Raw genomic sequence first — 57,671 nt, forward strand, 5'->3', positions numbered from 1 at the left:
TATTATACCACAACCTCAAGTAGCGATTATGGCCATTGGTGCGATTGTGAAAAAACCAGCGGTCTTAGAAACTCCAGACGGAGATGTAATTGCGATTCGTCAATTAATGTTTATGTCGCACTCTTACGACCACCGTGTGGTAGATGGCTCTCTTGGAGGCCTATTCTTAAAGCACGTAAACGATTATTTAGAAAACTGGGATATGAATACGGAGGTTTAATCCCCTCTTATCCTTAAAGAATAAAAACCCTACTGCCTTTCCTAACCGTAAGGCAGTATCTCTTTCCCTTATCACCTTAGACTTCATTCTTATGTTAAACCTACGAGACGCAAAAAAAGAAGATTCCACTCTAATTTTCGAACTAATTAAAAAATTAGCACAGTATGAAAAGATGGAAAACGACGTGAGCACTTCGCCCGAAGAACTGGAAAAGCAATTGTTCGATTTCACGTATGCACATGTCATTATAGTAGAAGAAAACCAAATTGCAATTGGTTTCGCACTCTACTTTTTTAATTTCTCCACCTTTGTCGGCAAACCCGGTCTCTATTTAGAAGATTTATATATTGAACCGCAGCATCGAAACAAAGGCTACGGCAAGAAGGTTTTGAAAGAACTAGCCCAAAGAGCGAAAAACAAAGGGTGTGGACGTATGGAATGGTCCGTACTCAAATGGAACTCTCCTTCGATCGCCTTCTACAAATCCTTAGGTGCTTCTGCCATGGAAGAGTGGGATGTATATCGCCTAACGGAGTCTCAAATTGAGGATTTAGCGAAAATCTGATCCTTTACTCCCTCTCTCTTCCCTAAGTCTTACGCATAAAAGGTAAAAACCTGCGAAATAATTCATATTATGCAAAGAAACTTTGTGCGATTAAGAATTTATAACTAATTTTGCACCTCGAAATATTTATCAATTATATTAACATTATGAACAACTACGAAACTGTTTTCATTTTAACTCCCGTTCTATCTGATGCTCAGGTGGAGGAAGCAGTGAAAAAATTTGAAGACTTACTTAAGTCAAACAACTGCGAAATTGTAACCAGAGAAAACTGGGGACTTAAAAAATTAGCTTACCCGATCCAACTTAAAAAGAACGGGTTCTACACTTTGATCGAATTCAAAGGAGAAGGAACTGTAGTAGCAGATTTAGAAACTGCTTTCAAACGTGACGAAAGAGTAATTCGTTACCTTACTACAAAACTTGACAAGCATGCAATTGAATACGCCGTTACAAGAAGGGCTAAAAACAAATCTGCAAGAGCTTAATTTTTCACCCTTAAAAATCTATTACAATGGCAATTGACGACATGGCAAAACAAGCCTCCGCAGGAGGTGAATCAGAAGTTAAATTTTTAACTCCTGTTGATATCAATACGAAATCTGAAAAAAAATACTGTAGATTCAAAAAATTCGGAATCAAGCACGTAGATTATAAAGATGCAGATTTTCTTATTCAATTCGTAAACGAACAAGGTAAAATCTTACCAAGACGTTACACAGGTACTTCTTTAAAATACCAAAGAAAAGTATCTGCTGCAATCAAAAGAGCAAGACACTTAGCACTTATGCCATACGTGGTAGACATGCTTAAATAACATTAACAATTGTTGGTTGCATAGCGCACCTAACTTTAAAAACAAAAAGGACAACAATGGACATTATTCTAAAACAAGACGTTGAAAACTTAGGCCTTGAATTCGATATCGTATCGGTAAAACCAGGGTATGCAAGAAACTTCTTACTACCAAAAGGAGTCGCTTTACTAGCCACTCCAAAAAACAAAGCGACTCTAGCAGCTACGCTTGAATCTAGAAAAGAAGAAGAAGCAAAATTAGTTGCAGACGCTCAAGGTAAAATCGAACAATTGAAGAAAACTTCTCTTACGATCGAAACTAAAGTGGGATCGGGAGATAAATTATTCGGTTCAATCAACAACGCAAATCTTTCTGAAGAACTTGCTAAAAAAGGTGTTGAAATCGATAGAAAATACATCAAAATTCCTGGGAATACAATCAAAAGAACTGGTAAATTCAGCGCTTTAGTAAGATTGCACAGAGATGTTGAGTACAACTATGAATTCGACGTAATTTCTGATGCTCCGGTAGTCGTGGCTCCAAAAGCAGCGGAAAAACCAGCAAAAGCAAAAGAAACTGAAACAGAAGCAACAGAAGAAAAAGAAGCTTAATTAAAAGCTTACTTTATACCTAAAAATAGCCCGAGTTTTTAACTCGGGCTATTTTATTTTATTCAATATATCTCTATTTCGTATCTCTTATTACGCTTTTCGGTGGATATAGCGAGAAAGTTTAATTCCCAAATCGGTCCACACAATATTTTGATTGCCGTTGCGCTTTAAATGAAAATCGGCTTCACTAATTTGAATTAAAATATCCTCAATGTTCGCACCGTGGATAAACTGTGAGAACTTTTCCCACTGAAAGGTTCCTTCGGTAATCTTCTGATAAACCAACTCCGAATTCCCATAATTCTGAAGCAAAGCAAGTCGAAAAGTGTCTGCACAATACTGCAAAAAGCGCAATTGCTTTTCGATCTTCCACTCTGCGATTTGACGTGCCCACAAAATCACATTCCGTAGCATCTCTGGTTTTTTTCTAACTTGAAATGCCTCTCTAACCCACTGGATAAACAGGGTCTCAAATTCGGATCCGTTGTGCTGAGAATCCATCAGGTTTTGGAGCTCTCGCAAATTTCCTTGCGCTTTGAAAAGCAATGCCTCTCGCCGGGCATAATCCAGTGAACTGTGCGTCTCTAAATAGTTTGAAAGTGCACTGGATTCGATCGGTGGAATCTCCACGATTTGAGTCCTCGAGAGAATCGTGGGTAAGAAATCATCGAGAGATTCTGCCAACAGGAGTATATAGGTGTCTTTTGGAGGCTCTTCTAAAAACTTTAAAAATTTATTTGCAGCCTCCCTATTCATTCTCTCCGTTCCCCACACAATAAGGATCTTACTTCCTCCCTCTAAACTTTTCAGATTGAACTTTTCGATTTGGGCTTCCACTTCCTTCACGGAAATATAAAATTGTGCACTTTTGTCAAACTGCTCTATCCAATCAATATAATCCACATACGGATTGGTTAGTATAACCTCACGAAATTCATTATACAAACGGCTACTTACCGTTTTATCCTTCTCTGAGAAAACAGGAAAACTAAAATGCAGATCCACATGATTGAGACTCTCCACCTTGGAGGCTCCGTTTTGCGTTTGACTTCCGAGGATCTCTCTTGCAAAAGCGAGAGCCAAAGCAAGGGTGCCATACCCCATCTTTCCTACAAACAGTTGCGCATGACTTACGCGTCCATCCTTTATGGAAGCGCGAAGTTGCTCAATGGTCTTTTGTTGACCTACAATATCTTCCCAATTCATTGGTTCAAATATACTGAAATCTCTTAAATCTAATCTCCCTAATTTCGCTCCAACTGCGCAAGTAGACGGCAAAAGAAAACTTTTGCACTTAACAAACTTTAACGGCGCTAAATTTTCAGATTTCAGTAATAATTAGGATATTTGCTTTCTGAACTTATATAACTAGAATGAAAAGAATTTTTGTACTGTCTTTCATAGCATTGGGAGCGAGCATTTCTGCACAAACCATCGGAAACACGCCGTATGCCGCTTTTGGAATTGGAGATATCAAATACGACAACACAATCGATATCGCCGCTATGGGAGGAATTTCCACCGCGTACATCAACGATTTCAACAACAAGTTTAATTTCTCAAACCCGGCAGCGAACGCAAATCTGGGACTTACCTCTTTCACTATCGAGGCGAGCAATGAGAATAACTACTTCAAGAGCAATTACCAAGACGGTAAATCCACGAAGCATTCGACTTATTTGTCTAATATTTCATTAGCCTTTCCGATTTCTCCGAAAGTGAAATTTGGACTAGGCTACCAACCTTACAGTTCTAAAAATTACGACATCTTAGTAAACACACCTCTAGAAAATGATGTCGTGCAAGCGAACCGCTTCCATGGTAAAGGAACCCTTTCTACTGTGCAAGCTGCCTTGTCTTACAACATTACAGATGCCTTCGCCCTTGGATTAAGAACCAACTATTATTTTGGGAAACTATACGACATTGAAGAGCTAACCTACTCGAATGCTGAGTTGATTAGTGGATTCGAAACCAGTAGCCGAATCAGTTCTTTTAACTTTACAGCGGGAACTACCTACCAGAAGAAATTAGAAAACGACAAAAAGATTACCGTTGGAGCCACCTATACCTTTGGTACGACCGGAGATTTACTAGCTAGGTACAAGAACAGCACCTACTACTATGCGGCTTCCGATGAGCATCTGAATGAATCCATCATTGAACAAAGAACAAGTAACGATACCAACCTATTACCTCAAGAAGCCTCCTTAGGACTTGGATACGGAAAAGATGGGAAATGGTTCTACAGTGGTCAGATCGACTACAAAAAAGGAGAAACCATTGATTTTGTCGGACATCCATTTGCTTACCAAGATTCTTACCGAGTATCTGCAGGGGGTTGGATTCTACCTAACTATAACAACTTTAGAAATTATTTCTCCCGTGTAACCTACCGATTTGGTGCTTACTACGAAAAAGGAGATTTAAGCCTATCTCCTCAAAATTCAACGAGCGCCACCAACGTTAATAAATTTGCGGTTACCGGCGGTATGTTCTTGCCTTTCGCCAATGCCAATGTGAACCGTTTAAACGGTATGGACGTAGGTGTGGAAATTGGAAAACGAGGAACCATGGACAACAACATGATCAGCCAAACCTTTGTTAACCTAAGAATCGGACTTAATTTTGCCGACAAGTGGTTCCAAAAAAGACAATACGATTAACCCATGTGCTTAGGCCTCGGGAAATACTCTAAAAATATAGCCATCCTCTTTGGGTGTGCTATATTTTTTATTCCTCAATCCTGCGACGAATCGATCGCAGAAACACCTGCCAAAAAAACTCCCAATTTTGCTTCCCAGATTCTCTACAATGCCGACATTGTTCGTAGAGACAGTGGCCAAATCAACCTTCGATTTAGAGCTCCAATCATCGAAAAATACGAATACATAGATTCTCCATACATTGAGGCGACCAAAGGAATTTACCTGGAATATTTTGATAAAAAAAACCCAAAGATACCGGGCAAAATATGGTCTGATTATGCTCGTTTTAACGAACTAAGACAGTTTTACACGGCAAAAGGAAATGTAAAAATCATCACCAGCGAAGGCCAAAGTTTTGCGATGCAATCTATTTACTGGGATCGGCGCAAGCAAAAAATGTACACCTCGGACACAGTTTACGTTTCCGACAAGGACGGCTCTATGCTTGTAGGAGCCAATGGAATGGTAGCCAAAGATGATTTCTCAGAATATACCTTTACAAACAATTCAGGAAGTTTCCCCGCAACGGAGATTCCCAAAGCAGGAAAATAGAGCTCTTTTTTCTTTAGTTCTTTAAATATCTTTAACTTGGGGTCTCAATCGCCCACAAGAATCACTAAAAGTAGCAAAGTGCAGCATTATTACGCCATCGGTCTTATGTCTGGTACAAGTCTTGACGGACTTGACCTATGCTATGCTCGATTTACCAAACCCTTCGATCTTCCTTGGGAATACGAAATCTTAAAAACGGCCACGCTTCCTTATTCGCCTACCTGGCAAACCCAATTAAAAAATGCCCTAAACTTGAATGCGGAATCTCTACTAGAACTTAATTCTAGATATGGATTTTATTTAGGAGAAAAAACAAAGGAGTTTCGCGAAAACCTAGGTGCAAGTCCAGTGGATTTGATCGCTTCGCACGGTCATACGGTTTTTCACCAGCCTCAACTCGGGTTCACGTATCAAATCGGTGAGGGCCGTGCAATCAAAGTGCTAAATCCTTTGCCCGTAGTGTATGATTTTAGAAGCCAGGATGTCCTTATGGGAGGGCAAGGAGCTCCCCTAGTCCCTATCGGAGATCAATTGCTTTTTCCTACCTACGATGCCTGTCTCAATCTTGGAGGGTTTTCAAACATTTCTTTTGTGCAAGAAAACAAACGGATTGCTTTTGATATAGGACCTTTAAACATAGTCCTAAATCATTTTGCAAACCTACTATCCAAACCCTACGATCCAGAAGGAAATATAGCACGAGAGGGCCAAATAAACTCTTCAATACTCGATCAGCTAAATGCGCTCGATTATTATCAAAAGAAAGGTCCTAAATCTTTAGGGAGGGAATGGGCAGAGAAAAACATTTTCCCTTTGCTTGTGGGTTTAAATCCAGAGAATGCAATCAGCACTTTTACAAAACATGCTGCCATGCAACTGTCTCAAGTTTTAAAGCAAAATGACTTGCAGAAGATTTTAATTACAGGAGGAGGAGCCTACAATCTCTATTTGCTAGAACAAACCGAGGCTTTCTCAGGCAAAACTCTCACCCTACCCCCTCGGGAGTTAGTTGAATTTAAAGAAGCATTAATCTTTGCCTTTATGGGGGTTTTAAGATTACGAGGCGAGAACAATGTCCTTTGTTCTGTCACCGGAAGTACAGAAGACCACAGCAGCGGACTTTTAATCTAGAAAAGGACCGTTCAAACCCACCGACTTATACTTGATGACTCAAACTAAAAAAGCACCCTTGCGGGTACTTTCTTATATCGGAATTAGAGCTTAAGTAAATCTAAGCGTTTCTTGCCTTACAATTGCTCTAATTTATCAGTCAAGGAATTAATGAAATTTTGAAGCGGTTTTTCCACCATCATCTTAATAAAAGGATTGAACTTCCCTTCAAAAAGCAATTGAACTTCTGTTTGGTTCTCATTTACAGCATTCATCATTCCATTCAGAGCAAAATCTAAACTAGAACTTGCCGATACCAAGGCTACTTTCTCCGGCGTCACCGAATCAATTTTAAGGGCAATTTCAGGCATTCCTTTTAATCCAAATTTAAAACCGTCTCCACGAGTTTCAAACTTTTGGAGTCCTTCGGGCATCAACTGCTCATAATCCGATGGGTTTTTAAGTAGCTCCATTAACTCATTAACGGATTTATTAATTGTAATTTTTCTTCCTTCTAGATTCATTTTTATATTTTTGCAAGATTAATTAAAAGCCTTGCAAATGTATAAAGTTTTTATCAACGAAAAAAGCCTTACTTTAAGTAGGTATCCCTATGACATTGAAAAAAACCTTAGGTTTGAAGGCTTTGCTACTCTTGAGATTGCAATTGATCTCCTCGAAAATACCTCCTGCCCCGAAATTAATGTTTACGGAGAAGATTTAGAAGAAATTTGGGAAGATTTCACCCACATGTTCAAAGTCATTGAAGCTGCAGGTGGACTGGTGAAAAACCAACGCGAGGAAATTCTCTGCATCCATAGACTCGGAAAATGGGATCTACCAAAAGGGAAAATTGAAAAAGGAGAATCCTTGGAACAAGCGGCACTTCGGGAAGTAGAGGAAGAAACCTCTTTGCAAGAACTCGTGCTCGAAGAGTTTATTAACAGTACGTTTCACACCTATACTGAACGTTCGGGTACTCGCATCTTAAAAACCACCTATTGGTTTCATATGAGTTATCTCGGCAGTAAGTCCCCTATTCCACAAGCTGAAGAAGGCATTACCAAAGCAGAGTGGAAATCGCAAAAAGAACTCCTGAGTGAGGTCGTTCCTAGTACATTTAAAAACATTGAGTTAATCCTGACTCAGGGTGGGATACTACCCGATCCTACGCTACAATAAAGGTATTAATTTTTCGAGTGCCACTCCTCTCGATCCTTTTAATAGGATCGCATCCGCTTTGATAGGATTAGATTCAAGCCATGTGGCCAGCTCTGAAGTGCTTAAAAATCCGTTGGGATTTACTTTGCTAAACTCACGGCCGACCGTGAGAACCTGCTGAAAAGAAAGGCTCTTGACGAATTCTAAAATCTCCTTATGTTCCTTCTCACTTTCGCGGCCTAACTCTAGCATGTCTCCAATGATAATGGCTTTCGAGCCTTCAAAGGATTTAAAGTTTTCCAGGGCTACTTTCATACTGCTCGGGTTTGCATTGTACGTGTCAAGGACGAGGGTTCGATCTTCCTTTTTCACCACCTGAGATCTCATATTGGAAGGCTCATAGGATTCAATCGCAGTAGAAATCTGCTCAAACTTAATTCCAAAATAAAGCCCTAAAGTGACAGCTGCACTTAGATTTGAGAAGTTATAATCTCCCGTGAGTTTTGACAGAAATTGCATTTGCTTATACTTAAGACCGATAAAATGATCTTGAACAACTTTTTCAAATTGGTACTCTTTTTCTTGGGAACCAAACCTTAAAAGCGATGTAGAGCCATTCGACTTCTCAACTTGTATGGAATCGTCCGTGTTGATCACTAATAGACCTCCATTTTCTTTAATATAAGTATAGAGTTCACTCTTTCCTTCAATCACACCCTCAAAGCCCCCAAAGCCTTCTAAATGGGCTTTCCCAAAATTAGTAATGTATCCAATGGTTGGTTTTGCAAGAGTGCATAAAAATTCAATTTCCCGCTTGTGATTTGCCCCCATTTCGACCACGGCTATTTCGTGCTCGTCTCGAATAGACAAAAGAGTAAGGGGAACTCCAATGTGATTGTTGAGATTTCCTTTTGTATACTGCACATTAAATTTCATTTGAAGTACAGAACTTAAAAGTTCCTTAGAGGTCGTTTTCCCATTGCTCCCTGTAAGTCCAATAATAGGAATTGACAATTGCTCTCTATGGTATAGAGCTAAATCCTGCAAAAATTGAAGGGTACTGTTTGCATAAAACACCTGGTTTTCTGCATCTTCATACTGCTTCCGCTCCACAATAACACCGAGTGCTCCTTTCTTAATCGCATTTGCTGCTTCCTTTCCCGCATCGTAGTTTTCACCAGAAAATGCAAAAAAGAGATCTCCTTTCTCCACCGTACGACTATCGATTGTCACCTTCTCACACTGCTTAAAAAGACTATAAAACTCCTGTACATTCATAGGTCAAAAATACTTAACTTCCCTTAAATACGAAACCCCCAACTTAAATTCTCCCTAAAATAAAAAAGGCATTAAATCGGGTTTGATTTAATGCCTTTATATAAGAGTAAATTGTACTACGAATTCTTAAGCGCTTCCGCTCCCGATACAATTTCTAAAATTTCATTGGTAATTGCAGCTTGTCTTGCCTTGTTGTAATAAATCACAAGGTCATTTTTCAAGGACTGCGCGTTGTCCGTCGCTTTGTGCATGGCCGTCATTCGGGCTCCGTGCTCAGAGGCTAAGGAATCCAAAATCGCTTTGAAAAGTTGAGTTTTAATCGATCTAGGGATTAGATTGTCCAAAATCTCACTTTTATTTGGCTCAAAGATATAATCGGTTTCGCTCTCTCCTTCTTCACTAACTTCTGGCATGGAGATAGGTAGAAGTTGCTCGGTTTGCACCACTTGAGTGGCTGCATTCACGAACTGATTGTACACAATGTGCACTTCATCAAAATTCCCTTCGAGGAATTCATTCATGACCACTTCCGCTACACCTGCCACCGAATCAAAACTCAAATGATCCAAAAGCGGGCTTTGGTTGTCGAAAACTTTTTTAGAATTCCGAACGGAATCGTATACCTTTTTACCAATTGCAAGGATTTCGATTTCTTTCGATGCATTCCTAGTTAGTAAACTATTTAGCTCTTTGATAATCGAAGAGTTAAACGCACCTGCAAGTCCTTTGTTCGAAGTAATGGGAATATAAAGAATTCGTTTCACCTCACGTGACTGTGCATACACAGAAATCTGATCGGGATCCGAACTTGAATTTACATTCTCAATAATCTCCTGTAATTTTTGCGAAAAAGGTCTAAGCATTACAATAGCATCCTGAGCTCTTTTAAGCTTAGAGGCTGCCACCATTTTCATGGCGCTTGTAATTTGCATTGTAGACGAGATCGAAGTAATTCGCCCTCTAATTTCCTTTAAGTTTGCCATTCTTTTGTTAAATGGTTAATATAAGTTAAGGCTCAGGCATCGATACGATACCTGAGTCCATAAATTTAGTATTTTGAAGCGATATCCGCTGCGGCTTGTTTTAAAACACCGGTAATTTGATCGTCAATCTTTCCTGACTTGATTGCAGCCATCGTATCTGGGTGCTTCGTTTTAAGAAATTCAACATAATCGGTCATGAATTCTTTCACTTTTCTTACAGGTACATTACGAAGTAAGTTCTCTGTCCCCGCATAGATCATAGCTACTTGGTTTTCCACAGGAAGTGGAGAGTTCACAGGTTGCTTTAATACTTCTACGTTCTTTTCTCCTTTTGAAATAACCGCTTGGGTTACTGCATCTAGATCAGAACCAAATTTAGCAAATGCCTCAAGCTCTTTGTACTGAGCTTGGTCTAGTTTCAAAGTACCTGATACTTTTTTCATGGCTTTAATCTGCGCATTCCCTCCTACACGAGATACGGAGATCCCTACGTTAATTGCAGGACGAACCCCAGAGTTGAATAAATCCGACTCAAGGAAGATCTGTCCGTCTGTAATAGAAATTACGTTCGTAGGAATATAAGCAGAAACGTCTCCGGCTTGGGTTTCAATAATTGGAAGTGCTGTAAGCGATCCTCCTCCTTTCACTAACGGCTTAAGCGCTTCTGGAAGGTCGTTCATTTGCTTCGCAATTTGATCGTCCTTAATTACTTTTGCAGCTCTCTCAAGAAGTCTTGAGTGAAGGTAGAATACGTCCCCAGGATAAGCTTCACGTCCCGGTGGTCTTCTAAGTAGAAGAGAAAGCTCACGGTAAGCAACCGCTTGTTTCGATAAATCATCATAAACAATTAATGCAGGTCTACCGGTGTCTCTGAAGAACTCACCGATTGCAGCTCCTGCCATTGGGGCATAAACTTGCATAGGTGCAGGATCAGAAGCGTTTGCAGCTACAACGACCGTGTAGGCCATGGCTCCTCTGTCTTCAAGAGTTTTTACAATCTGTGCTACCGTCGATCCTTTTTGACCAATCGCCACATAGATACAGTATACAGGCTCACCCGCGTCAAAAAATTCTTTTTGATTTATAATCGTATCAATGGCAACCGTGGTTTTACCCGTTTGACGGTCTCCAATGATAAGTTCTCTTTGTCCTCTTCCGATTGGAATCATGGAGTCAATTGCGACGATTCCTGTTTGAAGTGGTTCGTTTACCGGCTGGCGATAAATTACCCCTGGCGCTTTTCTTTCTAATGGCAATTCGTACAATTCACCGCCGATTGGGCCTTTCCCATCAATTGGGTTCCCTAAGGTATCTACGACTCTCCCTAGCATTCCTTCACCTACCTTAATAGATGAGATACGCTGAGTTCTTTTCACAGTGTCCCCTTCTTTCACTAGTTTAGATTCGCCTAACAAAGCTACCCCAACGTTATCGTCTTCAAGGTTAAGTACAATGCCTTCGACTCCTCCTTCAAATTTCACTAGCTCACCGTATTGTACGTTTTCAAGTCCGTATACACGAGCAATACCATCCCCAATGGTTAGAACGGTTCCCACCTCTTCTACATTGGATTGAGTATCAAAATTTGCTAATTGTTGTTTCAAAATTGCTGAAACTTCAGCCGGATTTATTTGTGCCATTTTATGGTTTTTTTAAATACTAGTTTAATTGAAAATCTTTCTTGATCTGATTTAGTTGCGAGCGTACTGAGCGGTCGATCTGTTGATCTCCCACACGAAGGACATACCCTCCTAAAAGTTCTGGATTCACTTGTAAGGTCAAATCAAATTTGGAATCTACATTCACAAGATTTGAATTCTTAACAATGGAATCAATCGTTACTTTATCAAGAGTACTTGCTGTACTCAAGGTAGCTCTTTGAACTCCGTTCAAATCTTCCACCTTATTAATATATTCCTGTGCAACATCTTGCAAATGACTTTCTCGTCCTTGCTTAATCACCAAGGTAATAATATTTTGACTTACCGGAGAGAACTCTTTAAAAATCTCACTTGCAATCGAGATCTTCTTCTTCGAATCCACCACAGGCGAAGCAAAAAGTTGACGCAGTTCTTTTGACTGTTTCATCAACTCTACCAAGTCCTTCATTTCTGAAAAGACCTCTTGGACACTCCCGGATTCACTTACGTAATCCAAAAGCCCTTGAGCATATCTTTTTGCGACTTTAGATGTAAGCATTTAGTTCTTATTAAGAGTTTCGTTATTTAAATAATTTTCTACAAGTGTAGATTGAGCCTCAGAGTTGTCTAATTTTTGTTTCAAAATAGATTCTGCAATGCTCACAGAAAGAGTTCCAATCTGTTGCTTAATTTCATTCATTGCAGAAGCTTTTTCCGCATCGATGCTTTGTCTCGCTTGAGCAATCATTTTGTCTCCTTCTACTTTCGCAACATCTTTTGCTTCTCCTACAATGCGGTCTTTGATTTCTCTCGACTCCTTTAAAATGGCATCACGTTCAATCTTTGCCTCACGAATAATTTTTTCATTATCCGATTTAAGCTGCTCCATTTCTTTCTTTGCCAACTTTGCTTGATTCAATGCATCTACGATTGACGTTTCTCTCTCGTTTACCATATTTAAAATAGGCTTCCAAGCAAATTTAGTCAAAAGAAACAATAGGATCAGAAAGGTAATCCCCATCCAAAAAAGTAAGCCAATTCCTGGTTCGATTATCATAATATAATTCTTTTTTTAATTTTAACTTTTACAATGGTTTTAAAAGTTTGGCCAATAGCCAACCGCTAGTGGCCAAACATTTTGTAGTGTGGTTGGATTATTTGATGAACGCACCAAAGATAATCGCAATCAGACCAGCACCCTCGATAAGACCTGCAGCAATAAGCATTGCAGCTTGAATCTTACCAGCTTGTTCTGGTTGTCTAGCGATAGCATCCATAGCGTGACCACCGATTTTACCAATACCAAGACCTACTCCTAATACTGCTAAACCGATACCTACGTAAATCAATCCAGCTCCAGTTGTTAAATCCATAATAAAATATTTAGGTTGTTAAAAATTTTCTTTGTTTATAAAATATATCCCTATGCAATGATCGTATCCTTTCCAGCACTGTCCGCATCGTTATGTGCATGATCATGTTCATGATCTTCCACAGCCATCCCGAAGTAGAGTGCAGAAAGTACAGTAAAAATATAAGCTTGTAGAGCCGCCACCAAGAGTTCGAGTAACGATACAAAAAGTGCAAGTGGAACTGAAGCAATCCCAAGAGCTGCATTTTTAAAGATGAAAATAAGAGAGATAATCGCAAGAATCATAATGTGTCCAGCGGTTATGTTCGCAAAGAGACGCATCATAAGTGCAAATGGCTTCGTTAGTACACCAACGATTTCAATAGGAACCATGATTGGATAGAGGGCAATCGGTACTGGCGGCATGAAAATGTGCTTCCAGTAACTTTTATTTGCACTAAACAATGTGATCACAAGTGTTACAATAGCTAAAAACGCCGTTGTTGCAATATTTCCTGTAAGGTTAGTTCCAAACGGTGCGAAAGGAATTAGTCCAAATAAGTTATTAAACCAAATGAAGAAAAACACAGTCAATAGATAAGGCATAAATTTCTTATACTTTACTGAGCCTATGTTTGGAATCGCCACTTCATCTCTAATAAATACGATAAGCGGCTCCAAAAATTTACCTACTCCTGTCGGAATTCCATTCTTATAACTTCTTGCTGTCCCAATAAATAAGAACAATAGAATGATAACAGAAACAAACATCCCTGCTACGTTTTTTGTGATCGAAAAATCAAAAAAGACATCTTGTGAATTTTGACTCCCTCCAATTAAGCTGTAAAGTGCTGCACGTTGGATTTCCTCCGTAGACACAATAACACCATGGTTCATTGTGTACCCGTCTATTACTTCCCCGTGCGCAACCTTACTTGACATAAACGAATGCCATCCGTTTTGGTCTTTAAGAATCACAGGAAGTGGAATCGTAAAATGGTTTTCTTCTGGTGTGCCTTCGTTCAAAGTAAAGACATGCCATTCATTTGCGTCAGAGATATGATGCATAATCATTTCAACTGCACTAAATTCGTTTTGATCCGTATCTTGCGCAGCCGAGGTTAAACCTCCTGATAACGTTAATAAAAGAACAAAAAAGAAAGAAGAAAATCTCTTAATCATGACATATTTTTATCGGTTTGCAAATATATCGATTTAATTAGATTCTGCCAATTTCTTAAATTGATTTTTATCATAATTTATTTAGGCGCTTAATTACGTTAGAATATAGAAGAAAAGAGCCCACTATAAAGACACCGATAAGGACCAGAAATTCATTCTTGCCTCGATCTAGTATGGAAACCCAAACCATGGCCCAGATTAAGTCCTTTAAAACATTTAGTCCTAGGAATTTTAACGCACCATTTTCTTTTGAAACAAAAAACCGCGTAAACACCCAGTACATAAAGCCATTTAGTACACCAATAGAGGCCATTAAAAGAAGAATATCCATCCAATTCATGGCGCGAAGATAAACAAGTTTTAAAAAATTATAATATTTGCTTATTTTTGCAGTCCCTAAATTAATTATATGTTTCAAAGTTTACAGGACAAATTAGATAAAGCGCTACATAATATCCAAGGTCGCGGTAAGATTACGGAGATCAATGTGGCGGAAACCGTAAAGGAAATCCGTCGTGCTCTAGTCGATGCCGACGTAAACTATAAAGTTGCAAAAGACCTTACCAAACGAGTACAGGAGAAAGCGTTAGGACAAGATGTACTTACGAGTCTTACACCTGGACAATTAATGACCAAGATTGTTCATGATGAATTAGTCGACTTGATGGGGAAAACCCAAGAAGGGATTAATTTATCAGGAAAACCTTCTGTTATTTTAATTGCCGGACTGCAAGGTTCGGGGAAAACTACGTTTTCAGGAAAACTTGCCAATTACTTAAAAAGCAAACGTGCGAAAAAGCCACTCTTAGTTGCATGTGATGTATACAGACCTGCCGCCATTGAACAGCTGAAAGTTCTTGGGGAACAAATTGGAGTTCCAGTTTATACGGAAACAGGAGCCACCAACCCTTCCTCGATTGCTGAGAATGCAGTGAAACATGCAAAGGAAAACCATTTTGATGTGGTCATTGTCGATACAGCAGGACGACTTGCAATTGACGAGCAAATGATGAACGAAATTAAATCGGTTCATTATTTCATTAAGCCTGAGGAAACCTTATTTGTGGTGGACTCTATGACGGGACAAGATGCGGTGAACACAGCGAAAACCTTTAATGAAGCCCTGAACTTCGACGGAGTCGTTCTTACAAAACTAGACGGGGATACACGAGGGGGAGCTGCATTAACCATTCGTTCCGTGGTTGAAAAACCAATCAAATTCATTTCTACCGGAGAGAAAATGGAGGCTTTAGACCTTTTCTATCCGGAACGTATGGCGGACCGTATCCTAGGAATGGGAGACGTGGTTTCGTTAGTGGAAAGAGCACAAGAACAATTTGACGAAGAAGAAGCGAAAAAACTTCATAAAAAGATTGCAAAAAACGAATTTGGTTTCGATGACTTCCTTAAACAAATTGCCCAGATCAAAAAGATGGGGAATATGAAAGATTTGATGGGAATGATTCCAGGTGTGGGAAAAGCCATTAAAGACGTAGAGATCTCAGACGATGCTTTCAAACACATCGAAGCTATTATTTACTCTATGACCCCAGAGGAAAGAAGACGACCTTCTACCATTGATATGAACCGTAAAAAACGAATTGCCAAAGGAGCAGGCCGTAAACTAGAAGATGTGAACCAACTCATGAAGCAATTTGAACAAATGGGCAAGATGATGAAAATGATGCAAGGCCCACAAGGAAAACAAATGATGCAGATGATGGGCAAAATGGGAGGAGGACAAGGCATACCTGGTATCGGTGGAAAAATGTAAGGGCTCTTAAACCCTAGATAAAAAAAAGGATCGCCCATTTGAGCGATTCTTTTTGTTTTTAGGTTAAGGGAATCCCTAATAGCTTAAGGAACTTCCTTACTCGTCGCGCATCCGCTTTTCTTCCGTATTGTAGGCCAAAATAATCTTGCGCACTACGGGATGCCTAACCACATCTTCTTCTGTTAAATGGACAAATCCGATTTCCTTAACCTCTTTCAATATTCGCATGGCTTCCTTAAGCCCTGATTTTTGTCTTAAAGGAAGATCGACTTGACTTGGGTCCCCCGTGATAATAAACTTGGCATTCATCCCCATTCGGGTTAAAAACATCTTCATTTGCGCGTGCGTTGTGTTTTGGGCTTCGTCTAGAATTACAAATGCCTCGTCAAGAGTTCTCCCTCGCATAAAAGCAAGTGGTGCGACCTCAATTACTTTTTTGTCAATGTAACTCTCCAATTTTTCATTGGGAAACATATCACGAAGCGCGTCGTAGAGAGGTTGCAAATACGGGTCTAATTTTTCTTTCAAATCCCCGGGTAAGAATCCTAAGCTCTCCCCTGCTTCCACGGCAGGACGCGTCAGAATAATTCGTTTAACTTCTTTATCCCGAAGGGCTTTTGCGGCAAGCGCAACACTGGTATACGTCTTGCCCGTTCCGGCAGGACCTATGGCAAAGACCATGTCTTTCTTCTCTGTTTCATATACGAGCTTTTGCAGATTGCTCGTTTTGGCTTTAATTACTTTTCCATTTACACCTTTTACAATAATATGCTGATCGAACACTAATTTGCGTTCATTCTCATCTTTAATCTTAAGGATGTTCTCCACATCTTTTAAACTAATGCTATTGTTTTGCGAGATGAAAGCCACTAGATCCTCAAGCTTCCCTTTCAAAATATCAAGCGTTTCTTGGTCGCCTAAAGCCAGTATCGAATGATCTCGCCCTGTGATCTTAAGGGTCGGAAAACTCGATTTGAGCAGGTTAAAATTCTGGTTTTGGACTCCATAAAATTCCTTCATGGCAATACCAGAAAGTTCATAATTTAATTCAAACATAGATTGCAATTGGTAATTGATGCTTAAAATTAGCAAAAAAAAGCACACGAAAATAATTAGTTTTCCACAAAGTCTTATTTTTAGGTCCGCTTGAAATTTGCTATTTTTGCGCCATGCCTGTCATCACGCTCACCTCTGATTTTGGACTTGTCGATTACCGCGTTGCCGCACTAAAAGGAAGTATATTGAGTCAAAAACTCGATGCAATCATTATGGACATCTCGCATGAGATCGAAGCCTACAACCTTTTGCAAGCTGCCTACGTAGTAAGAAACGCGTACAAACATTTCCCCACCGGTAGTGTCCATGTGATCGCCGTGGACAGTTCTTATAGCAAGCATGTGCGCAGTATTTTATACAAAGCGGACGGGCACTATTTTCTGTGTGCGGACAATGGACTTCTGGATTTAATCTTTTTTGATATTAAACCGGACGGCGTCTACGAGGTGACCCTTAACAATCGATTTGACGACGATGTGCGCTCTATGGGCGTGGATATCTTTGTGCCTTCTGCAGTCCATTTGATTCAAGGCGGCGTCCCGGAAGTAATTGGACGAAAAATTAAAAACCCTAAATCCCTTTCTTTTGCTCGAGCCGTGCACAATGAAAGTGAAAAGATGATCATTGGAGAAGTTATGTACATCGACAACTTCGGGAATCTAGTCTCAAACATCCACAAAAAGTTTTTTGAAAAATTAAAGTCCAACCACCAAAGTTACACCATCAAATTTAGAAACCTCGCTTTAACCTCCGTCTATAACAATCCTACTGAATTTGTAAGCGATTGGAAAAACGAACATGAATACCACGGCAAGGCTGTAGCAGTATTCAACGAAGCGGATCTTCTTGAACTCTGCATTTACAAAGGAAACAAAAGAAACGGTGCCAAAACTTTGTTTGGCCTCAATGTGGGCGAGAGCGTGTATGTAGAATTTACGGACTCCGTGGGTGAATCGTTTTAAGTGTTCAACTTAATATTCATTTTTTCAATTAACTTTGCACATTAAACTACGCCTAACTCATGCTCTATTTAATTCTGAAAGCGATACATGTAATATTCATGGTTAGCTACTTTGCAGGCCTGTTCTACCTGGTTCGTCTCTTTGTCTATTACAAAGACACGGACGATTTCGAAGCAGATCGCAAAAAGGTGCTACGCGAACAATATCTTTTTATGGCCACAAGGCTATGGAATCTTATTACAGTACCTGCATTTACCATCATGCTGCTGAGCGGACTTTCGCTTTTGTGCGTCCATTATCCAGAATTCCCTCTACTTCAAACTGACCCTTTTTCCTGGTTCTATATTAAAGCCTTTTTTCTCATTGGCCTTTTTGCATACCACTATTGGTGCTATAAAAAGCTTAAAGAACTTCAATCCATTCATGGAGCAGATCTTTCAACCTCGAATTTAAAATTAAGGCAATTCAATGAAATTGGAACCTTTATTCTCTTTCTGGTTGTATTTACCGTCTTTCTAAAATCGGCAATCTTTGCCTATTGGTGGCAACTTATACTCGGATTTGTAGTCCTTGTGATTTGCATAACCCTTACTGTAAAGTTAGTGAACAAAGGCAAGAAAGAGAGAAAGTAAGCCCTACACGTCTCGAATAAAATCTTCGTACTCGTAAAAGAAGATTTCTACTTTCTCCATTTTGTCGTAGAAAAATTCGAAAATAGAAGGCCAAGTGGACTTGTTGTAAATAGACACTCCTTCTAATTCTACCCAAAAACGAGAAAGAATTTTTCCATTCTCAATCTCAAGCTCAGCGCTTTTCTCGAGACTCCCCCACGTTTCTTTCAATTGATCCTCTAAAGACCAGAGTTTGTTATAGTACAACTCTTGAAGTTCTGGATCCTTCATTTCCAAATCAATCGAAACTCTCGCCTTCGAAGGATCTGCGTGGAATTTGAACGAAAAATCTTTGATTTTCGTATGGTAAAGAATCCATTTGCGCGGAAAAGATTTTCCAAAAGCAGTCCAGAATTCTTTTCTTAATTTTTGAGCTTCTTCTTTACTGAACATGAAAAGGTCTATTTTGGTTTCAAATCTAGGGATTTTTCTTTGGAATTTAGAGTCGTAGAGTTCATTTGAGAAGCTCAAAGATTTTGACTAATTTTGTTTCATGCTCTCTAAAAAATCACATTACGCCTTTAAAGCCCTCGGGTATCTCGTAGACCGTCATGAAACTGGGCCTATTCTGATCTCTGAAATTGCACAAAGCAAAAACATTCCTCTCAAATTTCTAGAAAATATACTTTTAGAATTAAGACGTGATGGTATTCTGGAGAGCAAAAAAGGGAAAGGTGGAGGCTATTTTTTAAACCTTGACCCTAAGGACGTTTCCTTAGCAAGAATCATTCGACTCGTCAACGGTCCTATTGCCCTGATCCCGTGCGTAAGTTTAAATTTTTACGAAAAGTGCGCTAACTGTAGTGAGCCCCACTGTGGCCTTCACGATGTATTTGTAGAAGTTCGAGATGCCACGTTAGCCGTGCTTGAGAAAAAATCACTCCTCGATCTAGCAGACCATGAATTGGATCCTAACCTTCAACTTCCTACGGCCTAATATAGTCCGTCGTGAAGGGTTCAATCCCAATTCTACCTGTCTTCTTTTCCGTACTCCAATCTAGGCTACTCCCCCTTCCCTGCCACGTTATCTATTAGTCTACTAATTTTGTCGGTTTTTAATAATTAAGTACCTTTGCTGCGAAAACAACCTACCTATGTTAGAGCTAGAAACCATAAAAGAGATTGAACAGAGTTCCCTCGAAAAAGCCCTCGAGCGCGTATGTGAACTTTATCCCTCTGGTATTGTGTTCTCTACCTCACTTGGACAAGAAGACCAAGTTCTCACGGACGCTATTTTTAAAAATCAACTTCCTATTCAAGTTTTTACTCTTGATACGGGTCGACTGTTTTACGAACACTATGACCTTTTGGCCCGAAACCGAGCCAAATACAAGACCGACACAAAGCTTTTTTTCCCAGATCCAAAGGAAGTAGAACAGTACGTCGCACAAAAAGGAATTAACGGGTTTTACCAATCTGTAGAAAACCGAAAGTTGTGCTGTGAAATCCGGAAGGTAAAGCCGTTAAACCGGGCCCTAGAAGGAGCCAAAGTATGGATTACAGGGCTACGCTCAGAGCAATCTGACAACCGAGAAAAAATGCCTATGATTGAATGGGACCCCCAGCGAAACCTCTACAAATTCAATCCTTTAATCCATTGGAGTTATCAAGACGTACTTGATTACCTAGAGAAGCATAATGTCCAAGAACTACCCCTACACAAACAAGGCTACATCAGTGTAGGTTGCAAACCTTGCACAAGAGCTATTGAACCCGGAGAAAACCCACGCGCCGGCCGTTGGTGGTGGGAAGATTCCCATAAAGAATGCGGACTGCATTCAAACTAATTCTAAAGATCACTATATGAATCCATACCGCTTAGATTATCTAGAGCAACTTGAAGCTGAAAGCATCTACATCATGCGTGAGGTAGCGGCCCAATTCGACAAACCCGCACTGCTATTTAGTGGAGGAAAAGATTCCATTACGATGGTACACTTGGCTCAAAAAGCCTTTGCACCCATGAACATTCCTTTTCCACTCGTGCACATTGATACGGGTCACAACTTTAAAGAAGCCCTAGACTTTCGAGATAAACTTGCGAAGGAAATAGGGGCAACCCTTATTGTTCGTCAAGTGGAAGATACCATTCGGGAAAAGAACCTAACCGAACCCAAAGGAAAATTTGCCTCAAGAAACTGGCTTCAAACCCATACTCTTTTGGACACGATTGAAGAATTTGAATTTGATGCTTGCCTAGGTGGAGCCCGTCGTGACGAAGAAAAAGCAAGAGCCAAAGAAAGATTTTTCTCCGTTCGTGATGAATTTGGACAATGGGATCCAAAACTCCAAAGACCTGAACTTTGGAATATCTACAACGGGAAAATACACAAGGGAGAAAACGTAAGAGTCTTTCCTATTTCCAATTGGACTGAATTAGACGTTTGGAATTACATTAAGAAGGAAAACATTCAATTGCCCCCAATTTACTTTGCGCACGATCGGGAAGTCCTAGAACACGAGGGTCAACTCATTGCCGTTTCGGATTTCATTCAAATTGATCCAGAGGACAAAATTTCAACCAAGCGGGTTCGTTATAGAACCGTGGGCGATATGACCTGTACAGCCGCCGTGGAAAGCAATGCTAGCACGCTGGACGAAGTGGTGACTGAAATCACGGCCTCGCGTATTTCAGAGCGTGGCGAAACCCGCATTGACGACAGAGCCACAGAGGCAGCCATGGAAGACAGAAAAAAAGGAGGCTACTTTTAAGGGTAGACTTTAAACCTAAAGCAAGAGAAAACAAATGGACTTATTACGATTTATAACAGCCGGAAGTGTTGACGATGGAAAAAGCACCTTAATTGGTCGCCTGCTTTACGACAGCAAAAGCATCCTAGTGGACCAACTAGAAGCGCTGGAAAGACAATCTAAAAACAAAAATAAAGACGGAATTGATTTAGCAATTCTAACCGACGGACTGCGTGCAGAAAGAGAACAAGGCATCACAATTGACGTGGCCTACCGCTACTTTAATACAAGCCGCAGAAAGTTTATTATAGCCGATGCACCGGGTCATGTTCAATACACGAGAAACCTAATTACAGGGGCCTCCAATTCACAGCTCATGGTTATCCTAGTGGATGCTCGTCACGGAGTGATCGAGCAGACCCGACGCCATTCCATAATTGCATCTCTGCTTCAAATGCCGCACGTCGTTGTAGCGGTGAACAAAATGGATTTGGTGGATTATTCTGAGGAAAAATACCAGCAAATAAAATCGGACTATGAGAAGGTAGCCCAAAACCTTGGACTCACCAATGTAAAATACTTCCCTATTTCTGCCTTTACAGGAGCTAACATAGTGGAATCCTCTGTCGAAATGCCATGGTACACGGAGGGACCCCTTCTTTCTTATCTGGAAACGCTTGAAATCAGAGAAAATAAGGACTCCGAAAACAGTCGCTTCCAAGTTCAGTATGTAATCCGACCTCAAACCAAAGAACTTCATGATTACCGAGGCTTCGCAGGGCAAGTGATTTCTGGTTTCTACTCAAAAGGCGATCGCATTGTAATCCTCCCTCAGGAAATCTCCACGACGATCTCTAAAATTGAAACTGCAGGCTCAGAAGTAGAAACCATTTATGCCTCTCAACCTTGTGTTATTCACTTGGCAGAGGACATTGATGTTTCTCGGGGCGATTCTTTCGTTTTAGAAAGCCAGGAAGTGAAGATGGAAAACGAGGTAGAAGCGCTGGTGTGCTGGCTAGATAATAAACCCTTGCAACAGGGAAATAAATACTTCCTTCAACACAAAAGCCGCGTCGTAAAAGCAGTTGTGAAAGAAATATCCGAAATTATTGACGTGAATACACTAGAGCGTCATAGCCTAAATGGTCCGGTGAAATTAAACGAAGTGGTTCGAGTAAAGCTGAAAACAGCCTCACCGCTAGTCTTTGATAGCTTTGAAGAAAACAGTCAAACGGGAAGTGCCATTTTAGTGGACCAAACCAGCAACAGTACGGTAGGGGCTGTTATGATTCGATAAAGCAAAGAATGGAAAAGCCGCACAACCCTTTGGACCAAACCCTCTTTTTAAATGCAGAAAGTTGGGCTATGGTACTTGTGGGAAGCGGACCGCATAGCCTTCAGTTAATTCGAGAGAATTTTCGATCTTCCTCTCCAAGGGCAATCGAACTCTACGATTTGGAATTTAGCAAAGAGCTCGTGGAACTTAGCGATAAGCATCCTGAGCTTTCGTTATTCAATAAAACCATTGAATCCCAAGATTTAAAGGACCGAACCTTAGTCATTTTAAGTCCGAAAGCGCATTTTTTAGAAGAAGAACTCCTTGAGTGGATCCAAAATCGAAAAATTTTGATCCATGTCATGGGGAAACCGTCGAGCAGTGACTTTTCGTTTGCGGATTTGCTTCAAACCGATCAGCTCTTTATGGGCATTAAGCTCGGAGAATTTGCTCCTGAGGTTCAGCATAGAATTCGTCGCATCGTCAAAGAAAGTTTGCCGCAAGACATCGATCCTTTTATTGAAAGATTAAAATTTGCGCACAAACATCCGTTGATGAACATCTCGGACGAACTCCAGCATTTAGATAAGCTTACGCAAGATTATCTGAATCAAAAAAAGAAGTCTACCCTGCGAGATTCAGAGTTCGACAACCTCTCCAAGGTCGTCAAAGCTGTAAGGAGACGTGCAAATATATACCTTGGAATCATTGGATTCATTGTTCTTTTAGGCCTGTTTTCCTACATTCTAGTCGAATTCAAACTCTTTCCTGACATCGGTAATTTTTTGAGTCAGGACAATCATATTTTTTACAAAATGCTCTTGGTGGGCTTCATAGCCGAAATTGTCGCGGGTAGTATGGGCATGGGCTATGGGGTACTCTGCACCACCATTCTTTTAATGCTAAATGTGGCACCGCCTGTGGTCAGTGCCAGCATTCACTCCGCCGAGACCTTCACTTCAGCAGCGGGAAGCATAAGCCATTTCAAGCTCAAAAATGTAAACAAGAAATTGGTAAAAGCTCTTGCCCTTCCGGCAATCCTGGGAGCGATTATTGGAGCGCTCGCTTTAAGTTTTTTTGGAGAACAATATGCTCATATTGTAAAGCCTATAATTTCTGTGTACACCCTTTATCTTGGAATCAATATCCTAAGAAATGCTTTCAAACGTAAAAAAGAACACAAACGAAAAGCCAAGACGGACACGAACCTTGGTTTTTTAGGACTTGTCGGAGGATTCATTGATTCCTTTGCAGGTGGCGGATGGGGTCCCCTAGTGACCGGTACGTTAATGAAAGACGGAAGAACTCCTCGCTATGTCGTGGGAAGTTCCACCGTAAGTAAATTTATCCTCACCCTAACTAGCGCCATCACATTCTTTATTACAATTGGTATTCAGCATTGGAACATTGTTCTGGGACTGCTCCTAGGCGGGATTATTACGGCACCTTTCTCTGCAATGCTCACCGCAAAACTACCCGTTAAAAAAATGTTCGTCGTTATTGGAATATTGGTTATCGTAATGAGTACCATTTCAATAGTTAGGGCCTTTCTCTAAGAAAAGCCCTACTCTAAATTTCTCATCTGAGAAACTAATTATCTAAAAGAGACCGAAGAATTAAATCACGTTCAGTTTTTTTCCTACTTTTTCAAAGGCCTGAATTGCTTTATCCAGCTGTTCTCTTGTATGGGCTGCTGAAAGTTGCACTCTAATTCTCGCTTTTCCTTTAGGGACCACAGGATAAAAGAATCCGATGACATAAATCCCTTCCTCCATCATTTCTTCTGCCATTTTCTGCGCTAGAGGTGCATCGTACAGCATCACAGGAACGATCGCTGCATCTCCTTCCGGAATATCAAAGCCTCTTTGAACCATTTGCTCTCTAAAATAAGAAGCATTGTCCATTACTTTGTCTCGAAGGGAAGTATCGTCAGAAATTAAATCTAGTACTTTAATGGCTGCCCCTACAATGCCCGGGGCAAGAGAGTTCGAGAAAAGATAAGGGCGTGAACGCTGTCTTAGCATCTCAATAATTTCTTTTTTTCCAGAGGTAAATCCTCCGAGTGCGCCGCCTAGGGCTTTCCCTAAAGTCGAAGTGATTATATCGACACGACCCATCACCTCACTCGCTTCATGAGTACCTCTTCCTGTTTTTCCAATGAATCCAGTCGCATGGGAATCGTCAACCATCACTAGCGCATTGTATTTATCTGCAAGATCACACACCCCTTTTAAGTCGGCTACAATTCCGTCCATGGAAAAAACTCCATCGGTTACAATAATTTTGAATCGGTGATCCTTTTTATTCGCTTCAATCAGTTGCGCTTCCAAATCTTCCATATTATTGTTCTTATAACGGTAACGTGCAGACTTACATAGTCTTACGCCATCAATAATCGAAGCGTGGTTTAACTCATCTGAAATAATGGCATCCTCCGCCGTGAAAAGCGGTTCAAACACGCCCCCATTTGCGTCAAAACAAGCCGCATAGAGAATCGTATCTTCCATTCCCAAAAATGCTGAAATTTTCTCTTCCAGCGTTTTATGAATATCTTGAGTACCACAAATAAATCGAACAGAAGACATCCCATACCCGCGGTGGTCTACCATTTCTTGTGAAGCCTTCATCACTCTGGGATCGTTTGCAAGCCCTAAGTAATTGTTCGCACAAAAATTTAATAACGTTTTTTGATTGGCCACAATCTCAGAAGATTGCTGGGATTCAATAATACGCTCTGTTTTGTAAAGACCGTCGTCTTTAATCGTTTGTAGCTCCTTTTGGAGATTGGCAAGAAATTCAGTGGAAATCATAGTTGATATTGGTTTAATGAAAGGCTAAATTACGAAAAAAAAATGCGGGGTACTACATCGAAAAAGTACCCATTTAAAAACTAGTATGTAGATTTTCACTTTAAGAATTGAAACGTTGGTTGCAATAGAAAGCAAGGGTTTGGAATATCCCTTAGAGAGATGCACTAGCACTTAATGCAAAATCTCCTTAAAACCCCACCTTGAAAATTGAAAAACGGCTGTAAAGCCTTTCTTTACAACCGTTTCCTATGTTCTAACTTTGAACCGTATCAATCAAAAGGGACGTTATAGTGCGACCACGGGATCAAGTAGTTCTTCCATCTTGGCTTTCACCTGACTCACCGAACCGCTGTAGTTATTAATTAAGAGTGAAAATGTAAGGGTTTTCCCTGAATTGGTTTTGACATATCCGGCCAAAGTCTTGACCTTATTTAAAGTCCCTGTCTTAGCGAAAATATGCCCATGACCGGCACCATAGAACATTTTTTTAAGGGTTCCGGTTTGCCCAGCAATCGGCAAGGATTCAAAAAAGCTTTGGTAGTAAGGCTCGGACATTTCGTCGGCTAAGAAAAGCGCTTGGGAGATTGGAGTAACGCGATGGTTACGCGAAAGCCCACTTCCATCCATATAGATTAAAGCTGAAGTATCAAATCCTTTTTCATCTAAATGCTTCACGACCACTTCTCTCCCTGAAGCTAAGGTCTGGCTTCCCATTTTCTGGAACCCTACCATTCGCAAGAGAGATTCGGCTAGTGCATTGTCGCTTCTTTGATTGGTATCGTAAACAATGTCTTTTAAACGAGGAGACTGGTAGGTCATAACCAATTTTCGGTTTTCGGGATCCTTGTCGATCGGCTTTGGAATTACTTTTCCTGAAATCGAAATTCCCTTTTTGATCATATTGGTTCTCAGTGTATTTCCTAAGTAATGAGGAACGTCAGGAAGCGTGGTATGCACTGGTTTCCCGTCAAATTCATCGGCAAACACAAGTTTGTCTTGGTAAGGAGAAATATAAAAATATTGCTTTTGATGCTCAAAAGGATTTTTCTTTGAAATGGTTAATTTCTCTTTTCTGGGGTCTATATTTTGAGTGGAACCCACAGGCAAATAATAGTTATTGTGCTCCATCCAAACCACATTTGCGGGCAAAGATCTAAGTTGATTTGACTTAAATACAGCATTTTGCAAAATTAAGTTCCCCTCTATCTTCTTAATTCCTACATCGGACAATGCGGCGATATACTCATTAATAAGACTCCCATAAGAAAGGGCTCCTGCTTTTCCTGTGCCCAATGAAGGATCCGCACTTCCTACAATATATAAATCCCCCGTAAGAACACCCTCAGAATTAATCTCTCCGGAATACTCTAACTGAGTACTCCATTTAAAATCAGGACCCAGAAGGGCAAGGGCTGTATCGGTAGTTAAAAGTTTGGTGGTAGAGGCGGGAATCAAGGCCTCTCCTTCGTTGTATGCGCTTACAATCTTTTTAGTAGAAGGATCGTACAAAACAAAACCCCAATTCGCATTTCTAAGTACGGGATCATCAAGGAGTTTGTCTATTGAGGTGTTTACAAGATCTTTTGCACTAAGAGACCAAAGGTCGGCTTCTTTTTCGAGGGATGCGCCACCAGACTGGTTTTCCTCGAATTGCGACAAATGAGACGGCATACCTCCCATTTGCGCGAAGGACAGCTGCGCAAGTGCAAGCATCATTGCCGCTGCTAAATTCTTTACTCTAATCATCAAAATCTAATTTTCACATGAGTGGTTAAAAGAACGGGGGCTCTAAAAAACGAGATCCCTGTGTTTTAATCAACGTCCAAAAATAGAAATTATAATTGAAAACCAAAGGTTTACCCTCATTAAATAAGGATAAATAGTGTTAAAAAACGTTAAAAATCAACAATGATTTCCTTCTTGATCGATTTATACCCGCTGACCTCATCAAATTCCTCCAGACTCTTACGGATCAAATCTTTGTAGGTATGGTACTTCGCTCCTCGTGGCAATTTAAGCAGAAGTTGATGCTGGTACAATAAATTAACCTTGGCAATGGGTGATTTTTCAGGGCCTAAAACGCAATCCAATGGAAGGTATTTCCTCAAAATGGATCCTAAAAATTGGGCTGCCCGACCCACTTTATCTTCTTTGCGATGCTTTAATTCGATAAATACTGTCTTTACAAAGGGAGGGTATTGAAATTTGCGTCGCTCATTCAAAAAATGATCATACAGCTCCTGCGTATCTTGCTGTTCAATCAAATCGAACACCACATGCTCGGGATTAAAAGTTTGAATCAGCACAAGCCCTTTGCCTGAAACGCGTCCTGCACGTCCTGCGATTTGAGTAATCAGTTGGTAGGCCCGTTCTTCAGCCCGGTAGTCCTGTGTGTACAAAAGATGGTCGGCGCGCGGTATGACGACAAGCTCAATATGATCAAAATCAAGGCCTTTTGAAATCATTTGCGTACCCACAACAATATCCGTTTCCCGGTTTTCTATTCGTTCGTAGAGTTGTTCGTACGCAAATTTACGGCGCATCGAATCCACATCCATACGCTCAACTTGATACTGAGGAAAGAGCTTTACGATCTGTTCATAAAGTTGCTCTACCCCCACTCCTTTTGTATTCAATTTTGGAGACTGACAGCGGGGACAACTCTTGGGTTTGGCCGTCTTATGTCCACAGTAATGGCATTTGAGTTCGTTTGAAAACTTATGATAAGTCATGATCACATCGCAATTGCTACAATAACTCACATGCCCACAACTTTCACACTCCAGCACCTTGGCATATCCTCTCCTGTTGTGAAGCACTAAGATTTGATCGCTAGCTTCTAAAGTTTGACTCATTTCCAAAAGAGTGTTCTCGGCAAAATCACCCGAAACGGCTTTGGAATCCATCGCCTCTTTATAGTCTAAGAGTTTATATTTAGGCATTTCAACGTCTTTATAACGCTCTTTTAAAGTGACTAGTTCTAGCTTCTCTGTTCGGGTTAAATAAAAACTTTCCACCGAGGGCGTGGCTGAACCCAGCAAAACATTTGCGCCATAAATCTGGCCCAACTTTAGACTTGCTTCCCGCGCACTGAAATAAGGCTGCACTCCTTTCGGCCGGTAGGCCTGATCGTGTTCCTCGTCAACTATAATCAAACCTAGCGATTCGAACGGAAGAAAAAGGGAGGCTCTTGTACCGATAAGCAATTGGATGGTCCCGTCACTAACCCTTTTCCATACCTCGACTTTCTCAAAATCAGAAAGTTTGGAATGGTAATACCCAAGTGCGGAGCCAAATTTTACTTCAAGACGGTGGATAATTTGCTTGGTCAGTGAAATCTCAGGCAGTAGATAAAGAGCAAACTTTCCCTTTTCGAGCGTTTGGGCAATCCTCTCCATATATAAATGGGTCTTTCCAGATCCAGTGACCCCATGCAAGAGCACATTGGATCCTTTCGAAAATGCATTCTCGATCGCATCTAGAGCACGGGCCTGTTCTAAACTAAGCGATTCCATTTGTTCTAAATCTCCTTCAAAACGCTCAATACGATCTTTCTCTAAGAGATATTGTTGAACAATTCCTTTGTCAATTAAGCCTTTGAGCTGTACTTGTCCAAATTCTTGACTTTGCATTAACTCTGACTTTCGAATTAAACCCTCAGGGGCTTCAGTCTGTTTCTCTGCCAGAGTTAGAAAAAGTGCTTGTTGCTTTTTCGAGCGTTTTAATTCTACCAAAGTCTGAGTAAACTTTTCCCCCTGCAAATAGAGGGGATCCAATTTCACGTACAAGACTTCCTTTGCCTTGTACTTTTCCGCAATTCTCTCGTCAATCTCAATGTACCTGAGTTCAATAAGACTATGAATCGTCCTTACTATCTCTTTTTTGGGTATAAAGGCTTCAATTTCCGAAAAATTGATAAGCTGTCGTACTTCTAAGGCCTGAATGAGATACATTTCGTTTGAATCCAGGTTTTCAAAATCGATTTTGACCTCCGGTGTAAGTTTCACGTAGGTTTCACTCTCTAGCTTTAGAGAACCTGGAAAAGCAAAGCGATAAATCTCCCCTAAATTGCTGAGATAATACGAGCTTAAAAAGTCCCAGAATGCGAGCTGCTCCGAAGGTAAAATCGGGTGATCATCTAAAAGACTTATCACCTCTTTCACCACGGCCAATTCTGGAGATTCTACATCCACCTCATGGACAATGGCTGTGTAAATTTTCTTTCCTCCAAACGGAACCAGTACACGCTGGCCCGGTCTTACTAAACCTGACAATACCGCAGGAATCCTATAAGTGAAGGTTCCCGGTAAATTCAGAGGCAATATAACTTTTACAAATTCCAATCCATCTTTTTTTAGTACGAATTCAAAAGTAAGGGAAATTTAATTTAAAAAGCCGCCTAGATTTATACATCAAAACGGCTTTAGTTTTTCTTTTCTACTATTTGGTTAAGAATTCCGTCTCTTAAGCTCGCGGTCTATTAGTCCTAATTCTCGTCCGGTTTGCCCTTTGACGGACGTATTTTCTTGTGCTCGGCGAGTTAGGTAGGGAACTACATCACGAACCGGTCCGTAAGGTAAGTATTTTGAAGCATTGTATTTATTCTCTCCTAGGTAGTAGGTAATATTGTCGCTCATCCCGTAGAGTTGGCCAAAGAAAATATTTGGATGGGAGTTTTCCATACCTTTTTCTTTCATTTTATCCATGATGAGCTCGGTTGATTTTTCATTGTGCGTCCCAAAATAGCCCGAAACACGGTCTAAATGATTCACTACAAAATCGATCGCTGCATTGTAATTATCGTCCGTCGCTTTCTTATTAGGCTGAATAGGATCGGCAAGTCCTAGGGCCGCCGCGCGCGCTCTTTCTTTTTCCATGTAGGCCCCTCTTACAAATTTATAGCCTAGGAAGTATTCTTTTTCACAAGCTCTTTGCAAGTCTTTTTCTAAAAACTCGAGTCTGCCGGTACGGTACATTTGAACCGTATTCCATACAATCGCTTTCTTTTTATTATAGAGAGCCATCATTTCGGTTACCAGTTCGTCTACGGTATCTTGCATTTGCGTTTCTTCGGCATCCACCATTAGCACGACATCTTTCTCGTAGGCTAAGGCGCATACTTCTTCATACCTCTTTTTAACTTTAGCCCATTCTTTGATCTCGCTGCTCGTTAGGACCCCTCCCGCTTGCACGGTGCTGTAGAGTTCGAGACGACCAAATCCTGTGGGCTTAAACACCACAAAAGGAATGGCAGGATTGCCCTGAGCAAACTTAATGTTTTGCTTGATTTCCTCACAGGTATGATCAAATGTATGTTCATCTTCCTTGCCTTCAATGGCATAATCAAAAATACTCCCGATGTGATGAGTATACATTTGATTGACTACCTGTAGACTTTTTTCGCGTGTTTCTCCCCCTGCGAACTGTTCAAAAAGCGTGTTTTTGACCACGGATTCTACAAATGGGAATTCATTTTTAATTGTGAAATTTAAAACATTGATTCCTAAATTCGTAAGGGTGGGGTTTTCAATAGCTTTAAACATCCAGTACGCTTTCTTTAATTGAGCACTAGATTTGTCCTGAAAGGCAATTTTTGTATCGTTAAATGGGGACATAATGGTAAAAGATAATTAAGTGCTCAAATTTAATAATTGTTTAGCGAACATTCAGATGAAAAAAGTCATATTTGTACTTTTGTAAAAATAAATTTCATGATACGATTTCTAGACCAGGACTTCACGACCTTAAATGACTGGATTGAGGACCTACGCCCGAGTCAACTCCTTATTCTAGTGGACCAAAATACCCATCACCATTGTCTACCGACGCTTTTGGGAAATCTAAGGACTGAAATTCCATTTGAAATCATTGAAATAGAAGCGGGAGAAGAATTGAAAAACTTAGATTCAGCGCTGCAATTGTGGGAAATTTTAGCTGAGTTTCACACGGACCGCAAAGCCTTACTCATTAATTTAGGAGGGGGTGTCATTAGTGATTTAGGAGGCTTTGTAGCATCTACCTACAAACGAGGAATTCCATTTATTCATATCCCTACCACCCTGCTTTCCATGTGCGATGCGTCCATCGGAGGAAAAACGGGTATTGATTTTCAATTTTATAAAAATTTAATTGGCACCTTCGAATTTCCAAAGGCTATTTTTGTCTATCCTGAATTTCTTGAAACCTTGCCTGAGGAGCAAATCTTAAGTGGGCTAGCCGAAATGCTTAAACACGGCTTAATATTAGACTCCAAGCACTGGGAACACCTCACAACTCTCCCCAAGTACAATGCGAAATCCCTAGCTCCTCTAATCCAGAGATCTATGGAATTAAAGCAATCCGTGGTTGAGAAGGACTTTAAAGAGCAGAATCTTCGTAAAGCACTCAACTTTGGTCATACGGTAGGACATGCTATTGAGAGTCTTTACCTTAAATCGGGAATGGAAGTTACCCACGGTCATTGTGTGGCCATCGGAATGGTGATAGAGACTCAACTATCGCTTGCACGAGGCGTTTTAGAAGCGTCTCAGGCATACTCCATTCAACAAAAACTCCTTTCCCTCTATCCTGTTCTACCCATTGAATCCTTTTCAAATGAATCGCTCCTTGAAATTATGCGTCATGACAAAAAGAACGAAGCTTTGGAGAATATTAACTTCACTCTTCTTTGCGAAATTGGCAATTCTTTGGTCAATCAAGGGGTTAGTGAATCCGAAATCCTCTTGGTTTTGGATACGTATCGAGCCCTCTAATCCAACACAAAACCAAACAGTTATTTAAATTCACCTCCTTAAGAATCAACTACATACAATATTTTGTAGAATAATTTCGAACTTTATCCAAGGCTTTTGGCATGCAAATTGCCACTCACTTTGAAGTAAAATTTAAAATTAGAAAATATGAAAAAGTTATTATTAGGTGCTGCCCTTGCAGTAAGTTCATTAACGTTTGCTCAACAATTTGGAGTGAAAGCGGGTGTAAATGTTTCTAACATTTCTGATGACAGCGATGTACAGACCAATTCAAAAACTGGGTATTATGCTGGTTTATTTATGAATGCTCCGATCGCAGAAGACTTTAGTATTCAACCTGAGGTCCTTTACAACAGTGTAGGTGCGAAATACGACTACGGAGATGCGTCCAGTACTTTAACTTTAGATTACATTACGGTACCTGTTATGTTCCAATATAACGTAGTTCCTCAGTTCTACTTAGAAGCAGGTCCTGAGTTCGGTTTCCTTGTAGGAGCAAAATCAAAAGTAGAATCAGGTAGCTTTGAAGGATCTTCAGATCTGGACAAAGACAACTTTAACTCCTTTAACTTTGGTGTAGGACTTGGTGCTGGATTTAACATCACAAATAACATTGGAATTAATGCTCGTTACGTAGCAGGATTCACAGATGCAACGGACGAAAGCAATCAAGATTTCGGATCGGAAGCTGACAACAAAAATAACGTCTTCCAAGCAGGGGTTACTTTTAAATTCTAAATTGAATTAGAAACAATCAATCTTTTTATAAGAAAAGGCTCTCTTCCTATTGAAGAGAGCCTTTTCATTGGGTTTCAAGTCTAACTTGACTGAATCTTAATCAAAAAGTTCCACTTGTTCTCCCTTAGCCACTGGGTATTTTTCGGTAAAACACCCAAAGCAATGCTTATCCGAACCTAGGATCACTTTTAAATTGTCGATGCTTAAAAACTCTAACGAGTCCACTCCTAAGTAATCTCTCAATTCCTCTACGCTCATATTTGCCGAAATCAAATCGTCTTTCGAAGGCGTGTCAATTCCTAAGTAGCAAGGCGCAATGATAGGAGGCGATACACTGCGGAAGTGTATTTCTTTTACGCCGGCTTCTTTCAAAATCTTCACAAGGCGCTTGGAGGTTGTTCCCCGAACAATTGAATCGTCGATAATGACCACTCGCTTTCCTTTAATTTCACTTTTGATAGGATTGAGTTTTAAATTCACAATCCTCTCCCTCATGTCTTGCGTGGGGATGATAAAACTTCTTCCTACATAGCGATTTTTGATGAGAACAGGGCGAAAAGGAATTCCAGAAACCTTGGAAAAGCCAATGGCCGCCGGAACTCCAGAATCTGGAACTCCAATAACAATATCAGCCTCTACAGGAGCTTGTTCCCAAATTTTCTCTCCTGATTTTTCTCGAATCTCATGGACATTAATCCCTTCCAATGTGGAATCAGGACGTGCAAAATAAATGTACTCAAAAGAGCATAGCTTTCTCTCGCAATCATTTTTCACCATATAGGATTGCAATCCCTTTTCGTGATCGCTCGTATAAACAATTTCACCAGGTAAGATGTCTCGCACATATTGAGCCCCAACGGCATCGAGCGCCGCGGTTTCAGAGGCTGCAACGAAGGTCTTTTCATCAATTGCTCCTAAGACCAAAGGTCGGATTCCGTGAAAATCTCGGAACGCAAAGAATTTATTTCTTGTAATTCCCACCACAGAATAGGCTCCTTCAATTTTTTCCATGGTCGATTTAATTGCCCCGCGAAGGCCTAAATCTAAATTCTTTTGAATCAATCTTAAAATCACTTCTGAATCGGAAGTTGCTTTAAAGACCACACCCTCTGCTTCGAGCTCCTTCTTAAGTTCTCTGGCATTGGTTAAATTTCCATTGTGCGCGATCGAGAGTATGATTTGGTCGTATTCATTCTTCGCAAAAAAGGGTTGGAAATTGAATTTCTTTTTGTCTCCAGCGGTCGTGTAACGGGTATGCCCAATTACACCATTGCCCATAAAGGTTTCCGGATTGCGGATTTCTTTGTAAACATCTAAAACAAGACCTTCGTCTTTAATGTTGACAATCTTTCCATCGTTCATCACCGAAATCCCACAAGCTTCTTGTCCACGGTGTTGTAAGGCAAAGAGTCCGAATTGCGATAAGGAAAAAGTATCCGTATTTTCTTCGGAATACAGTGCAAAGATCCCACACTCTTCGCTGGGTGCGTCTAGGCGCTCCTCACTTTGACTACGCAAAAGGTTACGTCCGTAACTTCTGGTTTTAAACTGCTCTAAGTAGGCTTTTCGGTGGTTGTTTAAATTTTTCATTTGACTTTCTCTAACTTTAGACTTTCGTCTTTTGGTTGTCCTTATTTTTCCAGTGCGGCTTGAAGGCGCTCGTAAATTTCTACATACGCTTCTGTAACCTCTCCAAGATCTCTTCTAAATCTATCTTTATCGAGTTTTTTCATCGTATCTTTATCCCACAAACGGCAGGTATCAGGCGAAATTTCATCCGCCAAAATAATTTTTCCGTCGGAAGTTTTTCCTAGTTCAATTTTAAAATCGACGAGGATAATGTTCATACGGTCGAACAATTCTACCAAATGCTCGTTTATTTCTGCTGTGAGCTTGTACATTTGATCTAATTCTTCTCTTGTGGCAGCTCCTAAAAAGATCGCGTGGTAGTCATTAATTAGGGGATCTCCCAATTCGTCTTTCTTGTAACAAATATCAAAGATCGTGACGGGGGATTTAATCCCTTCTTCCACGCCTAGCCTTTGGGCCATACTTCCTGCGGAATAGTTTCTAACTACCATCTCAAGAGGAATAATCGTTACTTTTCTCACGAGTTGTTCGCGATCGTCTAGTTGTTTGATAAAATGCGTTTCTACACCTTTCTTTTTTAAGTATTCAAAAATGAGGGTGGTAATTGCATTGTTCAATTCCCCTTTTCGATCAAACGAACCTCTTTTTTGTGCATTAAAGGCGGTGGCATCGTCTTTAAAACGCACAATGACTTCTTCTGGATTTTCTGTTAAAAAAATCTGCTTTGCTTTGCCCTCGTAGAGCATCTCTCCTTTTACGTTCATACTTTTTACATTTGCTTTTCCTTGTCAAGGAAAAATTTTATTAGGATCTAATTATAAATTCCAATTACTAACAGTGCGCTTACCACTGAGAGTCCAAAACTAAGTAGTGTACCTATTAGTACGTACTCGGTTAACTTTCTCTGTCTGGCCTGAGCTAAGTCACTAAATCGAAATACAGATTTAGCCGCAATCATAAAACCGACTCCTTCCCAATGTCCAGTCACGATAAATATATACACCAAAAGACGCTCCAAAATTCCAATATAATGGCCCGCATTGACTAAAGATTCACTCTGTGTGCTTTCGGCAGAAGGCGTGAACGGAGTCCAGCTCGAGATCAAACTTTTCACCATCACTGAGCAGGGAATCGTAACAAAGACGGCGCCTAGAATTAGAGGCGTATTGACCAGTAGGGTTTCTTTCGATAGGCTCCATTGGTCCATTCCCACACATAACAAAAGAATCACAATCAAGTGAAGGATTTGGTCCCCAAAAAACCACTTCACCTTAGTGGAAGTCGTTTGGAACCTTAATTTCAACAAATCAATAAGATAATGTGTACTCCCAATCACCAACGAAAACCACCAAAACTCCCGTGGAAGGAAAAGAAGTACCAAAAGGGTGTGTATTATAACGTGGGCATATAAGTAGACACTTTTGTACGTATCACGCTCTTTCGCCTGTACCCAAGATTTAGGTTGGAGCAAGAAGTCTCCGAGTAAATGGGCCAGAAGGAGCAGTGAGAGTATCATGTTACAGCTGAGATATTTTTAGTCTATAGTATTGTTCGGTTTGCGAAATGAGATCGAGGTTCGCTCTTTTCAGTCGCTGACTTACGGAAGACTGTGTGATGCTAAATTTTTGTGCTAATTCCTCTTGAGTAATTCCAGGTAGAATAATGAATTCGTGTAGAATTTGAGCAACGGCCCACGTCCAACTATCAAAATCGATCGAGGCCCATTTAAAGAGTAGATTTAATTCCTCATTTAACGCAAGGTTCGGGGTCTGAATGGCTAGGGTCTTGCCGTCGGCTTTTAACTGATTTAACAATCTACCGGAAGCAACATATGCGGATCCGTTGGACTCTGTGATTTTTTCAGATGTGAATTTCTCCTCCCCGATGCCGATTGCCATTCTTACATCCAAACTTTCAATCGATTTGACTAGGGATTTGATCGCAAGTACGTACTTAAAAGCAAGCTGAGGTTCGCATTTTATTTGGAACTCATCTCCCCTATAAATCTCCCAATCCTTGGGACTTGAGCCCCAATGAGAGAGCAAAGCTTTTAAGGGCTTTAGCCAGATTTCCGTCTCGGTGCTTTCTGAATTAATAATGTCTCCCGTGATGACCGCTTTCATAGAGCAAAAATAAGCAATAAAACTAATAATACAACTATATAAGTAAAAAGTCTAATATCCGCTTAAATAAGCTAATCATCTAATATTGTTTAATTATTAGCTTTATACCTAATACCAAAGAAACAAAGCATTTCGTGAGGGGAAAAGACTTTTCCGAAAAGAACGAGTAACAACCTCATAGCTAAAGGATAAAAGAATTTTCTAAAAAGCGCATTTTTGTCTATATTTACGCAAACAACATTTATGAAAACAGAACTGCAAGAAAGCTTAAAAATGATCGCACAGACCGCCAAAGAATTTGCGGAAAAAGAAATACGCCCCAATATTATGGAGTGGGACGAAGCTCAAACGTTTCCAAAGGCATTGTTTCACCAACTGGGAGAAATGGGATTCATGGGAATTGTAATCCCGGAAGAATATGGCGGATCTGGATTAGGCTACCAAGAATACGTTAGCATCCTTGATGAAATCTCGCAGGTAGACCCCTCCATTGGCCTTTCTGTTGCCGCACACAATTCCCTATGCACTAACCATATTTATGAATTCGGAAACGAAGAGCAGCGCCAAAAATGGCTCCCTCAACTCGCCTCTGGAAAAACCATTGGCGCGTGGGGACTTACAGAACATAACACAGGTTCTGATTCAGGCGGTATGAGTACTACTGCCGTCAAAGACGGAAACGATTGGATTATCAGTGGAGCCAAAAACTTCATTACGCACGCTATCTCAGGTGACATTGCAGTGGTCATGACCCGCACTGGGGAAATTGGAGCCAAAAACAATTCGACCGCTTTTGTTTTGGAAAAAGGAATGGCAGGATTTAGCTCTGGTAAAAAAGAAAATAAACTTGGAATGAGAGCTTCGGAAACGGCAGAACTCATCTTCGATAAGGTTCGTGTACCGGATTCCCACAGGTTAGGAGAAGTAGGCGAAGGCTTTAAGCAGGCTATGAAAATTTTAGACGGAGGTCGTATCTCAATTGCGGCATTAAGTCTAGGAATTTCGCGCGGAGCTTACAAAGCCGCGTTACAATATTCCTTAGAGAGAAAACAATTTGGCAAAGCGATCAATGAATTCCAAGCGGTGAACTTCATGCTTGCAGACATGGCAACGGAAATTGAGGCTTCTGAACTTCTAATCCGAAATGCGGCCACTTTAAAAAACAGCAAAGCCAAAATGACCAAAGAAGGCGCGATGGCGAAGCTTTACGCCTCTGAGGCCTGTGTTCGAATTTCAAACAATGCCGTGCAAATCTTCGGAGGCTACGGATACACCAAAGATTTTCCTGTCGAAAAATTCTATAGAGACTCTAAACTCTGTACCATTGGCGAAGGAACTTCCGAGATTCAGAGACTTGTAATTGGAAGAGCAATCTCTCATTAACATTTAAGACAAAGACAAAAATACAGGTTGCGTTAAAGGAGGTTCAAACTCTTTTGTGCAGCCTTTTTTTATTGAAACCACCCCATATTCTACCCTATGAGTACTAAAGACAGCCTTTCAAAAGTAGCCGAATTTCATTCGGTTTTTTCAGTCCCTCATTTAACCAGTCCGCAAATTCCCGCTAAAGAAAGAGCTGAGCTGCGAGTTCGGCTATTGCAGGAAGAACTGGATGAATTAAAAGAAGCACTTGCGCAAAAGGACCTCATCGAGGTAGCAGATGCACTCTGCGATTTGCAGTATGTGCTCAATGGCGCGATTTTGGAATTTGGTATGGCTGATAGATTTGAATCGTTGTTTGAAGAAGTGCATCGATCCAATCTATCCAAAGCTTGCAAAGATCGAAACGAGGCAGAGCAAACCCTCGAGCAGTATAGGAATAAAGGAATTGCCTGTTATACAAAAGAATTAAACGGTAAATTTAACGTCTACAGAACCCAAGATAATAAAGTATTAAAAAGCCTAAATTATTCTCCCGCAGAACTAGGGAAATACTTAAAGTAATCTCATTTTAACGCACAATTAAAACGCTATGTCGGACTCTACTGGGATACAATCTCAAGATCTACTTAAACGCCCCGCTATTGCATCGTGGTTTCAACCGCAATACGACGAGTACCCCTTGGATTTAAGCATTCTTGATGAACTACGTATTTTGGATTTAAAAAGCATTCAAAAAGTATTGTTTTTTGGAACCTGGTGCGAGGATAGTCAAGAGCAAGTTCCTAGGCTTATGAAAATTTTTGAAAGGTTAGAGCTTCCCACCTCTAGCCTTACTCTCTATACAGTAGACGAAGAGAAAAAAGAACCTAAAAAAGAAATTCAAAACTTTCAAATTGAAAAAGTTCCTACACTTCTCCTTCTCAAAAACGGCGAAGAACTAGGACGCATCGTAGAGCGTCCGCAATCAGAAAGTCTTGAGAAAGATCTTCTCCGCATTTTACAAACCGTCCAACCTTAATAATTTATACTTGTGAACAACTACTCAAAACATATTCCCGCATTTTTGATCGGTGTACTTTTGACGCTTTTAATCGGACTTCTTTTGAAAAATCTCCTTACAAGTTCAAATGAAAAGGTCGACAACTCTTACTATGTCATTACAAATCAAATCCGCAAAATGAATAAAATGGTCGTGATGGAGCAAGATTTCTCTACTATTCAGCGTACGAAAATGAGTACGGAGATTCTAGGAGGCGGACTCCTACCTACAATGGATAAAGAAATCGTCACTTTCACGAAAACCAATGCACAAGTTTCTTACGATTTGAATCAACTCAAAGTCGAGGTGGATAGCACAAATCGAACCCTGACCATTCTCGCAATTCCCGATCCCGAAATCCGAATTATTCCGAGTGTTGAGATAAGTTCTGTGGACGATTCCTTCTTCAATCGTATCGAGCAAAAGGATTTGCAAAAAATCCAAAAAGCTGCAAAAGACCACGCACTAAAATCGGTCAACCAAAAGAAATTAGTACAGGAAAGTAAAGTACAACTAAGAGAAAATCTAGATCAAATATTCGTTTTAGCTAAGGCTCTCAATTATAACATTGTAGACGAAACAGGCTCGATGAATCTATTAAAACTTTAATACGATTCATCGAGTGTCCCGTTCTATGAATGATCCGCAAGAAGTTCTAAAATTAGGATCTTAATTCAAATTACAATCCACTCTGTTCTTCTTGCTGTTCTCTAAATTGATAATCCTGGACCAGTTCGATGGCGTTATCCACCACATCACTCAATGCGGTAATAAAGGTTCCTTCCTCCGCCATAGCCATTGCATGTTTAAGAGCTTCAATTTCTTTAGAGATGCATTCGTAGCTCACATCTCTACCTGAAGATGTTATTCCGTCGATGATTAATTGATTAATATCCTCCTCTTTTCGACCTCTAAGGTGCTTTTCGTTTCGAATAATAATATAATCAAACATACGTCCTGCAATTTTTCCACATTCTCGAATATCCTCGTCACGGCGATCGCCCACTCCGGAAATAATTCCGATCTTCTTGGTTGCCTCCACATTGCTTAAATAATCTTCAATGGCTTCATAACCCGCTGCGTTATGCGCGAAATCGATTAAAACCTTGAAGTTTTTGAACTTAAAAATATTTAATCTTCCCGGCGTTAACTGAGCACTCGGAACAAAAGTCCGTAGGGCCATCGCTATGTCTTCGATCGCGAATCCATATAAATAGGTGGCTAAAGACGCGGCTAGTACATTTTCAATCATGAATTTCGCCTTCCCTTCCATAGTAATGGGAATGTTAGTCACTTTGGCAATCCTAATTTTCCAATCTCCTTTTTTAATCGTGATAAATCCTTCTTCGTAAATGCAGGTTACTCTACCTTGCTTGGAGTACTTTACGATGTGTGGGTTGTTCTCATCAAGGCTAAAAAGTGCGACATTGGAATCGAGATCTCCCACCAATCTCATCGAGTATTCATCCTCTGCGTTCAGAACACACCAACCGTCCTTTTTCACACTGTCTAAAACCACGCGTTTCACACGTGCTAGGTCTTTTAAATTGTGAATATCGTCTAGCCCTAAATGGTCTTCTTTAATATTGGTAAGAACCCCGATATCACAAAGTCCAAAGCCTAGTCCTGAACGTAAGATACCGCCTCTAGCAGTTTCTAACACCGCAAACTCAACAGTGGGGTCTTTCAATACAAATTCAGCCGAAAGCGGCCCTGTGGTATCGCCTTTGGAAAGCATCGTGTTTTGAATGTAAATTCCATCGGAAGTGGTAAATCCTACTCGATACCCGTTGTTTTTTACAATGTGAGAAATGATTCGCGTAGTGGTGGTTTTCCCATTGGTACCGGTCACGGCAATGATCGGAATTCGAAATGGCTTTCCTGGAGGGTATAGCATTTCGACGACAGGTGCAGCGACGTTTCGAGGAAGTCCCTCACTGGGCGCCAGGTGCATCCGGAATCCGGGTGCTGCATTGACCTCAAGGACACAACCTCCTGTTTCTTTTAGAGGCTGGGTTAAATTTTCAGCCATGATATCAATCCCACAAACGTCTAGACCAATAATCTTTGAAATCCTTTCGCACAGTGTAATGTTATCCGGATGAACCATATCGGTCACATCGATCGAGGTACCCCCTGTCGAAAGATTTGCCGTAGATTTCAAATAAATGATTTCACCTTTCTGAGGAACCGTTTCTAACGTGTACCCTAGTCTATCTAAAAGTTCGTCTGTGCTTCGATCCGCATGAATCTCCGTAAGCACCTTTTCATGCCCAAAGCCTCTTCTCGGGTCCTGATTTTCCTTCTCGATAAGAACTTGAATGCTCGTCTCTCCATCCCCTACCACGCTAGCAGGAACCCTTCTTGCAGCGGCAACAAGTTTATTGTTAATGACTAGAACTCGAAAATCATAACCCGTGACATATTTTTCAACAATCACACGACTTGATATCTTTTGTGCTTCTACAAGTCCCTCTGCGGCTGCCTCCCACGTGGTGACATTGATAGACTGTCCTCTACCGTGATTTCCATCTAAGGGCTTTAATACAATAGGATATCCAATCTTATCAATGGTTTCTTGTAATTCCTGCTCATCGCGAACTAAACCTCCTAGAGGTACTGGAATAGCCGCATCATCAAGCATCTTTTTTGTAAGCTCTTTGTTGCATGCAATGTCCACTGCGATCGAACTGGTTTTCCCCGTGATCGTAGCTTGAAAGCGCTCTTGATTCACACCGTACCCGAGTTGAACCAAGGAATTTTTTCCCAATCGAATCCACGGAATTTTTCTAGAAACTGCCTCTTGCACGATACTACCCGTCGAGGGTCCTAAATGTTCGCGCTCTCGAATTTCTTTTAGCTTTTGAATCGTTGCCTCTAAATCGTAAGTCTCGCCATTAACCAAAGCTTGTGCTAATTCTACAGAAGCTTCTGCAGCGAAAACACCGCAATTTTCCTCGATATAGCTAAATACCACATTATATATCCCCGGAGATTTGGTTTCTCTTGTTCGACCAAACCCCGTATCCATACCTGCTAAAGTCTGCAGTTCCAAGGCCACATGTTCAATGACATGCCCCATCCAAGTGCCAGTTTCCACACGGTGAAAAAAACCACCCACTTCTCCTTCTGAGCATCGGTGGGACAGTAAACTAGGGATTAACTTTTCAATTCCCTCTCGAAATCCGGGTATTTTATTGGTCGGTAATTCTTCTAGTTCTTCCAAATTGAGTCTCATCTGAATGAGCTTCGTTCTTCTAATACTCCAAATATTGGGTCCTCGTAGTACTTGTATCTTTTCTATTTTCATCTTTGAATGGGGTAGGTTGACGATTAAATTGTAATCAAATATAATTCAAAAATAATTTGGTTTCAACAAAGAATCAAATTAAACTTTATATTTCTGATTAACTTATTTAAGTTCAGCTTAAAAAATGGTCTTGTAAACCGATAATCCTTGCTTAGAATTTCTCAAGAAATTAATTATTTCTAACTTTGCAACCATGAAGCCACTAGGAAAACTAATAGTCATTGGCGGCGCTGTGAATAAAGGCAGTTTCGCTGAAACTGATTTTGACTCCAATGTAGAACAAAATCTAAATTTTTTTGAAAAAGGAATTCTGCGAAAGATCATTAATGAAGCACGATTAAAAGAAGACTCCGTCATTGAGGTCATTCCCACAGCTTCCCAGATTGCACAAATTGTAGGACCTGAGTATAAAAAAGCCTTTGAATTCTTAGGAGCAAAAAATGTTCAAATTCTAGACATAACGAACCGAGAGCAGGCAAACAGTGATGCCATTGTGGCTCGCGCCAATGCGGCTGACGTGGTCATGTTCACAGGGGGCGATCAACTTCGACTCTCCTCTATTCTAGGAGGGACGCGCTTTCACGATGCCATTCTAAACAAATACCAAACTGAAAATTTCGTGTATGCGGGAACTTCTGCAGGTGCGGCAGCAGCCTCAGAAAATATGATCTATCAAGGCTCTAGCAGTGAAGCTCTTTTAAAAGGGGAAGTGAAAACGACACAGGGGCTAGGTTTTATTGATGACGTGATTATTGATACTCACTTTGTCCAACGAGGTCGAATTGGCAGACTTTTCCAATCGGTGGTCAACAACCCGAGAACCTTAGGAATCGGACTTGGAGAAGACACCGGCCTTTATATTTACGATGGCGTGATGACAGCCGTTGGTTCTGGACTTGTGATCATTGTAGACGGTCGCTTTATTAAAGATACAAACCTAACCAACATTCATCTCGGACAACCTGTATCTATTGATAATCTAACGGTGCACGTGATGTCCCAAGACGACCATTTCGATCTTACGACGAAAGAAATGACCATTGTCAATTCACAGTACCAAACCCAACCTCAAGCTTAAATCTATGAAACTTCTTATCCACGGAGGCTTTTTCTCCGAAAGCGATCAAAGCCTAGAAACGAAAAAAGCAAAGCAATCCGCTCTTAAAACCATCATTGAAAAATCGTACATGTACCTTTCCTCTCATAGTGCAGTGGAGACTTGCACGTATGCTGTGAGTTTATTAGAAGACGATGCTTTATTTAATGCGGGAACAGGCTCGCAGATTCAAAGCGATGGGGTCATTCGAATGAGCGCAGCACTGATGGATGGAGAAACTCAAAAAATGTCCGGGGTCATCAATTTAGAAGAAGTTAAAAACCCAATTGAGGTCGCGAAAAAATTAATGGACGCCCAAGTAGAGGACCGAATTCTAAGCGGTCCGGGAGCCAAGCAATATGCCGAGAAATTAGGCTTTGATTCTTATTCCACAGAAATTCCAAGCCGTAGAGCGGAATACCTTGCCAAGAAAAAAAGCGAAGGCAAAGGCACGGTAGGATGCGTCGTTTTAGATAGAAACGGAAAACTAGCCGCAGCGACTTCCACCGGTGGAAAAGGCTTTGAGATTCCAGGTCGGGTTTCAGACTCAGCAACTGTGGCTGGAAATTATGCAAACTCTTTTTGCGCCGTTAGTTGTACGGGTGTGGGAGAAGACATTGTAAGCAACGCTACAGCCTGCAAGATTGTTACAAGAGTCAGTGACGGTGCGAGCCTTGAAACTGCTTTTGAGAAAACATTTACGGAACTTAAAAAAATCGATGGCTTTGCAGGCGCGATTGGAATCGATGCCAAAGGAAATATCTTTCATTTGGATTCTCATCCAACTATGGTGTACGCCTCCTATGACGGAACCCATCTGCAAGTATTTGATTAAGGACTCTACTTAAAATCCTTTCTTTTTATCTTTTTTCTTTCCTTTTTTCAGGAAAGCCCTTTCCTATCTATTATAGCGTAAAATGAGGTGTCCTACGATTGCAAAGCAAATCTAGGCAGCTTAATTTTTTGAGGCCAATGGTCACCTTAAATCTATACTTTCCTCCTAAGATAGTAGAGTAAGAATTTGCTTCAAAAAGCCTTTCCATTTCATTTCTTCAACTTTAACAAAATTTTAATAGCAGCCATCAAATTTTGGCACGTATTTTACATTACTGTAGGTATACAAAAACAAAAATTAATTTTAAAAAACACAACTATGGGTAATAAAAGAAATGGCTTACTCGCCTTATTAGGATTAGGTGCTTTTGCATGGTGGAAATACAAAAATTCAACCCCAGAAGACCAACAAAAAGTAAAAGATCAACTTGACACTGTGAAAAGCAACGTGAACAAATGGTGATCAGATATTAAAAACAAAGCGAACGATGTCGCTTCACAAGTTCAGAGCAAAGCGGGTGAATACACCAAAAAAGCAGAAGACGCAGCGCAAGACATTAAGTCAGACTTGAACTAATCAAGAATCCACATGGATTAATTTTCACATTCATATTATACAAAGAAAATCCAACTAATTGATTTTAGTTGGATTTTTTATGGGGAAAAGTTGCCGCCAATTCTATTTCAAAAATTCCTGTAAACTCAAGGTCTTTTGTTCTCCTGAATTCAAATCCTTAATCGAAATGTTTCCGTTTTGAATTTCAGTTTCTCCGTAAAAGACAAGGTTCTGGATTCCTTTCTTTTCTGCATAGAGAAACTGTTTCTTCAGCTTCGCAGGTTCTGGGTACAGTTCACAAGAATAGCCTTTTGCTCGTAATTTTGCTAAAACGCTTTGTGCTGCTGAAGACTCCTGCGATCCATAATTTGCAAAAAGATAATCCGTAGATGCCCCTTCGTGCTTTGTGAACAGCCCTAATTCTTCTAACACTAGATAGATTCGGTCAAGGCCAAAGGAAATCCCAATGCCAGGCATATTTTTAACTCCAAACACTTCGGTTAAGTTGTTATAGCGACCGCCGCCGCCAACAGAGCCCATTTCAACCCCTAGGGCTTTAATTTCAAAAATGGCTCCTGTATAGTAATCTAAACCTCTAGCTAGAGTAATGTTAAAGACGAGCTTGTTTGCAAGTCCTATTTTTTCGCATTCTTGCAAAACAAAGAGAAGCTCTTCTACTCCTTGTTTTCCTTCAGGAATTTCGGCGAAACAGGTCGTAAGAATCTCCAAAACTTCGCTTTGTGTAAGGGTCTCATTAAATAGAAATGCAACTTTGTCTATTGCCTCTTGTGAAATCCCCTTTTCCATCATTTCCTTACGAACTCCTTGCTCTCCTATTTTATCGAGTTTGTCTAAGGCGACTGTAAAATCAATCAGTTGACTTTCAATTCCTGCAAATTGGGACAATCCCATTAAAATCTTGCGGTTGTTCAGATGAATTTCAACCGGAAGTTCTAAATCCTCAAAACTTTTGGAATAAAGCTGCACAAGTTCAACTTCTTGCCATAAACTTTCACTTCCTACTACATCCGCGTCGCACTGATAAAACTCTCTAAATCGACCTTTTTGTGGACGGTCCGCCCTCCATACCGGTTGGATTTGATAGCGCTTGAATGGGAACGTTAATTTCCCTTGATTCATGGCTACAAAGCGTGCAAAAGGCACAGTCAAATCATAGCGAAGTGCCTTCTCACTAATTTGACTTACTAATTTCTGACTCGATTTCCCTTCCCAATCTTGGCTATTCACTTTCGATAAGAAATCACCAGAATTAAGAATTTTAAAAATCAATCGATCCCCTTCCTCTCCGTACTTTCCTGTCAGTGTACTTAAGTTTTCAAAACTCGGTGTTTCCAAAGGCATATAGCCAAAGAGTTCAAAATTCTTCTGAAGAACAGAAATTATATATCTTCTCTTTTGCAGCTCTTCTGCTGTAAAATCACGCGTTCCTTTTGCTAAACTTGGTTTCATAATGATAGTAATTCAATGGGATTTGGCTTTCACAAAGCCACCGGGCAAAAATACGGATTTTTACCTTTAGTTCCCTTCTCTCCCCTGAAAAGGACTACTGGATTTAAGTATCCATACAAAATGCGCTTTCCACCAAAGCAGAAAGCGCAACCCTAAAAACACGAAAAAAAAAAAAAAAAAAAATATAAAATTATACCTGAAAAATTCTTTTTAATTCCTGCAAAAGATCTTCTCCATAGGAATTTACTTTTGCCTCTCCAAACCCTCGAACGGATCGAAGGGATTCTAAATCTGTAGGTTTCTCGATTAGAACGGCCTGCAACTCCCGATTCGTCGCTACGCGGTAAGGCGGAACGTTTTGACTACGAGCGTGGGCGGTCCTCCACCTCTTGAGTTCTTCGAGCCGAACCCCATCGAGCTCAGAAAGAGGCTTAGAGTCTTCTACTTCCTCTTTCAAACCTTTTGTCTTCTTTGCCTGAAAAGGAAGCTCATAAATAACAGCGACCGACCATAGGGTATCTCCCACACCAATGTAAGCGGTTTCTATTTGCAATACTTGGTGCTCTTCAAAAAATGCATTGATCGAAGTTTGATCTTCCTGAAGCAGTTTTTCAGCCGATCGAAGTGTGAACAATTTAAGTTTCATCGTCCGTGGAACTAACTTAGTAAAATCACTTCGCTGAGCCGAATTTCCGTGATGGATTTCTTCTGCCCTTCGGAATTTTCATAGCTGCGGTACTGAATTTTTCCCTCGACCGCGATTTCTTTTCCTTTAAAAACATACTTCTGGAGAATCTCCGCAGTTTTCCCAAAGGCAATCAAATTGTGCCATTGGGTTTCCTCCACTTTTTCCCCTTCTTGGTTCATGTAATAATCGTTTGTGGCCAGCGATACCAAAGCTTTCACACCTCCGTTTTCAAAGGTTACTATTTCAACATCGCTTCCTGTACGGCCAATTAAACTCACTCGATTTCTAATAGACATAATACTGTAATTTTGGTTAAACAATTCTTTGCACCCTTCTCGGGCATTAACTTGGAAGCAAAGTTTCAAAATCGTTTTGAAGGGATTCGGTTCGTACTCACTTACTTACATTTGTAGTCGTTTGCAATCGAATAAAGAAGAATATGTTTATATTTGAAAAAAAACCATGAACTGCTTAGAATGTGGAGAGCGCCTTGTGGGGCGCTCAGATAAAAAATTTTGCAACGATTCTTGTCGCAATACCTACAATAACAAAAACAATAAGGACACTTCGAACCTCATGCGAAGTATCCATTCTCAGCTGCGACGCAACTATAGAATCCTTCAAAGCTATTCTTTTGTAGAAAATCAGGCCGCAACGACGACCACAAAATTAAGCGCAGAAGGCTTCAATTTCGAGTATTTTACGCAGCAAAAAATGTATTCTGATGGAACAACCCGTAGAATTCTCTATGACATAGGCTATGAAATCCTAGAAAAAGGACGTGTAAGGCTATTTCAGATAAGGCAGCAAGGACCCTTTTAGAGTGGAGATTAGATCAGTCTAATTTTGTCTTCTGAAATTTCAATGACTTTGTCTTTGTAAAGTCCACCAATCGCTTTTTTGAAGTTCTTCTTGCTCATCTCGAGCTCGAGTTTAATTTCTTCTGGAGTCGATTTATCGGTTAAGTAAAGAAGACCGTAATTTTGTTCAAGCTTATCGAGAATGACCTTTTGGAATTCATCTATGTGTTCGTAGCCTTCCCTTTGCAAGGAAACATCAATTTTACCGTCCTCTCTTAACTGCTTGATATACCCTACCTCGGTGGAAAGTGGATACATTTTTTTATACACATCGGAGGCGTAAATTAGCCCTATGTACTTTTGGTTAATTACCACATTCCATCCCAGCTCTCCTTCGTTCATCACTAGGAGTTCTACCTTATCTCCAGGCGCAAAAGGAAGATCCTCGTATTGTGGGTTTCTTTTGAATTTCGTGGTTCCTGTGATTAAACCGGTCGGTTCATCAATATACACATAGACCAGATAGCGTTTGCCTTCTTCAATTTTGGATTTTTGTTGTTTGTACGGAACAAAGAGATCCTTGATGATCCCCCAATCCATGAAAGCCCCACTAGGAAGACTTTGTACACAGTGCATGACGGCAAATTGACCCACTTGGGCTAAGGGAGTCTCTGTCGTTGCCTTAAGTCGTCCGTCGTCTTGAAATACAAATACCTGAATCTCATCCCCCACATTCAAGGAATCCTTGACAAATAATTTGGGTAAAAAAGCGTTCCATTCTAGATCGTCTTCAAGGATATAGCCTGACGAGTTTTGTTCAGAAACTTTTAGGGTTTGTATTTTTCCGATGTCCATATTTAATATTTACTGCAAATTTAAACTTTAATTGGTAAGGGCGTGCCTCTGGGAACATAAAATCAAAAAAAGGAAATCATTTCGCTCCACTTTTCTAAGGGATGTACTCTTTTTAAATATAAGATGACGATCCTTTACGGATCGCCATTCTACTTTTATTATGAAAACTTGAATTACATGTGAATCGCAATTTTAGCAGTCGCATCAAGTGCGGCCTCTTTAAAGGCTTCTGCATACGACGGGTGCGCATGAGACATTCTTGCGATGTCCTCCGCACTGGCTCTAAATTCCATAGCCGTGACCGCAGCGGCAATCATATCCGCAGCTCTAGCTCCGACCATATGAACGCCTAACACTTCGTCTGTCTTCTCGTCTGCAATGATTTTAATAAATCCATCAATATCTCCAGAAGCTCTACTTCTACCCAGTGCTCTCATTGGGAAGTTCCCTACTTTCACACTACGTCCTTCTTCTTGAAGTTGTTCTTGAGTTTTTCCAACTCCCGCTACTTCTGGCCAAGTATAAACTACTCCTGGAATTAAATTGTAGTCGATATGAGGCTTTTGTCCCGCCAATTGTTCTGCCACGAAGACTCCTTCTTCAGAAGCTTTGTGAGCTAACATAGCCCCTTTGATTACATCTCCGATGGCATAAATATTTTGCACGTTGGTTTGAAGATGTTCGTTTACTTTTACTTTTCCGCGTTCGTCCAATTCTACGCCCGCTTTTTCAAGTCCAAGTCCGTCGGTGTAGGGTTTTCTACCTACGGCTACAAGAACATAGTCTCCTTCGATTTTAACCTCTTCGTCTTTTTTGTTTTTTGCAGTAACCACCACGTTATCTCCTTTTCTTTCCACTGCTGAAACCGCAGTAGAAAGCATAAATTTCACGCCTTGTTTTTTAAGAACTTTTTGAAGTTCTTTCGAAAGGGCACCGTCCATTCCTGGAATGATTTTATCAAGGTATTCAACAACGGTTACTTCTGCTCCTAATCTCTTGTACACAGATCCAAGTTCAAGACCAATGACCCCTCCTCCAATAACCACAAGGTGCTTTGGAATTTCTTTTAGGCTTAAAGCTTCCGTGGAAGTAATAATTCTCTCCTTGTCAAGAGTAACAAAAGGAAGAACTGAAGGTTTAGATCCTGTCGCAATAATGCTGTATTTCGTGTCGATCACCTCAGAGGATCCATCCTCTTTGGTTACTTTCACCTGAGTCGGGCTTTCAAAGCTACCTACCCCTTGAAATACGGTGATTTTATTCTTATCCATTAGGAATTCAATTCCTTTGGTGGTTTGCTCAACTACTTCGTTTTTGCGGGCTACCATTCTTTCTAGGTCGGCTCTTGGAGAATCGACTAAAATCCCATGATTCGCAAAATTATGAGTCGCATTGTGGAAATGCTCTGAACTGTCTAATAAAGCTTTTGACGGAATGCATCCGACATTCAGACACGTTCCCCCCATAGTTGGGTATTTTTCGATTATAGCTGTTTTAAATCCAAGTTGCGCAGCGCGGATAGCTGCAACGTATCCTCCAGGACCTGAACCGATTACGGTAACATCAAATTGACTCATTTTCTCTTTGTTAGAATTAAATATTCGTTTTCACAAAATTACAAAAATTTACGTCATCCCCTTACAATTTAAGCAAGAACTTCGCAAAGCTTCCTACTTTTCAAATAGGATCGCAGTTGAGTACGAAAAATGCTTTTAACCGCATTTGGAACTTCCACAACTCTTGCAGGTAAGGCAGCCTTCTTGGTACATAACCTCCGGCGAACCGCAATTCGTACACTTTTGTCCTTGTACTTCAGTTCCGTCCGGAATGTACCTTTTTAAGGCGCGCGCTACTCCTGCTTTCCAATTGTTAATTGACTCGAGGTTTAGTTCCATTCTATTTACAAGTTCTACAACACTCTCAAGGGGAAGTCCATGTCTAAGAGTTCCCGAAATAAGTTTTGCATAGTTCCAGAATTCAGGATCAAATTTATGCGAAAGACCCTCAATGGTCGTCTTATATCCTCGTAAGTTTTTGAATTGGAAATCGTAGCGGGAGGTTCCATTGTCATCTCGGTTCTTAATAATGACTCCTTCGTTCACCCAACGTGGCAATAGAATTCCTTCTTCGTCATCAGCAAGACCTGTGAAAATTTCATAGGGTTTCCCGTCGATAAGACCGACAAAAGCGATCCATTTCTCCTTGTTGTTTTGGAAACGTACCACGTCCGCCTCTAGAGACACTGGGCGCTTCGTAGGGAATCCCGGTTTGAGTTCGCTTGTGGATTCTTTCGTTTCTTTTTTCTCTTCATTGGAAATCAGTACGCCGGAACGTGAACCGTCACGGTACACAGTGACTCCCTTGCATCCTTCTTCCCAAGCGGTTAAATAAAGCTCATTCACAAGTTCTTCGCTCGCTTCGTTCGGGATGTTGATCGTGACTGAAATGGAGTGATCGACCCATTTTTGAATTGCGCCTTGCATTTTCACTTTGCTCAACCAATCCACGTCATTGGATGTTGCCTTATAATAAGGAGACTTTTCAATCAGTGCATTGATTTCGTCTTGCGTGTAATTTACCTCCGTATCGATTCCATTCGCTACCATCCAGGTCTTAAAATGATGGTGGAAAACCACATATTCTTCCCAAGAATCGCCCACCTCATCCACAAAGTCCACTCGGACTTGTTTGTCGTTTGGATTTACTTTCCGGCGTCGTTTGTATACCGGCATGAATACCGGCTCAATTCCTGAGCTCGTTTGACTCATTAGTGAGGTACTTCCTGTCGGTGCAATCGTAAGGAGTGCGATGTTTCGTCGCCCGTGTTTAACCATTTCCTTGTAAAGAGCAGGGTCTTCTTTTTTTATTCTCACGATAAAGGGATTGTTTTCTTCCCGCTTGGCATCGTACACCTCAAAGGCTCCTCTCTGCGCGGCCATCTCTACGGACGAACGGTAGGCTTCAAGGGCTAAGGTCTTATGAACTTCCACAGAAAATGCAACGGCCTCTTCACTGCCATAACGCAAACCAAGGGCTGCGAGCATATCTCCTTCCGCAGTAATTCCTACCCCAGTTCTTCTACCTTGAAGCGTTTTTTCTCGAATTTTGAACCAAAGAGACCTTTCGGTTCCTTTGATTTCTTCCGATTCCGGATCGGAATCAATTTTTGCAACAATGGCATCAATTTTTTCTACCTCCAAATCAATAATATCGTCCATCATACGCTGCGCGTAACGAACATGGGATTTAAATAAATCAAAATCAAATTTCGCCTCTTGGGTAAAAGGATTTTGAACGTAGGAATAAAGGTTAATTGCTAAAAGTCGGCAAGAATCGTAGGGACACAGTGGAATCTCTCCACAGGGATTGGTTGAAACCGTTTCAAACCCTAAATCTGCGTAGCTATCAGGCACCGATTCTTTTTGAATCGTATCCCAAAATAAGATACCGGGTTCGGCAGACTTCCAAGCATTGTGCACAATTTTATTCCAAATCTCTTTGGCCTTTACTTCCTTTTTTACTTTGGGCTCTTTGCTATGGATAGGATAGCTTTGTGTATAGCTTGAGTCCTCTTTTACGGCTTTCATAAAAGCATCGTCAATTCGGACAGATATATTCGCTCCTGTAATTTTTCCTTGTTCTAATTTCGCATCAATGAAATCTTCTGCATCCGGGTGGTTAATCGATACAGAAAGCATAAGTGCACCTCGACGTCCGTCTTGCGCCACTTCCCTTGTCGAATTGGAATACCTTTCCATAAAAGGAACCAGTCCAGTGGAAGTTAAGGCTGAATTTTTCACAGCAGACCCTTTCGGACGAATGTAGGAGAGGTCGTGCCCGACTCCGCCTCTTCTTTTCATTAGCTGAACTTGTTCTTCATCCACTTTCATGATGCTTCCGTACGAATCGCTATTGCTTCCATTGCCAATCACAAAGCAATTGGACAAAGAGGCAATCTGAAAATGATTCCCAATCCCGGTCATGGGACTTCCTTGGGGGATAATGTATTTAAAATCTCGAATGAGTTCAAAGACTTCTTCTCTAGAGAGGGGATCTGGATATTTATCTTCAATTCGCGCAATTTCGTCTGCAATCCTCCAGTGCATATCGTCGGGGGTAGACTCATAAAGATGTCCCTGAGAATCCTTTAATGCATACTTACTTACCCAAACACGCGTCGCGAGATCGTCCCCTTTGAAGTACTCTAGGGTTTTCGAAGTGGCGGAATCAAATGTAATAGGATTTGTTTTTTTGGTGGCGATTGAACTTTCCATGGATCTAAATAATTTAATGAAATAAATGTACATTAAATCCACTACACTACAAAAAGTTTACAAATATTTTTAGTTACTCAGCTGTAAAACAGCTAGATGTATTTTTACAAAACCTCAAAAGTGTACAGAAATTAAAAGGGAAATATATTTTTGAATTTTCAGAAAAACAAAAAAGAGCGGCAAAATCTATGGATTATCGAAAAAGAACCTACCCTGAAATCCCAAGCATAGAATCAGGAAAAAGAATTAATTTGCGATGTCTGAAATGAATTTAATTCTGAGCATACGAATCTCTTCGTCGCTTAGGTCCTCACCAAATTCTCCTGTCAAGACTTTCATACTATCACTATCGCTTTGTTTCATGAAATCCATGAATTCCTCCACAATGTCCTCGTCAATAAACTCCTCGAGGTAGTAATCAATATTTAACTTCGTGCCTTGATAGACGATTCTTTCCATTTCTTTTAGAAGGGCATCCATCGTTAGATGTTTTGCTCTAGCAATGTCCTCTAAGTCTAATTTCTTGTCCGTACTCTGGATGATAAAAACTTTGTGACTCGATTTGTTAGCCACCTGCTTTAGCACCATATCCTGCGTACGCTCAATTTGATTTGCATCCACGTACTTAGCGATAAACTCGGCAAATTCCTTTCCATACCGACGTGCTTTTCCTTCGCCCACCCCATAGATTTTTGAAATTTCCTCAGAGGTCACTGGATACTGAATGGTCATGTCTTCTAGGCTCGCATCCATAAAGACTGTATACGGAGGGATTTGATGCTTTTTCGCAACGGTCTTTCTAAGCTCCTTAAGCTGAGAAAAAAGGTTCTCATCCATACTGCCTGCAGCCAGTACATCGCTTTTGTCAGACTCCGTTCGAAGCTGCTCTAAATTATACTCCCGGTCTTGCGCAATCTTAAATTCAGGTTCAATTTCACCGGATAAAACACGAAGTGCCTTGCTTGAGAGTTTAAGAACTCCATAGGTTTCAATATCCTTGGTTAGATAATCCTGTACATTGGCCTGCCGAATGATCGATTTCCAGTAATTGTCAGAATGCGCCTTTCCAATTCCAAAAAAATTGGTTGTTTCTAATTTATAGGATTTGGTGACTGAGTTTTCTTTGCCCATAATCAGGCTAATTAAATCTCGCGACTTGAATTTTTCTCCCAATGTTTTTACAATCTCAAGTAATTTTTTCAAATCCGAGAAAGCATCCACCACAGGGGGAGGATTCACCGCGTTGTCATCCATTTTCGCCCCATCTCCGTGCACGGGATCAAACCGCTCGCCAAAATAATAAAGTAAGTACTGTCTACGGCTCATTGAGGTTTCCGCATAGCCGACCACTTCATTTAAAAGCTGCAGTCCGATTTCTCGTTCTGAAACGGGTTTTTGCGCTAAAAATTTCTCTAGTTTTTCAATGTCTTTTGGATCGTAAAAAGCAAGACAGTAGCCCTCGCCTCCGTCTCGGCCTGCACGACCTGTTTCTTGGTAATAACTTTCAAGGGATTTTGGAAAATCATAATGAATAACGAAACGCACATCGGGCTTGTCAATACCCATTCCAAACGCAATGGTCGCCACTATCACATCACAATCTTCGGTTAGAAAACCGTCTTGGTTCGCGACTCTGGTTTTTTGATCCAGTCCGGCATGATAAGGTCTTGCGTTAATGCCATTGACTTGCAACAATTGCGCGAACTCCTCCACCTTTCTACGGCTAAGGCAGTAGACAATTCCTGATTTTCCTTTTCGAGCGTTTATAAATTTAACGATCTCTTTATCAATGTTGATTTTTGGGCGAACCTCGTAAAATAAATTGGCTCGGTTAAAACTCGATTTAAAGACTTTGGCATCGCTCATGCCAAGCGTTTTTTGAATATCATCTTGCACCTTCGGCGTAGCCGTTGCAGTAAGGGCGATAACGGGCACGTCTGCAATTTTATCAATAATTAATTTAAGGTTCCTATATTCCGGGCGAAAGTCATGCCCCCACTCGGAGATACAATGCGCCTCGTCAATCGCCACAAAAGAAATGGGCACCTCCTTTAAAAACTCCATATAATCCTCCTTAATAAGAGATTCAGGAGCCACATAAAGAAGTTTGGTCACGCCGCTTCTAATATCGCTAAACACTTGTGTGGTTTGTGTTTTGTTAAGGGAAGAATTAAGGACATGCGCTAACCCTTTTTGGGAAGAAAGTCCATTGACCGCATCGACCTGGTTCTTCATCAGTGCAATTAAGGGAGAAACGACAATTGCTGTCCCTGGCAAAATAAGTGCGGGAAGTTGATAACATAGTGACTTACCTCCGCCGGTAGGCATTAAAACGAAAACGTCTTGCCCGTCCAAAAGCGTTTCAATAATCTCCTCTTGGTGTCCCTTAAAAGTAGAGAACCCAAAATATTTCTTCAATTCACGCGATAAATCCGTGTTTTTCGTCCCCATCTAATTTTGTTTGCTAAATTTGCACATTACCCAAAGTTACTAAATAATCCCTTAAAAGGCAATCTTATCTTGGGTAAATTATCTAAAACTACTTTAAGTTGAAAAATTCAGATCTAATCCTTTTGGCAAAACGCTCTATTGACATTGAAATCTCTGAACTTGAATTACTCAGTCAGCGAATCGATTCAAGTTTTGCAAAGGCCGCCCAACTCATCAACCAAGCGAGTGGAAAACTCATTATTGTCGGAATTGGAAAATCCGCCCATGTTGCAAATAAGATTGTAGCGACGCTAAACTCTACGGGAACCCCCTCGCAGTTTCTTCATGCAGCAGAGGCAATCCACGGAGATTTAGGACTCATCCAAAAGCAAGATGTGGTTTTGTGTATTTCAAATTCCGGAAATTCCCCGGAAATCGTCACCCTTCTTCCTTACTTAAAATCGTATTCTAGCAACTTAATTGCTATGACTGGGAATTTGGAGAGCAAACTGGCACAAAGCTCAGATGTGGTCCTTAATACGCATGTGGAAAAAGAGGCCTGCCCCATTAAACTAGCCCCTACCAGTTCCACTACCGTTCAAATGGCATTAGGAGACGCTCTTGCGGTCTGCCTTATGGAGCTAAATGGATTTAAGGAACAAGATTTTGCGAAATTTCATCCAGGCGGTAGCTTAGGCAAAAATTTAACCGCTACCGTGGAGCAGTTTTTATCTACTCAAAAACCACAAGTGGCCCCCAATGCAAACATACGAGAAGTCATCATTTCGATTAGTGCTTCCTCTCACGGGGTGACCGTCGTGATCGATCAAGAGAAAATCACAGGGGTTATTACCGACGGGGACTTAAGAAGAATGCTTTTGAATACCGAGGACATTTCCCAAATGCTTGCCCAAGACATTATGAGCGAAAACCCCAAGACCATCGACAAAAACGCGCTTGCAAAAGACGCAATGGCACTAATGAAAGACCGCAATATTGGTCAAATCATTGTGACCGATGAGAATACCTATTACGGAATTATTGATATCCATCGTCTTTTGGACGAAGGCATTCTGTAAACCTGCCCCTCAAACCCCTTTAGTTTCGCTAGGCGAATTGTAACTTATTGCGTATTTTCGCAACTTCAAAACCAAAATAAATCAAGCTTGTGGATCGCGAGAAAGACATGTCCTTAATTGGGCACATTGGAGAACTAAGAGGCCATTTAATTCGATGCATTATCGCCATAATCCTGTGTGGCTTTGTGGTAGGTTTTAACATCGAATGGATTATTGACCAGATTTTCTTTGGTCCAGTGAAAAATGACTTCCCTACGTTTCGTGCCATCAATTATCTTTCTCAAGAACTCGTAGGCACCAACGCAATTGAACTCCCAGCGGATTTCCCGGTAAGGGTGCAGAAGCTCTACCAACAGTTCAATGTCATGATGAGCGTGTCGGTTATTGGAGGGATTGTTCTTTCCTTCCCTTATCTTGTTTGGGAGCTTTGGAGATTTATTTCTCCCGCGCTTCATCCCAAAGAGCGAAAAAACTCTTCCCTGCTTATTAATTCAGTTTGGGTCCTTTTCCTTTTAGGAATTTTGTGTGGGTATTATCTGATCCTTCCGTTTGCAATTAATTTTGGTGCTGTTTTTAAAATATCGGAAATCATTGAACCTTTGTATGACCTATCGGATTACGCTGCCTTGTTCTTTCAGATTGTAGTCGGTATGGGAATTGTTTTTCTCTTTCCTATTATTGTTTATTTCTTGACTGCCATTGGTATTTTAACCCCTACCTTTCTTAAAACCTACCGTCGACATTCCCTCGTTGTGATTTTGGTCATTGCAGCCGTCATTACCCCTGCCGATGTGCTAAGCATGTCCATGGCTGCCCTTCCTCTTTTAGTTCTTTACGAATTCAGCATTGGCATTTGCAAACGCACGTATAACAAAATGCAAAAACGAGCTCAAAAGGTCGTGTAGTTTTTAGAATCATAGCGGCATAAAACCACCTTACCCCTTAAAAAGGTCACCATTTTTTACTACTTTTGGGTCTTATAATTGAAGATATGAGAATCCTTACGTTTTTACTTTCTATTTCGTGCGCACTTTTGAGCGCACAAACATTTACCCGGCAAGATACCCTCAAAGGGTCCAATACGGAATTCCGGGATTTTTGGGATGTCAAAAAATACGATATTGTTGTAAAGCCAACCTTTGAAACCCAAACCCTAGAAGGCCAAAACACCATCACTTTTGAAGTGACTGAAGATCGGAAAAATACGACCCTGCAAATTGATCTACAATCTCCAATGAACTATAAGATCCTTAAACA

Annotated in this window: 58 protein-coding genes (2 of these 58 running past the window's edge); 30 read left to right on the forward strand and 28 right to left on the reverse strand. The window is 40.7% G+C overall.

Features of this window, described 5'->3' with window-relative positions; translation table 11 throughout:
* The 5 genes from ACX3PU_RS06710 to rplI all read left to right on the forward strand — a co-directional run.
* Positions 1–220: the end of a dihydrolipoamide acetyltransferase family protein gene (locus tag ACX3PU_RS06710; RefSeq protein ID WP_459084186.1), read on the forward strand. Its footprint begins 1,118 nt before the window's first position; 220 of the gene's 1,338 nt are visible here — the last part of the coding sequence; its start codon lies beyond the left edge, outside the window; it ends in the stop codon at positions 218–220.
* 91 nt (positions 221–311) lie between these two features.
* Entirely contained in the window at positions 312–785 is a 474-nt protein-coding gene (locus ACX3PU_RS06715; protein ID WP_459084187.1) for a GNAT family N-acetyltransferase, read from the forward strand.
* 146 nt (positions 786–931) lie between these two features.
* Complete coding sequence (gene rpsF / locus ACX3PU_RS06720; protein ID WP_459084188.1) at positions 932–1,273, forward strand: 30S ribosomal protein S6; 342 nt, start codon at positions 932–934, stop codon at positions 1,271–1,273.
* A 26-nt stretch (positions 1,274–1,299) separates the two neighbouring features.
* Entirely contained in the window at positions 1,300–1,602 is a 303-nt protein-coding gene (rpsR, locus tag ACX3PU_RS06725) for a 30S ribosomal protein S18 (protein WP_459084190.1), read from the forward strand.
* A 56-nt stretch (positions 1,603–1,658) separates the two neighbouring features.
* Entirely contained in the window at positions 1,659–2,192 is a 534-nt protein-coding gene (gene rplI, locus ACX3PU_RS06730; protein ID WP_459084191.1) for a 50S ribosomal protein L9, read from the forward strand.
* Between the two features lie 90 nt (positions 2,193–2,282).
* Here the strand turns inward: rplI and ACX3PU_RS06735 are convergent, their stop codons facing one another.
* Entirely contained in the window at positions 2,283–3,398 is a 1,116-nt protein-coding gene (locus tag ACX3PU_RS06735) for a DNA polymerase III subunit (protein ID WP_459084192.1), read from the reverse strand.
* A 167-nt stretch (positions 3,399–3,565) separates the two neighbouring features.
* Here ACX3PU_RS06735 and ACX3PU_RS06740 point away from each other — a divergent pair, with 167 nt between their 5' ends.
* The 3 genes from ACX3PU_RS06740 to ACX3PU_RS06750 all read left to right on the forward strand — a co-directional run bounded on the left by ACX3PU_RS06740 (position 3,566) and on the right by ACX3PU_RS06750 (position 6,583).
* A complete protein-coding gene (locus ACX3PU_RS06740; protein ID WP_459084193.1) occupies positions 3,566–4,858 on the forward strand; it encodes a hypothetical protein in 1,293 nt (430 codons plus the stop codon).
* 3 nt (positions 4,859–4,861) lie between these two features.
* Complete coding sequence (locus ACX3PU_RS06745) at positions 4,862–5,452, forward strand: LPS export ABC transporter periplasmic protein LptC (RefSeq protein ID WP_459084194.1); 591 nt, start codon at positions 4,862–4,864, stop codon at positions 5,450–5,452.
* A 78-nt stretch (positions 5,453–5,530) separates the two neighbouring features.
* Entirely contained in the window at positions 5,531–6,583 is a 1,053-nt protein-coding gene (locus ACX3PU_RS06750) for an anhydro-N-acetylmuramic acid kinase (RefSeq protein ID WP_459084196.1), read from the forward strand.
* Positions 6,584–6,699: 116 nt separating this feature from the next.
* Here the strand turns inward: ACX3PU_RS06750 and ACX3PU_RS06755 are convergent, their stop codons facing one another.
* A complete protein-coding gene (locus ACX3PU_RS06755; RefSeq protein WP_459084198.1) occupies positions 6,700–7,086 on the reverse strand; it encodes an SRPBCC family protein in 387 nt (128 codons plus the stop codon).
* Positions 7,087–7,123: 37 nt separating this feature from the next.
* On the opposite strand from ACX3PU_RS06755, the gene ACX3PU_RS06760 reads away from it, so the two are divergent.
* Entirely contained in the window at positions 7,124–7,744 is a 621-nt protein-coding gene (locus ACX3PU_RS06760) for an NUDIX hydrolase (protein WP_459084199.1), read from the forward strand.
* Here the strand turns inward: ACX3PU_RS06760 and ACX3PU_RS06765 are convergent.
* The 8 genes from ACX3PU_RS06765 to ACX3PU_RS06800 form a co-directional block, all read right to left on the reverse strand.
* Positions 7,736–9,001 (reverse strand): UDP-N-acetylmuramoyl-tripeptide--D-alanyl-D-alanine ligase, encoded by a 1,266-nt coding sequence (locus tag ACX3PU_RS06765; RefSeq protein WP_459084200.1) that lies wholly within the window; start codon positions 8,999–9,001, stop codon positions 7,736–7,738. The two genes, ACX3PU_RS06760 and ACX3PU_RS06765, sit on opposite strands and share 9 nt — an antisense overlap.
* Before the next feature lie 116 nt (positions 9,002–9,117).
* Positions 9,118–9,984: an ATP synthase F1 subunit gamma gene (gene atpG / locus ACX3PU_RS06770; RefSeq protein WP_459084202.1), complete on the reverse strand. Its 867-nt coding sequence runs from the start codon at positions 9,982–9,984 to the stop codon at positions 9,118–9,120.
* Positions 9,985–10,049: 65 nt separating this feature from the next.
* On the reverse strand, positions 10,050–11,624 hold the full coding sequence (atpA, locus tag ACX3PU_RS06775) for a F0F1 ATP synthase subunit alpha (RefSeq protein WP_459084204.1): 1,575 nt from the start codon (positions 11,622–11,624) through the stop codon (positions 10,050–10,052).
* Between the two features lie 19 nt (positions 11,625–11,643).
* Complete coding sequence (gene atpH, locus ACX3PU_RS06780) at positions 11,644–12,183, reverse strand: ATP synthase F1 subunit delta (protein WP_459084205.1); 540 nt, start codon at positions 12,181–12,183, stop codon at positions 11,644–11,646.
* Positions 12,184–12,681: a F0F1 ATP synthase subunit B gene (locus ACX3PU_RS06785; protein ID WP_459084206.1), complete on the reverse strand. Its 498-nt coding sequence runs from the start codon at positions 12,679–12,681 to the stop codon at positions 12,184–12,186.
* A 97-nt stretch (positions 12,682–12,778) separates the two neighbouring features.
* Positions 12,779–12,997 (reverse strand): ATP synthase F0 subunit C, encoded by a 219-nt coding sequence (locus ACX3PU_RS06790; protein ID WP_114304230.1) that lies wholly within the window; start codon positions 12,995–12,997, stop codon positions 12,779–12,781.
* A gap of 50 nt (positions 12,998–13,047) precedes the next feature.
* Positions 13,048–14,157 carry a F0F1 ATP synthase subunit A gene (gene atpB, locus ACX3PU_RS06795; RefSeq protein ID WP_459084207.1) on the reverse strand — a complete coding sequence of 370 codons (1,110 nt, stop codon included), beginning with the start codon at positions 14,155–14,157 and terminating at the stop codon, positions 13,048–13,050.
* 70 nt (positions 14,158–14,227) lie between these two features.
* Positions 14,228–14,497: a hypothetical protein gene (locus tag ACX3PU_RS06800; RefSeq protein WP_459084208.1), complete on the reverse strand. Its 270-nt coding sequence runs from the start codon at positions 14,495–14,497 to the stop codon at positions 14,228–14,230.
* A 69-nt stretch (positions 14,498–14,566) separates the two neighbouring features.
* Between ACX3PU_RS06800 and ffh the strand changes: the two genes are divergently transcribed.
* Positions 14,567–15,931, forward strand: a complete 1,365-nt coding sequence (gene ffh, locus ACX3PU_RS06805) for a signal recognition particle protein (RefSeq protein ID WP_459084209.1) — start codon at positions 14,567–14,569, stop codon at positions 15,929–15,931.
* A gap of 96 nt (positions 15,932–16,027) precedes the next feature.
* Here the strand turns inward: ffh and ACX3PU_RS06810 are convergent, their stop codons facing one another.
* Positions 16,028–16,987, reverse strand: coding sequence for a PhoH family protein (locus tag ACX3PU_RS06810; protein ID WP_459084210.1), 960 nt, complete (start codon positions 16,985–16,987; stop codon positions 16,028–16,030).
* A 113-nt stretch (positions 16,988–17,100) separates the two neighbouring features.
* On the opposite strand from ACX3PU_RS06810, the gene ACX3PU_RS06815 reads away from it, so the two are divergent.
* Positions 17,101–17,949 (forward strand): SAM hydrolase/SAM-dependent halogenase family protein, encoded by an 849-nt coding sequence (locus ACX3PU_RS06815; protein ID WP_459084211.1) that lies wholly within the window; start codon positions 17,101–17,103, stop codon positions 17,947–17,949.
* Positions 17,950–18,008: 59 nt separating this feature from the next.
* Positions 18,009–18,581, forward strand: a complete 573-nt coding sequence (locus tag ACX3PU_RS06820) for a CopD family protein (RefSeq protein WP_459084213.1) — start codon at positions 18,009–18,011, stop codon at positions 18,579–18,581.
* A gap of 3 nt (positions 18,582–18,584) precedes the next feature.
* Here ACX3PU_RS06820 and ACX3PU_RS06825 read toward each other — a convergent pair whose 3' ends face one another.
* Positions 18,585–19,013: a DUF4268 domain-containing protein gene (locus ACX3PU_RS06825; RefSeq protein ID WP_459084214.1), complete on the reverse strand. Its 429-nt coding sequence runs from the start codon at positions 19,011–19,013 to the stop codon at positions 18,585–18,587.
* A gap of 100 nt (positions 19,014–19,113) precedes the next feature.
* Here ACX3PU_RS06825 and ACX3PU_RS06830 point away from each other — a divergent pair, with 100 nt between their 5' ends.
* The 5 genes from ACX3PU_RS06830 (at position 19,114) to ACX3PU_RS06850 (ending at position 24,143) form a co-directional block, all read left to right on the forward strand.
* Positions 19,114–19,557: an RrF2 family transcriptional regulator gene (locus tag ACX3PU_RS06830; RefSeq protein ID WP_459084215.1), complete on the forward strand. Its 444-nt coding sequence runs from the start codon at positions 19,114–19,116 to the stop codon at positions 19,555–19,557.
* Positions 19,558–19,714: 157 nt separating this feature from the next.
* A complete protein-coding gene (locus ACX3PU_RS06835) occupies positions 19,715–20,407 on the forward strand; it encodes a phosphoadenylyl-sulfate reductase (RefSeq protein WP_459084216.1) in 693 nt (230 codons plus the stop codon).
* A gap of 16 nt (positions 20,408–20,423) precedes the next feature.
* Positions 20,424–21,332 (forward strand): sulfate adenylyltransferase subunit CysD, encoded by a 909-nt coding sequence (gene cysD, locus ACX3PU_RS06840; RefSeq protein ID WP_459084217.1) that lies wholly within the window; start codon positions 20,424–20,426, stop codon positions 21,330–21,332.
* A gap of 34 nt (positions 21,333–21,366) precedes the next feature.
* Positions 21,367–22,608, forward strand: a complete 1,242-nt coding sequence (locus tag ACX3PU_RS06845) for a sulfate adenylyltransferase subunit 1 (protein WP_459084218.1) — start codon at positions 21,367–21,369, stop codon at positions 22,606–22,608.
* Between the two features lie 8 nt (positions 22,609–22,616).
* Complete coding sequence (locus tag ACX3PU_RS06850; protein ID WP_459084219.1) at positions 22,617–24,143, forward strand: TSUP family transporter; 1,527 nt, start codon at positions 22,617–22,619, stop codon at positions 24,141–24,143.
* A gap of 60 nt (positions 24,144–24,203) precedes the next feature.
* On the opposite strand, the gene ACX3PU_RS06855 is transcribed toward ACX3PU_RS06850, so the two are convergent.
* From ACX3PU_RS06855 to ACX3PU_RS06870, 4 genes are all read right to left on the reverse strand, one after another.
* Positions 24,204–25,397 carry a glycine C-acetyltransferase gene (locus ACX3PU_RS06855; RefSeq protein WP_459084220.1) on the reverse strand — a complete coding sequence of 398 codons (1,194 nt, stop codon included), beginning with the start codon at positions 25,395–25,397 and terminating at the stop codon, positions 24,204–24,206.
* Positions 25,398–25,682: 285 nt separating this feature from the next.
* Positions 25,683–27,143, reverse strand: coding sequence for a D-alanyl-D-alanine carboxypeptidase/D-alanyl-D-alanine endopeptidase (gene dacB / locus ACX3PU_RS06860; RefSeq protein ID WP_459084221.1), 1,461 nt, complete (start codon positions 27,141–27,143; stop codon positions 25,683–25,685).
* A gap of 149 nt (positions 27,144–27,292) precedes the next feature.
* The gene (gene priA, locus ACX3PU_RS06865) at positions 27,293–29,740 is read right to left on the reverse strand and encodes a replication restart helicase PriA (RefSeq protein ID WP_459084222.1); all 2,448 of its coding nucleotides are present in this window, start codon (positions 29,738–29,740) and stop codon (positions 27,293–27,295) included.
* A 105-nt stretch (positions 29,741–29,845) separates the two neighbouring features.
* Entirely contained in the window at positions 29,846–31,012 is a 1,167-nt protein-coding gene (locus ACX3PU_RS06870; protein WP_459084223.1) for a proline dehydrogenase family protein, read from the reverse strand.
* A 96-nt stretch (positions 31,013–31,108) separates the two neighbouring features.
* Here ACX3PU_RS06870 and aroB point away from each other — a divergent pair, with 96 nt between their 5' ends.
* Together aroB and ACX3PU_RS06880 are read left to right on the forward strand one after the other, a co-directional pair.
* Positions 31,109–32,149, forward strand: coding sequence for a 3-dehydroquinate synthase (aroB, locus tag ACX3PU_RS06875; RefSeq protein ID WP_459084224.1), 1,041 nt, complete (start codon positions 31,109–31,111; stop codon positions 32,147–32,149).
* 147 nt (positions 32,150–32,296) lie between these two features.
* Positions 32,297–32,887, forward strand: a complete 591-nt coding sequence (locus ACX3PU_RS06880) for a porin family protein (protein WP_459084225.1) — start codon at positions 32,297–32,299, stop codon at positions 32,885–32,887.
* 96 nt (positions 32,888–32,983) lie between these two features.
* Here the strand turns inward: ACX3PU_RS06880 and purF are convergent, their stop codons facing one another.
* The 4 genes from purF to ACX3PU_RS06900 are packed head-to-tail and all read right to left on the reverse strand — an operon-like array spanning position 32,984 to position 36,600.
* Complete coding sequence (purF, locus tag ACX3PU_RS06885; protein WP_459084226.1) at positions 32,984–34,477, reverse strand: amidophosphoribosyltransferase; 1,494 nt, start codon at positions 34,475–34,477, stop codon at positions 32,984–32,986.
* A gap of 41 nt (positions 34,478–34,518) precedes the next feature.
* On the reverse strand, positions 34,519–35,241 hold the full coding sequence (purC, locus tag ACX3PU_RS06890; RefSeq protein ID WP_459084227.1) for a phosphoribosylaminoimidazolesuccinocarboxamide synthase: 723 nt from the start codon (positions 35,239–35,241) through the stop codon (positions 34,519–34,521).
* Positions 35,242–35,288: 47 nt separating this feature from the next.
* Complete coding sequence (locus ACX3PU_RS06895) at positions 35,289–35,993, reverse strand: DUF3307 domain-containing protein (RefSeq protein WP_459084228.1); 705 nt, start codon at positions 35,991–35,993, stop codon at positions 35,289–35,291.
* 1 nt (position 35,994) lies between these two features.
* A complete protein-coding gene (locus ACX3PU_RS06900) occupies positions 35,995–36,600 on the reverse strand; it encodes a SatD family protein (RefSeq protein ID WP_459084229.1) in 606 nt (201 codons plus the stop codon).
* Positions 36,601–36,843: 243 nt separating this feature from the next.
* On the opposite strand from ACX3PU_RS06900, the gene ACX3PU_RS06905 reads away from it, so the two are divergent.
* The 4 genes from ACX3PU_RS06905 (at position 36,844) to ACX3PU_RS06920 (ending at position 39,631) form a co-directional block, all read left to right on the forward strand.
* Positions 36,844–37,983, forward strand: a complete 1,140-nt coding sequence (locus ACX3PU_RS06905) for an acyl-CoA dehydrogenase family protein (RefSeq protein WP_459084230.1) — start codon at positions 36,844–36,846, stop codon at positions 37,981–37,983.
* A 96-nt stretch (positions 37,984–38,079) separates the two neighbouring features.
* Complete coding sequence (locus ACX3PU_RS06910) at positions 38,080–38,544, forward strand: pyrophosphohydrolase domain-containing protein (RefSeq protein ID WP_459084231.1); 465 nt, start codon at positions 38,080–38,082, stop codon at positions 38,542–38,544.
* Between the two features lie 28 nt (positions 38,545–38,572).
* Entirely contained in the window at positions 38,573–39,001 is a 429-nt protein-coding gene (locus ACX3PU_RS06915; RefSeq protein WP_459084232.1) for a thioredoxin family protein, read from the forward strand.
* Positions 39,002–39,013: 12 nt separating this feature from the next.
* A complete protein-coding gene (locus ACX3PU_RS06920) occupies positions 39,014–39,631 on the forward strand; it encodes a DUF4230 domain-containing protein (RefSeq protein WP_459084233.1) in 618 nt (205 codons plus the stop codon).
* 70 nt (positions 39,632–39,701) lie between these two features.
* Here the strand turns inward: ACX3PU_RS06920 and cphA are convergent, their stop codons facing one another.
* Entirely contained in the window at positions 39,702–42,332 is a 2,631-nt protein-coding gene (gene cphA / locus ACX3PU_RS06925; RefSeq protein WP_459084234.1) for a cyanophycin synthetase, read from the reverse strand.
* A 193-nt stretch (positions 42,333–42,525) separates the two neighbouring features.
* Between cphA and ACX3PU_RS06930 the strand changes: the two genes are divergently transcribed.
* The 3 genes from ACX3PU_RS06930 (at position 42,526) to ACX3PU_RS06940 (ending at position 44,725) form a co-directional block, all read left to right on the forward strand.
* Entirely contained in the window at positions 42,526–43,410 is an 885-nt protein-coding gene (locus ACX3PU_RS06930) for a cyanophycinase (RefSeq protein ID WP_459084235.1), read from the forward strand.
* Between the two features lie 4 nt (positions 43,411–43,414).
* On the forward strand, positions 43,415–44,263 hold the full coding sequence (locus tag ACX3PU_RS06935; protein WP_459084236.1) for an isoaspartyl peptidase/L-asparaginase: 849 nt from the start codon (positions 43,415–43,417) through the stop codon (positions 44,261–44,263).
* A 318-nt stretch (positions 44,264–44,581) separates the two neighbouring features.
* Positions 44,582–44,725 carry a hypothetical protein gene (locus ACX3PU_RS06940; protein WP_459084237.1) on the forward strand — a complete coding sequence of 48 codons (144 nt, stop codon included), beginning with the start codon at positions 44,582–44,584 and terminating at the stop codon, positions 44,723–44,725.
* A 216-nt stretch (positions 44,726–44,941) separates the two neighbouring features.
* On the opposite strand, the gene hisS is transcribed toward ACX3PU_RS06940, so the two are convergent.
* The 3 genes from hisS to ACX3PU_RS06955 form a co-directional block, all read right to left on the reverse strand.
* Positions 44,942–46,288: a histidine--tRNA ligase gene (gene hisS, locus ACX3PU_RS06945; protein WP_459084238.1), complete on the reverse strand. Its 1,347-nt coding sequence runs from the start codon at positions 46,286–46,288 to the stop codon at positions 44,942–44,944.
* Positions 46,289–46,478: 190 nt separating this feature from the next.
* The gene (locus ACX3PU_RS06950; protein WP_459084239.1) at positions 46,479–46,934 is read right to left on the reverse strand and encodes an HRDC domain-containing protein; all 456 of its coding nucleotides are present in this window, start codon (positions 46,932–46,934) and stop codon (positions 46,479–46,481) included.
* 11 nt (positions 46,935–46,945) lie between these two features.
* Positions 46,946–47,272 (reverse strand): single-stranded DNA-binding protein, encoded by a 327-nt coding sequence (locus tag ACX3PU_RS06955; protein ID WP_459084240.1) that lies wholly within the window; start codon positions 47,270–47,272, stop codon positions 46,946–46,948.
* A 166-nt stretch (positions 47,273–47,438) separates the two neighbouring features.
* On the opposite strand from ACX3PU_RS06955, the gene ACX3PU_RS06960 reads away from it, so the two are divergent.
* Positions 47,439–47,798 carry a hypothetical protein gene (locus ACX3PU_RS06960; protein WP_459084241.1) on the forward strand — a complete coding sequence of 120 codons (360 nt, stop codon included), beginning with the start codon at positions 47,439–47,441 and terminating at the stop codon, positions 47,796–47,798.
* 8 nt (positions 47,799–47,806) lie between these two features.
* Here ACX3PU_RS06960 and ACX3PU_RS06965 read toward each other — a convergent pair whose 3' ends face one another.
* The 4 genes from ACX3PU_RS06965 to recQ form a co-directional block, all read right to left on the reverse strand.
* Positions 47,807–48,631: a CvfB family protein gene (locus ACX3PU_RS06965; protein WP_459084242.1), complete on the reverse strand. Its 825-nt coding sequence runs from the start codon at positions 48,629–48,631 to the stop codon at positions 47,807–47,809.
* A 173-nt stretch (positions 48,632–48,804) separates the two neighbouring features.
* A complete protein-coding gene (gene lpdA, locus ACX3PU_RS06970; RefSeq protein ID WP_459084243.1) occupies positions 48,805–50,208 on the reverse strand; it encodes a dihydrolipoyl dehydrogenase in 1,404 nt (467 codons plus the stop codon).
* A 135-nt stretch (positions 50,209–50,343) separates the two neighbouring features.
* On the reverse strand, positions 50,344–52,905 hold the full coding sequence (locus ACX3PU_RS06975; protein ID WP_459084244.1) for an adenosylcobalamin-dependent ribonucleoside-diphosphate reductase: 2,562 nt from the start codon (positions 52,903–52,905) through the stop codon (positions 50,344–50,346).
* A gap of 246 nt (positions 52,906–53,151) precedes the next feature.
* Positions 53,152–55,356 (reverse strand): DNA helicase RecQ, encoded by a 2,205-nt coding sequence (gene recQ, locus ACX3PU_RS06980; protein ID WP_459084245.1) that lies wholly within the window; start codon positions 55,354–55,356, stop codon positions 53,152–53,154.
* Between the two features lie 98 nt (positions 55,357–55,454).
* Between recQ and ACX3PU_RS06985 the strand changes: the two genes are divergently transcribed.
* From ACX3PU_RS06985 to ACX3PU_RS06995, 3 genes are all read left to right on the forward strand, one after another.
* On the forward strand, positions 55,455–56,414 hold the full coding sequence (locus ACX3PU_RS06985) for a KpsF/GutQ family sugar-phosphate isomerase (RefSeq protein WP_459084246.1): 960 nt from the start codon (positions 55,455–55,457) through the stop codon (positions 56,412–56,414).
* 89 nt (positions 56,415–56,503) lie between these two features.
* The gene (gene tatC / locus ACX3PU_RS06990) at positions 56,504–57,319 is read left to right on the forward strand and encodes a twin-arginine translocase subunit TatC (protein ID WP_459084247.1); all 816 of its coding nucleotides are present in this window, start codon (positions 56,504–56,506) and stop codon (positions 57,317–57,319) included.
* Between the two features lie 86 nt (positions 57,320–57,405).
* A protein-coding gene (locus tag ACX3PU_RS06995; RefSeq protein ID WP_459084248.1) for a M1 family metallopeptidase crosses the window boundary here: on the forward strand, positions 57,406–57,671 show its 5' end (the start). Its footprint extends 1,357 nt past the window's final position; the window shows 266 of its 1,623 coding nt (coding positions 1–266); it begins with the start codon at positions 57,406–57,408; the stop codon falls past the right edge of the window.

The sequence above is a fragment of the Chryseobacterium sp. A301 genome (genome assembly GCF_054489425.1).

Bases quoted from the DNA above. Each gene is read 5' to 3' on its own strand.
- ACX3PU_RS06715 (WP_459084187.1), top strand. From the start codon at position 312: ATGTTAAACCTACGAGACGCAAAAAAAGAAGATTCCACTCTAATTTTC.
- rpsF (WP_459084188.1), top strand. From the start codon at position 932: ATGAACAACTACGAAACTGTTTTCATTTTAACTCCCGTTCTATCTGAT.
- rpsR (WP_459084190.1), top strand. From the start codon at position 1,300: ATGGCAATTGACGACATGGCAAAACAAGCCTCCGCAGGAGGTGAATCA.
- rplI (WP_459084191.1), top strand. From the start codon at position 1,659: ATGGACATTATTCTAAAACAAGACGTTGAAAACTTAGGCCTTGAATTC.
- ACX3PU_RS06735 (WP_459084192.1), bottom strand. From the start codon at position 3,398: ATGAATTGGGAAGATATTGTAGGTCAACAAAAGACCATTGAGCAACTT.
- ACX3PU_RS06740 (WP_459084193.1), top strand. From the start codon at position 3,566: ATGAAAAGAATTTTTGTACTGTCTTTCATAGCATTGGGAGCGAGCATT.
- ACX3PU_RS06745 (WP_459084194.1), top strand. From the start codon at position 4,862: ATGTGCTTAGGCCTCGGGAAATACTCTAAAAATATAGCCATCCTCTTT.
- ACX3PU_RS06755 (WP_459084198.1), bottom strand. From the start codon at position 7,086: ATGAATCTAGAAGGAAGAAAAATTACAATTAATAAATCCGTTAATGAG.
- ACX3PU_RS06760 (WP_459084199.1), top strand. From the start codon at position 7,124: ATGTATAAAGTTTTTATCAACGAAAAAAGCCTTACTTTAAGTAGGTAT.
- ACX3PU_RS06765 (WP_459084200.1), bottom strand. From the start codon at position 9,001: ATGAATGTACAGGAGTTTTATAGTCTTTTTAAGCAGTGTGAGAAGGTG.
- atpG (WP_459084202.1), bottom strand. From the start codon at position 9,984: ATGGCAAACTTAAAGGAAATTAGAGGGCGAATTACTTCGATCTCGTCT.
- atpA (WP_459084204.1), bottom strand. From the start codon at position 11,624: ATGGCACAAATAAATCCGGCTGAAGTTTCAGCAATTTTGAAACAACAA.
- atpH (WP_459084205.1), bottom strand. From the start codon at position 12,183: ATGCTTACATCTAAAGTCGCAAAAAGATATGCTCAAGGGCTTTTGGAT.
- ACX3PU_RS06785 (WP_459084206.1), bottom strand. From the start codon at position 12,681: ATGATAATCGAACCAGGAATTGGCTTACTTTTTTGGATGGGGATTACC.
- ACX3PU_RS06790 (WP_114304230.1), bottom strand. From the start codon at position 12,997: ATGGATTTAACAACTGGAGCTGGATTGATTTACGTAGGTATCGGTTTA.
- atpB (WP_459084207.1), bottom strand. From the start codon at position 14,157: ATGATTAAGAGATTTTCTTCTTTCTTTTTTGTTCTTTTATTAACGTTA.
- ACX3PU_RS06800 (WP_459084208.1), bottom strand. From the start codon at position 14,497: ATGAATTGGATGGATATTCTTCTTTTAATGGCCTCTATTGGTGTACTA.
- ffh (WP_459084209.1), top strand. From the start codon at position 14,567: ATGTTTCAAAGTTTACAGGACAAATTAGATAAAGCGCTACATAATATC.
- ACX3PU_RS06810 (WP_459084210.1), bottom strand. From the start codon at position 16,987: ATGTTTGAATTAAATTATGAACTTTCTGGTATTGCCATGAAGGAATTT.
- ACX3PU_RS06815 (WP_459084211.1), top strand. From the start codon at position 17,101: ATGCCTGTCATCACGCTCACCTCTGATTTTGGACTTGTCGATTACCGC.
- ACX3PU_RS06820 (WP_459084213.1), top strand. From the start codon at position 18,009: ATGCTCTATTTAATTCTGAAAGCGATACATGTAATATTCATGGTTAGC.
- ACX3PU_RS06825 (WP_459084214.1), bottom strand. From the start codon at position 19,013: ATGTTCAGTAAAGAAGAAGCTCAAAAATTAAGAAAAGAATTCTGGACT.
- ACX3PU_RS06830 (WP_459084215.1), top strand. From the start codon at position 19,114: ATGCTCTCTAAAAAATCACATTACGCCTTTAAAGCCCTCGGGTATCTC.
- ACX3PU_RS06835 (WP_459084216.1), top strand. From the start codon at position 19,715: ATGTTAGAGCTAGAAACCATAAAAGAGATTGAACAGAGTTCCCTCGAA.
- cysD (WP_459084217.1), top strand. From the start codon at position 20,424: ATGAATCCATACCGCTTAGATTATCTAGAGCAACTTGAAGCTGAAAGC.
- ACX3PU_RS06845 (WP_459084218.1), top strand. From the start codon at position 21,367: ATGGACTTATTACGATTTATAACAGCCGGAAGTGTTGACGATGGAAAA.
- ACX3PU_RS06850 (WP_459084219.1), top strand. From the start codon at position 22,617: ATGGAAAAGCCGCACAACCCTTTGGACCAAACCCTCTTTTTAAATGCA.
- ACX3PU_RS06855 (WP_459084220.1), bottom strand. From the start codon at position 25,397: ATGATTTCCACTGAATTTCTTGCCAATCTCCAAAAGGAGCTACAAACG.
- dacB (WP_459084221.1), bottom strand. From the start codon at position 27,143: ATGATTAGAGTAAAGAATTTAGCAGCGGCAATGATGCTTGCACTTGCG.
- ACX3PU_RS06870 (WP_459084223.1), bottom strand. From the start codon at position 31,012: ATGTCCCCATTTAACGATACAAAAATTGCCTTTCAGGACAAATCTAGT.
- aroB (WP_459084224.1), top strand. From the start codon at position 31,109: ATGATACGATTTCTAGACCAGGACTTCACGACCTTAAATGACTGGATT.
- ACX3PU_RS06880 (WP_459084225.1), top strand. From the start codon at position 32,297: ATGAAAAAGTTATTATTAGGTGCTGCCCTTGCAGTAAGTTCATTAACG.
- purF (WP_459084226.1), bottom strand. From the start codon at position 34,477: ATGAAAAATTTAAACAACCACCGAAAAGCCTACTTAGAGCAGTTTAAA.
- purC (WP_459084227.1), bottom strand. From the start codon at position 35,241: ATGAACGTAAAAGGAGAGATGCTCTACGAGGGCAAAGCAAAGCAGATT.
- ACX3PU_RS06895 (WP_459084228.1), bottom strand. From the start codon at position 35,993: ATGATACTCTCACTGCTCCTTCTGGCCCATTTACTCGGAGACTTCTTG.
- ACX3PU_RS06900 (WP_459084229.1), bottom strand. From the start codon at position 36,600: ATGAAAGCGGTCATCACGGGAGACATTATTAATTCAGAAAGCACCGAG.
- ACX3PU_RS06905 (WP_459084230.1), top strand. From the start codon at position 36,844: ATGAAAACAGAACTGCAAGAAAGCTTAAAAATGATCGCACAGACCGCC.
- ACX3PU_RS06910 (WP_459084231.1), top strand. From the start codon at position 38,080: ATGAGTACTAAAGACAGCCTTTCAAAAGTAGCCGAATTTCATTCGGTT.
- ACX3PU_RS06915 (WP_459084232.1), top strand. From the start codon at position 38,573: ATGTCGGACTCTACTGGGATACAATCTCAAGATCTACTTAAACGCCCC.
- cphA (WP_459084234.1), bottom strand. From the start codon at position 42,332: ATGAAAATAGAAAAGATACAAGTACTACGAGGACCCAATATTTGGAGT.
- ACX3PU_RS06930 (WP_459084235.1), top strand. From the start codon at position 42,526: ATGAAGCCACTAGGAAAACTAATAGTCATTGGCGGCGCTGTGAATAAA.
- ACX3PU_RS06935 (WP_459084236.1), top strand. From the start codon at position 43,415: ATGAAACTTCTTATCCACGGAGGCTTTTTCTCCGAAAGCGATCAAAGC.
- ACX3PU_RS06940 (WP_459084237.1), top strand. From the start codon at position 44,582: ATGGGTAATAAAAGAAATGGCTTACTCGCCTTATTAGGATTAGGTGCT.
- hisS (WP_459084238.1), bottom strand. From the start codon at position 46,288: ATGAAACCAAGTTTAGCAAAAGGAACGCGTGATTTTACAGCAGAAGAG.
- ACX3PU_RS06950 (WP_459084239.1), bottom strand. From the start codon at position 46,934: ATGAAACTTAAATTGTTCACACTTCGATCGGCTGAAAAACTGCTTCAG.
- ACX3PU_RS06955 (WP_459084240.1), bottom strand. From the start codon at position 47,272: ATGTCTATTAGAAATCGAGTGAGTTTAATTGGCCGTACAGGAAGCGAT.
- ACX3PU_RS06960 (WP_459084241.1), top strand. From the start codon at position 47,439: ATGAACTGCTTAGAATGTGGAGAGCGCCTTGTGGGGCGCTCAGATAAA.
- ACX3PU_RS06965 (WP_459084242.1), bottom strand. From the start codon at position 48,631: ATGGACATCGGAAAAATACAAACCCTAAAAGTTTCTGAACAAAACTCG.
- lpdA (WP_459084243.1), bottom strand. From the start codon at position 50,208: ATGAGTCAATTTGATGTTACCGTAATCGGTTCAGGTCCTGGAGGATAC.
- ACX3PU_RS06975 (WP_459084244.1), bottom strand. From the start codon at position 52,905: ATGGAAAGTTCAATCGCCACCAAAAAAACAAATCCTATTACATTTGAT.
- recQ (WP_459084245.1), bottom strand. From the start codon at position 55,356: ATGGGGACGAAAAACACGGATTTATCGCGTGAATTGAAGAAATATTTT.